The sequence below is a fragment of the Thauera carbonicopians genome, from assembly GCF_025699485.1.
GTDB lineage: Bacteria > Pseudomonadota > Gammaproteobacteria > Burkholderiales > Rhodocyclaceae > Thauera.
Genome location: NZ_JANUXN010000002.1, coordinates 1 through 55192 on the forward strand (window position 1 = coordinate 1; position 55192 = coordinate 55192).

Annotated in this window: 53 protein-coding genes and 1 pseudogene (1 of these 54 cut by a window edge); 23 read left to right on the forward strand and 31 right to left on the reverse strand. The window is 66.1% G+C overall.

All coding sequences use genetic code 11. The annotated features are described in order from the left end of the window. Positions 1-163 precede the first annotated feature (163 nt). From NX068_RS02530 to NX068_RS02540, 3 genes are all read left to right on the forward strand, one after another. Complete coding sequence (locus NX068_RS02530; RefSeq protein WP_263459731.1) at positions 164-544, forward strand: DUF779 domain-containing protein; 381 nt, start codon at positions 164-166, stop codon at positions 542-544. 141 nt (positions 545-685) lie between these two features. Continuing rightward, positions 686-1801, forward strand: coding sequence for a sigma-54-dependent Fis family transcriptional regulator (locus tag NX068_RS02535; protein WP_442806674.1), 1116 nt, complete (start codon positions 686-688; stop codon positions 1799-1801). Between the two features lie 15 nt (positions 1802-1816). After that, positions 1817-2050 (forward strand): hypothetical protein, encoded by a 234-nt coding sequence (locus NX068_RS02540; RefSeq protein ID WP_263459732.1) that lies wholly within the window; start codon positions 1817-1819, stop codon positions 2048-2050. A 19-nt stretch (positions 2051-2069) separates the two neighbouring features. On the opposite strand, the gene moaC is transcribed toward NX068_RS02540, so the two are convergent. Further along, the gene (gene moaC, locus NX068_RS02545) at positions 2070-2585 is read right to left on the reverse strand and encodes a cyclic pyranopterin monophosphate synthase MoaC (protein ID WP_263459733.1); all 516 of its coding nucleotides are present in this window, start codon (positions 2583-2585) and stop codon (positions 2070-2072) included. A gap of 111 nt (positions 2586-2696) precedes the next feature. Between moaC and NX068_RS02550 the strand changes: the two genes are divergently transcribed. After that, positions 2697-4130 (forward strand): M48 family metalloprotease, encoded by a 1434-nt coding sequence (locus tag NX068_RS02550; RefSeq protein WP_263459734.1) that lies wholly within the window; start codon positions 2697-2699, stop codon positions 4128-4130. 129 nt (positions 4131-4259) lie between these two features. Next, positions 4260-4490 carry a sulfurtransferase TusA family protein gene (locus NX068_RS02555; protein WP_068635000.1) on the forward strand — a complete coding sequence of 77 codons (231 nt, stop codon included), beginning with the start codon at positions 4260-4262 and terminating at the stop codon, positions 4488-4490. A gap of 72 nt (positions 4491-4562) precedes the next feature. Here the strand turns inward: NX068_RS02555 and NX068_RS02560 are convergent. Next, a pseudogene (locus NX068_RS02560) lies at positions 4563-4814 on the reverse strand (pirin-like C-terminal cupin domain-containing protein); the annotation flags it as partial. Positions 4815-5150: 336 nt separating this feature from the next. Between NX068_RS02560 and NX068_RS02565 the strand changes: the two are divergent. Further along, complete coding sequence (locus NX068_RS02565) at positions 5151-6542, forward strand: coiled-coil domain-containing protein (RefSeq protein ID WP_263459735.1); 1392 nt, start codon at positions 5151-5153, stop codon at positions 6540-6542. 185 nt (positions 6543-6727) lie between these two features. On the opposite strand, the gene NX068_RS02570 is transcribed toward NX068_RS02565, so the two are convergent. The 4 genes from NX068_RS02570 to NX068_RS02585 all read right to left on the reverse strand — a co-directional run bounded on the left by NX068_RS02570 (position 6728) and on the right by NX068_RS02585 (position 12373). Continuing rightward, positions 6728-9598 carry a valine--tRNA ligase gene (locus NX068_RS02570; protein ID WP_263459736.1) on the reverse strand — a complete coding sequence of 957 codons (2871 nt, stop codon included), beginning with the start codon at positions 9596-9598 and terminating at the stop codon, positions 6728-6730. A gap of 224 nt (positions 9599-9822) precedes the next feature. Then, positions 9823-10425 carry a hypothetical protein gene (locus NX068_RS02575; protein ID WP_263459737.1) on the reverse strand — a complete coding sequence of 201 codons (603 nt, stop codon included), beginning with the start codon at positions 10423-10425 and terminating at the stop codon, positions 9823-9825. Then, on the reverse strand, positions 10422-10862 hold the full coding sequence (locus NX068_RS02580) for a DNA polymerase III subunit chi (RefSeq protein ID WP_263459738.1): 441 nt from the start codon (positions 10860-10862) through the stop codon (positions 10422-10424). The genes NX068_RS02575 and NX068_RS02580 overlap by 4 nt, the downstream gene beginning before the upstream one ends. An 11-nt stretch (positions 10863-10873) precedes the next feature. Continuing rightward, a complete protein-coding gene (locus NX068_RS02585) occupies positions 10874-12373 on the reverse strand; it encodes a leucyl aminopeptidase (protein WP_263459739.1) in 1500 nt (499 codons plus the stop codon). Between the two features lie 154 nt (positions 12374-12527). On the opposite strand from NX068_RS02585, the gene lptF reads away from it, so the two are divergent. Together lptF and lptG are read left to right on the forward strand one after the other, a co-directional pair. After that, positions 12528-13613 (forward strand): LPS export ABC transporter permease LptF, encoded by a 1086-nt coding sequence (lptF, locus tag NX068_RS02590; RefSeq protein ID WP_263459740.1) that lies wholly within the window; start codon positions 12528-12530, stop codon positions 13611-13613. Beyond that, entirely contained in the window at positions 13610-14683 is a 1074-nt protein-coding gene (gene lptG / locus NX068_RS02595) for an LPS export ABC transporter permease LptG (RefSeq protein WP_263459741.1), read from the forward strand. The genes lptF and lptG overlap by 4 nt, the downstream gene beginning before the upstream one ends. 102 nt (positions 14684-14785) lie before the next feature. Here the strand turns inward: lptG and rplS are convergent, their stop codons facing one another. The 4 genes from rplS to rpsP form a co-directional block, all read right to left on the reverse strand. Next, entirely contained in the window at positions 14786-15208 is a 423-nt protein-coding gene (gene rplS / locus NX068_RS02600; protein WP_068634992.1) for a 50S ribosomal protein L19, read from the reverse strand. A 96-nt stretch (positions 15209-15304) separates the two neighbouring features. Beyond that, entirely contained in the window at positions 15305-16114 is an 810-nt protein-coding gene (trmD, locus tag NX068_RS02605; RefSeq protein ID WP_263459742.1) for a tRNA (guanosine(37)-N1)-methyltransferase TrmD, read from the reverse strand. Between the two features lie 47 nt (positions 16115-16161). Beyond that, complete coding sequence (gene rimM, locus NX068_RS02610; RefSeq protein WP_263459743.1) at positions 16162-16677, reverse strand: ribosome maturation factor RimM; 516 nt, start codon at positions 16675-16677, stop codon at positions 16162-16164. Between the two features lie 43 nt (positions 16678-16720). Further along, positions 16721-16972 (reverse strand): 30S ribosomal protein S16, encoded by a 252-nt coding sequence (gene rpsP / locus NX068_RS02615; RefSeq protein ID WP_263459744.1) that lies wholly within the window; start codon positions 16970-16972, stop codon positions 16721-16723. Between the two features lie 224 nt (positions 16973-17196). On the opposite strand from rpsP, the gene NX068_RS02620 reads away from it, so the two are divergent. The 3 genes from NX068_RS02620 (at position 17197) to NX068_RS02630 (ending at position 19776) form a co-directional block, all read left to right on the forward strand. After that, on the forward strand, positions 17197-18687 hold the full coding sequence (locus tag NX068_RS02620; protein ID WP_263459745.1) for a cyclic-di-GMP receptor FimW-related protein: 1491 nt from the start codon (positions 17197-17199) through the stop codon (positions 18685-18687). A gap of 136 nt (positions 18688-18823) precedes the next feature. Next, on the forward strand, positions 18824-19423 hold the full coding sequence (gene wrbA, locus NX068_RS02625; protein ID WP_068634987.1) for an NAD(P)H:quinone oxidoreductase: 600 nt from the start codon (positions 18824-18826) through the stop codon (positions 19421-19423). Next, complete coding sequence (locus NX068_RS02630; protein ID WP_263459746.1) at positions 19420-19776, forward strand: DUF2069 domain-containing protein; 357 nt, start codon at positions 19420-19422, stop codon at positions 19774-19776. Before wrbA ends, NX068_RS02630 begins: the two co-directional genes overlap by 4 nt. 143 nt (positions 19777-19919) lie before the next feature. Here NX068_RS02630 and NX068_RS02635 read toward each other — a convergent pair whose 3' ends face one another. From NX068_RS02635 to NX068_RS02650, 4 genes are all read right to left on the reverse strand, one after another. Beyond that, positions 19920-21455, reverse strand: a complete 1536-nt coding sequence (locus NX068_RS02635; RefSeq protein ID WP_263459747.1) for a 2-isopropylmalate synthase — start codon at positions 21453-21455, stop codon at positions 19920-19922. A gap of 2 nt (positions 21456-21457) precedes the next feature. Further along, entirely contained in the window at positions 21458-22300 is an 843-nt protein-coding gene (gene pssA, locus NX068_RS02640; RefSeq protein WP_263459748.1) for a CDP-diacylglycerol--serine O-phosphatidyltransferase, read from the reverse strand. An 82-nt stretch (positions 22301-22382) separates the two neighbouring features. After that, positions 22383-22829 (reverse strand): HIT family protein, encoded by a 447-nt coding sequence (locus NX068_RS02645; RefSeq protein WP_263459749.1) that lies wholly within the window; start codon positions 22827-22829, stop codon positions 22383-22385. Positions 22830-22958: 129 nt separating this feature from the next. Continuing rightward, complete coding sequence (locus NX068_RS02650) at positions 22959-23561, reverse strand: cysteine hydrolase family protein (protein ID WP_263459750.1); 603 nt, start codon at positions 23559-23561, stop codon at positions 22959-22961. Positions 23562-23806: 245 nt separating this feature from the next. On the opposite strand from NX068_RS02650, the gene NX068_RS02655 reads away from it, so the two are divergent. Beyond that, positions 23807-24676: a LysR family transcriptional regulator gene (locus NX068_RS02655; RefSeq protein WP_263459751.1), complete on the forward strand. Its 870-nt coding sequence runs from the start codon at positions 23807-23809 to the stop codon at positions 24674-24676. Positions 24677-24782: 106 nt separating this feature from the next. Continuing rightward, the gene (gene ada / locus NX068_RS02660; RefSeq protein WP_263459752.1) at positions 24783-25868 is read left to right on the forward strand and encodes a bifunctional DNA-binding transcriptional regulator/O6-methylguanine-DNA methyltransferase Ada; all 1086 of its coding nucleotides are present in this window, start codon (positions 24783-24785) and stop codon (positions 25866-25868) included. A 278-nt stretch (positions 25869-26146) separates the two neighbouring features. On the opposite strand, the gene NX068_RS02665 is transcribed toward ada, so the two are convergent. The 3 genes from NX068_RS02665 to NX068_RS02675 form a co-directional block, all read right to left on the reverse strand. Continuing rightward, on the reverse strand, positions 26147-28621 hold the full coding sequence (locus tag NX068_RS02665) for a TonB-dependent siderophore receptor (RefSeq protein ID WP_263459753.1): 2475 nt from the start codon (positions 28619-28621) through the stop codon (positions 26147-26149). A gap of 124 nt (positions 28622-28745) precedes the next feature. After that, entirely contained in the window at positions 28746-29744 is a 999-nt protein-coding gene (locus tag NX068_RS02670; RefSeq protein WP_263459754.1) for a FecR domain-containing protein, read from the reverse strand. Continuing rightward, a complete protein-coding gene (locus NX068_RS02675) occupies positions 29741-30274 on the reverse strand; it encodes a sigma-70 family RNA polymerase sigma factor (RefSeq protein ID WP_263459755.1) in 534 nt (177 codons plus the stop codon). Before NX068_RS02675 ends, NX068_RS02670 begins: the two co-directional genes overlap by 4 nt. A 190-nt stretch (positions 30275-30464) precedes the next feature. Between NX068_RS02675 and NX068_RS02680 the strand changes: the two genes are divergently transcribed. Further along, positions 30465-30710 (forward strand): hypothetical protein, encoded by a 246-nt coding sequence (locus NX068_RS02680; RefSeq protein WP_263459756.1) that lies wholly within the window; start codon positions 30465-30467, stop codon positions 30708-30710. Beyond that, positions 30707-31150 (forward strand): putative toxin-antitoxin system toxin component, PIN family, encoded by a 444-nt coding sequence (locus tag NX068_RS02685; protein ID WP_263459757.1) that lies wholly within the window; start codon positions 30707-30709, stop codon positions 31148-31150. The genes NX068_RS02680 and NX068_RS02685 overlap by 4 nt, the downstream gene beginning before the upstream one ends. A gap of 112 nt (positions 31151-31262) precedes the next feature. Here NX068_RS02685 and ilvC read toward each other — a convergent pair whose 3' ends face one another. Genes ilvC through NX068_RS02700 form a run of 3 tightly spaced genes read right to left on the reverse strand, consistent with a single transcriptional unit; the run spans position 31263 to position 34551 of the window. Beyond that, positions 31263-32279, reverse strand: a complete 1017-nt coding sequence (gene ilvC, locus NX068_RS02690) for a ketol-acid reductoisomerase (RefSeq protein ID WP_263459758.1) — start codon at positions 32277-32279, stop codon at positions 31263-31265. A 31-nt stretch (positions 32280-32310) separates the two neighbouring features. Then, entirely contained in the window at positions 32311-32802 is a 492-nt protein-coding gene (gene ilvN, locus NX068_RS02695; protein WP_263459759.1) for an acetolactate synthase small subunit, read from the reverse strand. A gap of 18 nt (positions 32803-32820) precedes the next feature. Next, entirely contained in the window at positions 32821-34551 is a 1731-nt protein-coding gene (locus NX068_RS02700) for an acetolactate synthase 3 catalytic subunit (protein WP_263459760.1), read from the reverse strand. 115 nt (positions 34552-34666) lie between these two features. Here NX068_RS02700 and NX068_RS02705 point away from each other — a divergent pair, with 115 nt between their 5' ends. From NX068_RS02705 to NX068_RS02720, 4 genes are all read left to right on the forward strand, one after another. Continuing rightward, on the forward strand, positions 34667-35170 hold the full coding sequence (locus NX068_RS02705) for an RDD family protein (protein WP_263459761.1): 504 nt from the start codon (positions 34667-34669) through the stop codon (positions 35168-35170). Between the two features lie 133 nt (positions 35171-35303). Next, a complete protein-coding gene (locus NX068_RS02710; RefSeq protein ID WP_263459762.1) occupies positions 35304-38066 on the forward strand; it encodes a cation-transporting P-type ATPase in 2763 nt (920 codons plus the stop codon). Beyond that, positions 38063-38992: a 4a-hydroxytetrahydrobiopterin dehydratase gene (locus NX068_RS02715; RefSeq protein ID WP_263459763.1), complete on the forward strand. Its 930-nt coding sequence runs from the start codon at positions 38063-38065 to the stop codon at positions 38990-38992. Before NX068_RS02710 ends, NX068_RS02715 begins: the two co-directional genes overlap by 4 nt. A 10-nt stretch (positions 38993-39002) precedes the next feature. Further along, positions 39003-39494, forward strand: coding sequence for a Fur family transcriptional regulator (locus NX068_RS02720; protein WP_263459764.1), 492 nt, complete (start codon positions 39003-39005; stop codon positions 39492-39494). On the opposite strand, the gene NX068_RS02725 is transcribed toward NX068_RS02720, so the two are convergent. Then, complete coding sequence (locus NX068_RS02725) at positions 39481-40683, reverse strand: acetyltransferase domain-containing protein (protein ID WP_263459765.1); 1203 nt, start codon at positions 40681-40683, stop codon at positions 39481-39483. The genes NX068_RS02720 and NX068_RS02725 overlap by 14 nt on opposite strands. A 150-nt stretch (positions 40684-40833) precedes the next feature. Here NX068_RS02725 and pepN point away from each other — a divergent pair, with 150 nt between their 5' ends. Next, a complete protein-coding gene (pepN, locus tag NX068_RS02730; RefSeq protein ID WP_263459766.1) occupies positions 40834-43524 on the forward strand; it encodes an aminopeptidase N in 2691 nt (896 codons plus the stop codon). Between the two features lie 69 nt (positions 43525-43593). Here pepN and NX068_RS02735 read toward each other — a convergent pair whose 3' ends face one another. From NX068_RS02735 to NX068_RS02780, 10 genes are all read right to left on the reverse strand, one after another. Next, the gene (locus NX068_RS02735; RefSeq protein ID WP_263459767.1) at positions 43594-44040 is read right to left on the reverse strand and encodes a CBS domain-containing protein; all 447 of its coding nucleotides are present in this window, start codon (positions 44038-44040) and stop codon (positions 43594-43596) included. Positions 44041-44154: 114 nt separating this feature from the next. Further along, entirely contained in the window at positions 44155-44982 is an 828-nt protein-coding gene (gene panC, locus NX068_RS02740; protein ID WP_263459768.1) for a pantoate--beta-alanine ligase, read from the reverse strand. Positions 44983-45051: 69 nt separating this feature from the next. Then, entirely contained in the window at positions 45052-45867 is an 816-nt protein-coding gene (gene panB / locus NX068_RS02745; protein WP_263459769.1) for a 3-methyl-2-oxobutanoate hydroxymethyltransferase, read from the reverse strand. A gap of 83 nt (positions 45868-45950) precedes the next feature. Continuing rightward, a complete protein-coding gene (locus NX068_RS02750) occupies positions 45951-46589 on the reverse strand; it encodes a deoxynucleoside kinase (protein WP_263459770.1) in 639 nt (212 codons plus the stop codon). Positions 46590-46624: 35 nt separating this feature from the next. Further along, complete coding sequence (locus NX068_RS02755; RefSeq protein ID WP_263459771.1) at positions 46625-47008, reverse strand: DMT family protein; 384 nt, start codon at positions 47006-47008, stop codon at positions 46625-46627. 62 nt (positions 47009-47070) lie between these two features. Next, positions 47071-47556, reverse strand: a complete 486-nt coding sequence (gene folK, locus NX068_RS02760) for a 2-amino-4-hydroxy-6-hydroxymethyldihydropteridine diphosphokinase (RefSeq protein WP_263459772.1) — start codon at positions 47554-47556, stop codon at positions 47071-47073. A 13-nt stretch (positions 47557-47569) separates the two neighbouring features. Further along, positions 47570-48928 carry a polynucleotide adenylyltransferase PcnB gene (pcnB, locus tag NX068_RS02765; RefSeq protein WP_263459773.1) on the reverse strand — a complete coding sequence of 453 codons (1359 nt, stop codon included), beginning with the start codon at positions 48926-48928 and terminating at the stop codon, positions 47570-47572. A 70-nt stretch (positions 48929-48998) separates the two neighbouring features. Then, entirely contained in the window at positions 48999-49661 is a 663-nt protein-coding gene (locus NX068_RS02770) for a histidinol-phosphatase (RefSeq protein WP_263459774.1), read from the reverse strand. A 40-nt stretch (positions 49662-49701) separates the two neighbouring features. Beyond that, positions 49702-50394: a DnaA regulatory inactivator Hda gene (gene hda, locus NX068_RS02775; protein WP_263459775.1), complete on the reverse strand. Its 693-nt coding sequence runs from the start codon at positions 50392-50394 to the stop codon at positions 49702-49704. A gap of 10 nt (positions 50395-50404) precedes the next feature. Then, on the reverse strand, positions 50405-51517 hold the full coding sequence (locus tag NX068_RS02780) for an AI-2E family transporter (protein WP_263459776.1): 1113 nt from the start codon (positions 51515-51517) through the stop codon (positions 50405-50407). 151 nt (positions 51518-51668) lie between these two features. Between NX068_RS02780 and purM the strand changes: the two genes are divergently transcribed. From purM to NX068_RS02795, 3 genes are all read left to right on the forward strand, one after another. Next, positions 51669-52727: a phosphoribosylformylglycinamidine cyclo-ligase gene (purM, locus tag NX068_RS02785; RefSeq protein WP_263459777.1), complete on the forward strand. Its 1059-nt coding sequence runs from the start codon at positions 51669-51671 to the stop codon at positions 52725-52727. 123 nt (positions 52728-52850) lie between these two features. Further along, entirely contained in the window at positions 52851-53336 is a 486-nt protein-coding gene (locus NX068_RS02790) for a hypothetical protein (protein ID WP_263459778.1), read from the forward strand. Between the two features lie 243 nt (positions 53337-53579). After that, positions 53580-55192, forward strand: the 5' portion of a protein-coding gene (locus NX068_RS02795; protein ID WP_263459779.1) for a serine protease. It continues 139 nt past the right edge of the window; 1613 of the gene's 1752 nt are visible here — the first part of the coding sequence; its start codon is at positions 53580-53582; its stop codon lies beyond the right edge, outside the window.

Here is a 55192-nt window from a genome sequence, read left to right on the forward strand (position 1 = left end):
AGATGATGCTCGACCACTACCAGCAGACCAAGAACCTGCTCGTCAGCTACAGCGAGAACAAGCTCGGGTTCTTCTGAGACGGCTCTCCTCCCGCGCCTGCTTGCGGGCGCTTGGTCGGGGGCGGGCGACTGCCCCCGACACTTGTATTGCGGAGCGGAAAAACATGGTCCAGCGCGTCATCGCCACAGCTGCGGCGCTCGAACTGATCGATCAGCTCAAGGCCGAGCACGGCTCCGAGCTGATCTTCCACCAATCCGGCGGCTGCTGCGACAACAGCGCCGCCAACTGCTACCTGCCCACCGACCTGACGATCGGCCCATACGACGTCCATCTCGGCGAGATCGGCGGCGTTCCGTTCTACATCAGTGCGTCGCAATACGAATACTGGAAGCACACGCAATTGATCATCGACGTGGTGGCGGGGACGGGCGGCACCTTCTCGCTGGAAGGCGGCACCGGAAAGGCCTTCCTGACCCGCTCGCGGCTGTTCGACGACGACGAGATGGCCGAGGTGGAAGCCGAGGATCGCGCCCGCGGCCGCTAGCTGCAGCAGCCCTTCCTGCCGAGAGGCGCAATATCCTTCTTCGCCCAGCGTTTTTTCTGCTTCGCCGCTGGGTGGATCGGTCCGCTTTTGCTTTAATAGTCCCGGTGAGCCGGCATGGTCCGGCGCTGGAGACGAACGACGATGGGGAGGACCTTTACGCGCGTGCCGCTGGCGAACCTGCCCGTGCCGGCGTCGAACCTGCCTCTCGACTCCGGGCAGCCCCTTGGCGGGAGGCCGCATCATCCTGCGCTGGAATCTGCCGCCGGCCGGCGTGTGACGCTCGTCCGCCTGGCCACTGGCGACGCCGGCCTGCTGCGGGTGCTCGATCGTGCCGGCAGGGTGGTGGGGCGCAACATCCCGCTGCTGATCCAGGGCGAATCCGGTGTCGGCAAGGAACTGCTGGCGCAGGCCTGCCACAACAGCGGGCCGCGTGCCGATGGCCCTTTCGTCGCCCTCAACTGCGCAGCGATCCCCGAAAGCCTGATCGAAGCCGAGCTGTTCGGCTATGTCGGTGGCGCCTTCACCGGTGCACGGCGCGAAGGCGCAGTGGGGCGCATCCAGCAGGCCGACGGCGGCACGCTGTTCCTGGACGAGATCGGCGACATGTCGCTGTCCATGCAGGCGAGGCTGCTGCGCGTGCTGCAGGAGCGCTGCGTGGTGCCTGTCGGTGCCCGGGAGGCGGTGCCGGTCGACATCGCCCTGGTGTCGGCGACGCACCGGATGCTGAACGAGTCGGTGAAGAACGGCCTGTTCCGCGAGGATCTCTACTACCGCATCAACGGCCTGACCGTCCATCTACCCCCTTTGCGCGTGCGCACCGACATTCGCGTCATCGTCGGCCAGCTGGTCGCGGCGGAGTGCGCCGGCCAACCGTGCGATGGCGTGAGTGTGTCGGACGAAGTGATGCGCTTCTTCGAAGCCTATGCCTGGCCGGGCAACATCCGCCAATTGCAGAACGTGCTGCGGGTGGCGCTGGCGCTGCTCGATGACGATGAACGGGTGATCCTGCCGCAGCATCTGCCGGAGGAAATCTTCGATGCCGAGGCTGTGCCGGTTTTCGTCACGCCTCGGGCAGGGGGGGAACCCAGGAGGATGCTGTCCGCGCCAAGCCGACCGCGTGGCCGTCCCCCGCTGGGTCTGGACGAGAGCCTGATCCAGCAGGCGCTGGCCGAACATGGCGGCAACGTGTCAGCCGCTGCACGGGCCCTGGGCATCGCCCGCAACACCTTGTACCGCAAGCTGGGCCGCAACTTTTGAATGGAGAATGGATGCATGTCCGCCGATCACCACCGGATGCCGATGTCGGCGCTCGTGCTTTTCGTCCTGGCGGCGCTGTGTCTGGTGCCGGCGGTGATGTGTTTCGCCGGCGCCGGTGACTGGCTTCATCCGGCACTGGCGGAGCCGATGGCGGGACTGGCGTTTCTGGTGTCGGCCATCGCGCTGGCCGGGTCGGGCGCCTTCCCGCTGGTGATCTCACGCCTGGCGGCAAAGGACGGCGCCAAGTAGGCCGTCCGGCAGGCTGCCGTCAGGCCTGCCAGTGCCCCGACTTGCCGCCGAGCTTTTCCAGCAGGCGAATGCCTTCCATGTGCATGCCCCGGTCCACCGCCTTGCACATGTCGTAGATCGTCAGCAGGCCGACGTTGACCGCGGTCAGTGCTTCCATCTCGACGCCGGTGCGGCCGACCGTTTCGGCCGTGACGGTGCAGCGCACTGCGTGTTCGCTCCCTTCCTGCTCGCCTTCTTCCAGCGCGAACTCGACCGCTACCCGCGTCAGCGGCAGTGGGTGGCACAGCGGAATCAGTTCGCTGGTGCGCTTCGCGGCCTGGATGGCGGCGATGCGGGCGATGCCGAGCACGTCGCCCTTGCTGGCGGTGCCGGCGCGGATCATGCCGAAAGTGTCCGGCAGCATCAGGATGCGGCCGGTGGCGACGGCGACGCGGCGGGTTTCGGCCTTGGCGCCGACGTCGACCATGTGGGCCTGGCCTGCGGCGTCGAAATGGGTCAAGGCGGAGGTGTCGGGGTTCGGTGCGTCGGTGCTCATCGTGCTTCGGCGGCTATGAAGAGAAGGAAGATGCGCCGCGGCCGGAGGGCGGCTACAGCCCGATACAGGCATGCGGGAACGCTTCGATGCGGCCGGGTATCATAGCATCCGATGATGCGACGACCTCTTGCCCTGCTGCTCAGCCTCGCGCTGGCTTTTCCAGTCCACGCCTACGATCTGCCCGACCTGGGAGACGTTGCCGCGACCGAGCTTTCGCCGGCCGCCGAGCGGCGCATCGGCGAGCAGATCATCAGCCAGATCCGCTGGCGCGATGCCAGCTACCTGGACGATCCGGAAGTCGAGGAGTACGTCAACCGCATCGGCCACAAGCTGGCGGCGGTGAGCAACAACCCCGGGCTGGAGTTCGATTTCTTCGTCGTCAGCGACTCCACGCTCAATGCCTTCGCGCTGCCCGGCGGCTACATCGGCGTGCATACCGGCCTGCTGCTGGCAGCGCAGACCGAATCCGAGTTCGCCTCGGTGCTCGGCCACGAAATCGCCCACGTCACGCAGCGCCACATCGCGCAGATCGTCGGCAAGCAGAGCCAGTCGGCGATGCTGATGATGGCCTCGCTGCTGGTGGCGGTGCTGGCGGCGCGCAGCAATTCGGACGTCAGCCAGGCGGCGATCGCCGCCGGCCAGGCCGGCGCGATCCAGTCGCAGCTCGGTTATACCCGCAGTTTCGAGCGCGAGGCGGATCGCGTCGGGCTCGAGACGCTGGAGAACGCCGGCTTCGACGTGCGCGGCATGCCCGGCTTCTTCGAGCGCCTGCAGCGTGCCACCCGCATGTACGAGAATAACGCGCCGGCCTATCTGCGCACCCACCCGCTGACGACCGAGCGGATCGCCGACATGGAGAACCGTGTCAACTCGATGCGCTACCGCCAGGTGGTCGATTCGCCGGACTTCAACTTCTCCCGCGCCAAGCTGCGTGCCAACGCCGGTCTGGCCACCGATGCGGTCAGGGACATGGAAAGCCAGCTGGCGCAGACGCCGGCCGACCCCGTCGCCGGCTATGGCCTGGCGCGTGCCCTGTTCCGCGCCGGCCGGCTGGACGAGGCGGCACAGCGGCTCGAGGCCGTGCGCGCCAAGGCGCCGCCGTCGCCGTGGATCGAAACGCTGCGCGCCGAGATCGCACTGGCACGCAAGGACGGCGCGACCGCGATCAAGGTGCTGGAGGCGGCGATGCGCAGCTTCCCGTCCAACCACGCCCTGGTCTATGCGCTGGCCAATGCGCGCATCCTCGGCGGCCAGCCGCAGGCGGCGGTCGAAGGCATTCGCCGCGCACTGGACAGCCGCCAGTCCGATCCGCGCTTGTGGCAACTGCTGTCGCGGGCCTATGCGGACCTGGGCAAAGTCACCGCCCAGCACCGCGCCCAGGCCGAAGTCTATCGGCTGCGCGGCAGCCTGCCGGCAGCGATCGAGCAACTGGAGATCGCAAGCAGGGCGGGTGACGGCGATTTCTACGAGCTCTCCGCGGTGGATGCGCGTCTGCGCGAACTGAAACAGCGCCTGATCGAGGAAAGGCGCGACCGCAGGGATTGAACTCCCGCCGTGACGGATTCGATGGGCTGGCATCGCCTGTCCTGCCGCGCGTTCTTTCGGGCCGGGCGGGCATCCACTAGAATGGCGAGCCATTCAAAAAACTGATATCGACGCAAGCGAGGACACAGGATGGATTTCGACAAGGAAGTGGATGCGCGCGGCCTGAACTGTCCGCTGCCGATCCTGCGGGCAAAGAAGGCGCTGGCCGAGATGCAATCGGGCCAGGTGCTGCGCGTGGTGGCGACGGACCCGGGTTCGGCCAAGGATTTTCAGGCTTTCGCCAAGCAGACCGGCAACCCCTTGCTGCAGCAGGGTGAAACGGCGGACAAGGCTTTCGAGTTCTTCCTGAAGCGCAAGTAAAGCTTCTACTTCAGGCTACTGAATGTGGAACGGGCCGGCCGGTGATGCGGTCGGCTCGTTTCGTTTCCATGCTCAGAACGGCACGCCCTCCATCCGCCCCAGGCGGCCGGAAACGAAATCGTGCTGGGCTTGCTGCAACTGCCCGGACGCATCCATGACGAAAGGGCCGTCGAAGAGCGCTTCACCCCGCACGGGCCGTCCGCCGATCAAGGCAGGTTCGACAGGCTCATCGCCCTGTGCGGCCATGCGAATCCGTGTGCCGTTGCTCAGCAAGCCCAGATCGCCTACATGCGGATGCTGGCCACTTACCTCGACCTGGCCTTGTGCTAGTAAAGCGGGAGTTCGGCCTGCGCATCGACTTCAGTTGCAGGCCCTGGCGTCCGCTCAAGGACTGTTTGGTATGCAGAATGCCGCACCCGGCGTGGATGAACTGCGCGTCGCCCGGCCCCAGGCGGTCGCGAAAACCCATGCCACCTCCAGCACGTCGATGTTGACGATGCGCTGCTTTCAACATGGATTTCCATCTTTTATCGGCTCTGAAAGCTGGTTGCGGTCGACGTAACACTATGATACATAAACCACGAACCGCAGTTTCCGAGTGCCTTGCCCGACCTGCTGTCTCGTCTTCCACTGCTGTATCTGTGCCAGCGGAGAGTCCCCATGAAAAACAATCTACGTGCTTGCCCTGCGATTCAGATACGGCAGGCTGGACGAAGCCGATTCAGTGATACGACGATCATCCGTCGCTGGCTCCGGGGACTTGTTTTCGGAATAGGCGTGCTGGGTCTTGCGGCCTGCGGCAAAAGCGGCCCTGACCTGAAATCGCAGTTCGCCGCGGACATCCCCAATGCCTGGCAGGTGGAGAGTTTCAAGATCGAAGCCGAAGACGATGTCGGCACCAAGGTCGAGCCGCAGCGCCGCTACCGCTTCCGCGCGGAGGTTTCTCCAAAGGCTGATCTGTACGAGAACCTGGGCACGCTCGACGACCATGCGATCCTCAAGCGCATCGCCAGGAAAGGTGATGATGCGCTTGTTATCGGTGTAGCCAGTTCGGTTCTCCGTGGGGAGGAATGGATGAGCATGTTCTCGCACGAACAGGCTCCCAATTTCTTTGCCGGAAAATCTGCTGATGCTCATGGAACGAAACATGTCATTGTCGGCAGTTCGGACTACGAGCGTCTGGTGGCCGCTGCCGAGGCATCGCTCGAAAAACGTGCAGAACAGATCGGCGCCGATGAGGCCCGGTGGCAGACGATGATCGGGGAGTGGAACGCGCTGAACCAGAAGATCCAGGAAGAGAACCGGCAAGTGACGGCAGCGCTGAATGACGAGCAGCAGCGCATTCTTCAGGAGCAGGCAGCGCTGCGCAACAAGGCTAACCAGGAAAACCAGGCCGCCGGACAGGAACTGCAGGCTGCCCTCAGGGAAAAAGGCGCTGAGCCCAAGAAGGAGCTGGATGCGCGTATTGCGGAACTGGACAAGGATTACCGGCTGAAGGCTGCTGAACTGCAGGCGCAGGGAAAGGAGCTGCAGCAGGCTGCAGCGGCGCAGCGCAAGCAGTTGCGCGACGCATACAACACGGACGTTTCCGCGGCACGCAAACGCCAGAGTGCGGCGGATTTCACCCGTTACAAAGCCGGTGCCGATGAAACGCTACGTAGCCAGCTGGCTGGGCTGGAAGCTTCATTCCGCGAACGCCAGGCGCAGTTGAGGGAACAGGAAGCGGCGTTGTCCACCCAGCGCAGGGAGCTGATGGCGCAGGCCAATACGGTTTACCAGGAGAAAATCGGCGCCATTCGCCAGGAACTGGATGCCACACATAGGAGCAGCCGTGATGGCATAAGCGGGCAGTTGAACGAGGCGATTGAAGCACTGAACGCCGAACTGCAGAAAAAGCGCCAGGAGCAACAGAGTGTGTTCAGAGCCAACAACGAGCAGTTGGCTGCCAAGCGTCGCGAGATCGACAATCTCGGGGCGCAGATACAGCAAAGCCGGCGCGAAGGTGCGCAGCAGCATCGGTTTCTCACCGAGCTGAAAGCCATGGAAAACTGAGCACAGGGTTCAGATGGAACGAAGACGCACTACAGGCGTCCGGATGCCGGCGTCAATGCCCGCATTCGCTTGATCGGGCGAAAAAATCATGCCTCTGCGGCGCCGTTGCCTCCTCGGGGCCGAGCAGAAACGGCAGCGAAATCAATCTCGCTGCCGTTTCCTTCAAGCCCTGAAGCCGATGCGGCTCAGCCGCCCAGCTTCGCCAGTTGCGGCTTCAGCTTGTCTACCGTGGCCTTGAAGCCGGCCAGGCGGTCGCGTTCCTGCTGCACGACGGCGGCGGGGGCGCGATCGACGAAGCTGGCGTTGCCGAGCTTGCCTTCGGCCTTGGCGATCTCGCCTTCGAGGCGGGCGATTTCCTTGCCCAGGCGTTCGCGTTCGGCGGCGACGTCGATTTCGACCTTCAGCATCAGGCGGGTTTCGCCGGCGACCGCGACCGGAGCGAGTTCGTCGGCACCGATCTCATCGACGATCTCCACCTCGGCGAGTTTGGCCAGGCCGGCGAGGTAGGGCGCGTACTGCGCCAGCACGGCCTTGTCGCCGGCGGCGACCAGCGGCAGGCGTTGGGCGGGCGAGATGTTCATCTCGCCGCGCAGGTTGCGGCAGGCGTGGATCAGTGCCTTCAGCTCGGTCACCCTGGCTTCGGCCGCTTCGTCGATGCGGGCGCTGTCGGCCTGCGGGAAGCGGGCCAGCATCAGGCTGTCGGCGTCCTTGCGTGCGGCCAGCGGCGCCACGGTCTGCCACAGTTCCTCGGTGATGAAGGGGATCAGCGGGTGGGCCAGGCGCAGCACGGTTTCGAGCACGCGCAGCAGGGTGCGGCGGGTGGCGCGCTGCTGGGCCGGGGTGCCGGTCTGGATCTGCACCTTGGCCAGTTCCAGGTACCAGTCGCAGTATTCGTCCCAGACGAATTCATACACCGCACGGGCGGCGAGGTCGAAGCGGTAGGCTTCGAACTGGGTGGCGACTTCGGCTTCGGTGCGCTGCAGGCGGGAGACGATCCAGCGGTCGGCGAAGGAGAAGTCGAGCACCTCGGGCGTGCAGGCGAGACCTTCGCCCAGGCCGCAGTCCTGGCCTTCGGTGTTCATCAGCACGAAGCGGGTGGCGTTCCACAGCTTGTTGCAGAAGTTGCGGTAGCCCTCGCAGCGCGACAGGTCGAACTTGATGTCGCGGCCCGGGCTGGCGAGGCTGGCGAAGGTGAAGCGCAGCGCGTCGGTGCCGAAGGCGGGAATGCCGGTGGGGAATTCCTTGCGCGTCTTCTTCTCGATGCTCTGCGCCTGCTTCGGGTTCATCAGGCCGAAGGTGCGCTTGGCGACCAGTTCGTCGATGCCGATGCCGTCGATGAGGTCGATCGGATCGAGCACGTTGCCCTTGGACTTGCTCATCTTCTGGCCTTCCGCGTCGCGGATCAGGCCGTGCACATAGACGTGCTTGAACGGGATCTTGCCGGTGATGTGCTTGGTCATCATGACCATGCGGGCGACCCAGAAGAAGATGATGTCGAAGCCGGTGACGAGCACCGTGGACGGCAGGTAGAGGTCGAGCGCGTCGTTGCTCTTCGCCGGCCATTCGGGCGTCCAGTCCAGCGTCGAGAACGGCCATAGCGCGGACGAGTACCAGGTGTCGAGCACGTCCTCGTCGCGGCGCAGCGCGCCGGTGTAACCGTCCTTGTCGGCCAGCGCGCGCGCTTCGGCTTCGTCGTGGGCGACCCAGCACCGGCCATCGTCACCGTACCAGGCGGGAATCTGGTGGCCCCACCACAGCTGGCGCGAGATGCACCAGTCCTGGATGTTGTTCAGCCACTGGTTGTAGGTGTTGACCCAGTTCTCGGGGTAGAACCTGATCTCGCCCGAGGACACGCATTCCAGCGCCTTCTCGGTGATGCTCTTGCCGTCCGCGCCAGGCTTGCTCATGGCGACGAACCACTGGTCGGTCAGCATCGGCTCGATGACGACGCCAGTGCGGTCGCCGCGCGGCACCATCAGCTTGTGCGCCTTGGCTTCGACGAGCAGGCCGGCGGCCTCGAGTTCGGCGACGACCTTCTCGCGCGCCGGCACGCGGTCCAGCCCGGCGACCGAGGCCGGCATCGCGACCTGGCCCTTGGCCTGGCCGGCGGTGTCGAACACTTCGGCTTCCGCCGGCACGGCGCCGGCCAGCGTCAGCACGACGATCATGTCCAGGCCGTGGCGCTGACCGACGGCGTAGTCGTTGAAGTCGTGGGCGGGCGTGACCTTGACGCAGCCGGTGCCGAATTCACGGTCGACGTAGTCGTCGGCGATGATCGGGATGCGGCGGCCGGTCAGCGGCAGTTCGACGGTCTTGCCGACCAGCGCGGCGTAGCGCTCGTCTTCCGGATGCACCATCACCGCGACGTCGCCGAGCAGGGTTTCGGGGCGGGTGGTGGCGACGGTGAGGCCGCGCAGGCCATCGACCGGGCCGTCGGTGAAGGGGTAGAGGATGTGGTAGAGCTTGCCGTCCTCTTCTTCCTGCACCACTTCGAGGTCGGACACGGCGGTGCCGAGCTTGGGGTCCCAGTTGACCAGGCGCTTGCCGCGGTAGATCAGGCCTTCGTTGTAGAGGCGGACGAAGGTCTCGGTGACGATCTTGGACAGGCCGGCATCCATCGTGAAGCGCTCGCGCTTCCAGTCCGGGCTGGTGCCGAGGCGGCGCATCTGGCGGGTGATGGTGCCGCCGGAATATTCCTTCCACTCCCAGACCTTCTCGAGGAACTTCTCGCGGCCGAGGTCGTGGCGGCTGATGCCCTGGGCGTCGAGCTGGCGTTCGACGACGATCTGGGTGGCGATGCCGGCGTGGTCGGTGCCGGGCTGCCACAGCGTGTTGTCGCCGCGCATGCGGTGGTAGCGCGTCAGCGCGTCCATGATCGTCTGGTTGAAGCCGTGCCCCATGTGCAGCGTGCCGGTGACGTTGGGCGGCGGCAGCAGGATGCAGAAGGCGTTGGGGTTCGACTTGTCGAGGCCGGCGTCGAAGTAGCCGCGGGATTCCCATTCGGGGTACCAGCGACGTTCGATGTCGGCGGGCTCGAAGCTTTTGGCCAGTTCCATGTTGTTTTACGCGCGTGAAGGCAAAGCGCGGATTATAGCGGATGCGCCCGCCGCGCCCGGCGGGCGTGTGGCGGCCAGGGGGGAGCGGCTTCAGCCGGGGGCGCCGAGCCGCGAAAGCAGGCTGCAGACCTGCCTCGCTCCGGTGGTCTTGGGATCGCTGGCCCTCGATCGCGGCTGAAGACGCTCCTACGGGGACGGTTTCATTTGCTGGGGAAGGGGACGGTTCAGCCCCGCAGCGGCGGCGGGAGCTCCGAACTGCGTTCCATCTGGCGGCTGATGTGGGCCGACAGTTCGGGCAGCAGCGTGGCGCGCAGGTGGGCCTGGAGTTCGACCTGCAGGCGCTCGCTGAGGTGGTCAAGCTCGCGCTCGAGCAGTTGCGGGAATTCCTGGTCCATCCAGTCGTTGATGCTGCGCGTGATCAGGGTGTCGAGCTCGATCAGGCGTTCGGCGATCTGGTAGGCGACGCGATCTTCGGCCGTGACTGCCGGTTCGGCCGCCGAGAAGGCGGGGGCAGGCGAGGGCGCCGCCTGCGCGGGGGACGGGGGGGCTTCGACTGGCGCTGCCTTTTCTGCGGGCGGCGGGTCGAAGATCAGGGGCTCTGGATCCCGTTCGCTCCAGCCCAGCGGCAGCTCGGATGGATCGACGACCTCGGTGAGGATGGGCAGGTCGGCCGAATCGGTGTCCGCGGGGCTGGGCGGGGCTGGGACGCCGGCTTCATTCGCCGGCCTGGCCGCGCGGTGGCGGCCCAGCAAGGCGTCGGCCTGGTCCAGCAGGTCGTCGGCGCGTTCGAGTTCCTCGTCGGGCGGCAGCGGCAGCCAGTCCTTCACAGCGCCACCCTGCGCTCGGCGTCGAAGGCCTTCGGCTCCAGCCCCTGCGCGCGGTACTGTGCCCAGCGGGCGCGGGCGGGCAGGCGTTCGGCTTCGGTCTTGCCGACGATTTCGATCACGATCCTGAATTCCTGGTAATCCGGCGGCAGGTCCGGTGCGAGGTTGAACAGCGTGTCGGCATGCGGCCAGGGGGCGGCGGGAACGGCTTCGCCGATGACGACCGGTGTTTCCGCCGCCAGTTCGGAGTCGCGCAGCACGTGCGGGACGAAGGCGAGGGTGTCTCGCAGCCACAGCACGCGGTCGAGTTCCCGTGCGCTGTTGCCGTCGGGCATGCGCACCGCCACCTTGCGTCCGCTGCCGTATGCACGCCCGATCAGCTCGCAGGCAAGCACGAGCCGGTCGGGCGTGTTGTGGTAGAAGCGGACGCTCGGCGCCATTCCGCAGCCGCTCAGCCGCCGCGTGCGCGGCCGACGAGGAACTCGGACAGCAGCGGCACTGGCCGCCCGGTCGCGCCCTTGGCATCGCCCGACAGCCAGGCGGTGCCGGCGATGTCGAGGTGGGCCCACTTGTAGGCCTTGGTGAAGCGCGCCAGGAAGCAGGCGGCGGTGATGGTGCCGGCATAGCGCCCGCCGATGTTGCCCATGTCGGCGAAGTTGCTTTTCAGCAGATCCTGGTATTCGTCCCACAGCGGCAGCTGCCAGGCGCGGTCGCCGGAGTCGGTGCCGCGCTTGAGCAGTTCGGCGGCGAGTTCGTCGTCGTTGGCGAGCAGGCCGCTGGGGATCTTGCCCAGGGCGACGACGCAGGCGCCGGTCAGCGTGGCGATGTCGATCACGCATTCGGGTTTGAAGCGCTCGGCGTAGGTCAGCGCGTCGCACAGCACCAGGCGGCCTTCGGCGTCGGTGTTGAGCACTTCGATGGTCTGGCCCGACAGCGAGGTGACGACGTCGCCCGGCTTGGTGGCGCCGCCGCCCGGCATGTTCTCGGTGGCGGCGATCAGGCCGATGACGTTGATCGGCAGGCCCATCTGGGCGATGGCCTTGAAGGTGCCGAGCACGCTGGCGGCGCCGCACATGTCGTACTTCATCTCGTCCATCTCGGCGGCCGGCTTCAGCGAGATGCCGCCGGTGTCGAAGGTGATGCCCTTGCCGACCAGCACGATCGGCTTGGCCTTGGACTTGCCGCCCTTGTAGTTCATGACGATGAACTTGGGCGGCTGGTGCGAGCCGCGCGCCACCGACAGGAAGGAGCCCATGCCGAGCTTTTCCATGTCGGCGCGCTCGAGGACTTCGACGTCGAACTTGTACTGCTTGCCGAGCGCCTGGGCGGTGTCGGCGAGGTGGGTCGGCGTGCAGACGTTGCCCGGCAGATTGCCGAGGTCCTTCGCCAGCGCCATGCCGGTGGCGACGGCGTGGCCGTAGCGCACCGCGGTGTCGAGCTCGGCGCTCGGTTCGGTTGCGGTCAGCAGCGTCAGCTTGCGTGCGCCGCGTTCCTTCTTGTCTTTCTTGTCCTTGCCGGACTTGAGCGCATCGAAGCGGTAGGCGCCGTCGGCCAGGAGGCGGGCGGCCTGCTGCATCTTCCAGCTCAGCGGGCGTTCACCGACGGCGAGGTCGGCCAGCGTGACGACGGCGTCCTTGGCCGGCGTCGCGGCCAGCGCCTTGGCGGCGGCGGTCAGCGCGTCGCGGTAGGCCTTGTCGCCGAACTCGTCCTGCTTGCCCAGGCTGACCAGCAGCACGCGCTCGGCGTGAGTGCCGGGCAGTTCGGCCAGCAGCAGCGTGGCGCCGGCCTTGTCGTCCAGATCGCCGCGCTTCAGGTAGTGGGCGATGCGGCCTTCGGCGGCGGCATCGACGGCTGCGGTGGCGGTGGGCAGAACCCCGTCGGCAAAGGCGCCGAGCACCAGCAGGCCGGCCTTGGACTTCGCCGGCGAGCCGGTCTTTATGGTAAATTCCATCAGCTTTTTTCCTTGGGAAGACGCGTCTTGCGAACTGCCGCCGATTATGGCGCCTTCGCCCGGAACCCGTCAAAAAGCCTTCCGGCCGGGCCCTTCCTGCCGGCGGCTGCAACCTTCATCACAACCCTCTCTTGCCCATCGGTCCTATCGCGCGATGATCTTCCGCCGCGCCCTTCAGCGGGAATTCACCCACGCCGCCGCCGCGGTTTTCGTTGCACTGTTCGCGATCCTGATCTCGACCGTGCTGATCCGCCTGCTCGGCCAGGCCGCCGGCGGCCGCGTGCCGGCCGAAGCGGTGCTGGCGCTGATCGGCTACGGTGCGCTGGCGCAGTTGCCGACGGTGCTGACGCTGACCTTGTTCATCGCCATCCTGGTGTCGCTGTCGCGCAGCTACCGCGACTCGGAAATGGTGGTGTGGTTCGCGGCCGGCGTGCCGCTGACGTCCTGGATACGGCCGGTACTGATGTTCGCGCTGCCGCTGGTGGTCGTGATCGGCGCGGGTTCACTGTACCTGACGCCGTGGGCGCAGCAGCAGAGCAGCGAATATCGCGACCGCCTCGACAACCGCGACGATACCCAGCGCGTCGCGCCCGGCGTGTTCCGCGAGTCCTCCGGCGCCCAGCGCGTGTTCTTCGTCGAGATCGGCGCCGGCGAGGATGGCCGGGTGCGCAACGTCTTCGTCAGCGAGGAGACGCGCGATGGCGGCCTGGTCGTGATCGCGTCGGCCGAGGGCTACATGCGCAGCGACGAGGAAGGGCGCCGTTTCGTGGTGCTGGAGAAAGGGCGGCGCTACGACGGCCGGCCGGGTACGCCGGAATACCGCGTGATGGAGTTCGAGCGCTACGAAGTTCAGGTCGAGCAGAAGCCGGCCGTCAGCCAGCCGTCGCGCACCCGTGCGCTGCCCACCGCGCTGTTGCTGGCGCAGGGCGACAAGCGCAGCATGGGCGAGCTGCTGGGCCGCATCGGCGCGCCGCTGTCCGCGCTGCTGCTGGCCTTGCTCGCCATTCCGCTGTCCTTCGTCAATCCGCGCGCGGGCCGGGCCAACGGCCTGCTGATCGCGCTGCTGACCTATCTCGTCTATAGCAACGCCATCTCGGTGTTCCAGGGCTGGGTGGCGCAGGGGCGCATGAGCTTCGGCGTCGGGCTGTTCCTGCCGCACCTGATCGTGCTGGCCATGCTGGCGCTGCTGTTCTACAAGCGGCTGTCGGTGTCGCCGTTCTGGCGGACGAGGTCGTCATGAGCATCCTGTTCCGCTATCTCGCGCGGGAGATCTACTCGGCCACGGCGCTGGTGCTGGTGGCTTTCCTGGGCTTGTTCGCCTTCTTCGACTTCATCAACGAGCTTGAAGACGTCGGCAAGGGCAACTACCAGATCGCCGACGCGGCCGTGTATGTGGCGATGATCCTGCCCGGCCGCGTCTACGAACTGTTTCCGGTCGCGGTGCTGATCGGCACCTTGTATGCCCTGGCGACGCTGGCGCGCCATTCCGAAATCACCGTGATGCGCGCCTCCGGGATGTCGAACGGCGCGCTGGCGCGCATGCTGGCGCTGATCGGTAGCGTGCTGGTGGTGCTGACTTTCCTTATCGGCGAATACGTGGGACCGCCGGCCGAAGCGGCCGCCCAGGAATGGAAGCTGACAGCGACCCAATCCACCGTGTCGCAGCAGTTGCGCTCCGGCCTGTGGGTCAAGGACGGCCGGCTGGTGATCAACGTCCGCACGATGCTGCCCGACCGCACGATGCAGAACGCGCGGGTGTACGAATTCGATGCCGACTACGGCCTGCTGTCGATCAGCGAAGCCAAGCGCGGCGTGCACGACGGCAAGGAGCATTGGCGCCTGCTGGAAGTGTCCCGCACCCGCTTCCTCGACGACCGCACCGAAGTGGAGCAGGTGCCGGAAATCACCTGGCGCTCGGATCTCTCGCCCGAAGTGCTGGGCGTGCTGATGGTGGGGCCGGAGCACATGCCGCTGGCCAAGCTGTGGACCTACATCCAGCATCTGCGCGACAACCAGCAGAGCACCGACCGCTTCGAGATCGCGCTGTGGAAGAAGCTGATCTACCCCTTCGCCGTGCTGGTGATGATGGCGCTGGCGCTGCCTTTCGGCTTCATCCACGACCGCATGGGCGGAGCCAGTGCGCGCATCTTCATGGGGGTGATGCTGGGCGTGGGCTTCCACCTGCTGAACGGCCTGTTCTCCAACCTCGGCATGATCAACGCCTGGCCGCCGATCATGGCCGCGCTGACGCCCAGCCTGATCTTCCTGGCTGCTGCGGCCGGCATCCTCCACTACGTCGAGCGGCGCTGACGTTCCTGCCTTCTTTTGAGGGGGCTGCAGCGTGGAGTCCGCCGAGCCGGAAATGAAAAACGGACCCGAAGGTCCGTTTTTCGTGCGTCACCGCGAGGGCGATCAGCCTTGCTGCTTTTGCTCTTGCTGTTGTTGCAGAGCAGCCTTCTTGGCAGCGGCGGCCTTGTAGTCCAGCTTTTCCTTGATGCGTGCGGACTTGCCCGAACGCTGGCGCAGGTAGTACAGCTTGGCGCGGCGGACGTCACCGCGGCGCTTCACTTCGATACCGGCCACCAGCGGCGAGTAGGTCTGGAACGTACGTTCCACGCCTTCGCCCGAGGAAATCTTGCGGACGATGAAAGCGGAGTTCAGGCCGCGATTGCGCTTCGCGATCACCACGCCTTCGTACGCCTGCAGACGTTCGCGGTTGCCTTCCTTGACCTTGACCTGGACGATCACGGTGTCGCCGGGGGCGAATTCCGGGATGGCCTTGCCCTGGGTCAGGCGGGCGATTTCTTCCTGTTCGAGTTGCTGAATCAGGTTCATTGCGGATACTCCATCAATGTTGTCGGCCGCTGTCTTTGCATCGGCCTGGCCGCAGAGCAGGTCGCCACCTGATGCGTGCCGTTTATGTACGGGCTTTCAGACGATGCTGCCGTCTTCCGCCCCGGCTTGCTCCTGCCTGAATTCCTCAAGCAGTTTCAATTCGGTCTTGCTCAGTTGCCGCTTGGCCAGGAGATCCGGCCGCCGCAGTGCGGTGCGGCCCAGGGACTGCTTCAGCCGCCAGCGGCGGATTGCTGCATGGTTGCCCGACAGCAGCACCTCGGGCACCCGGTCTTCGTTCTCTGTTGCTTCGCCCAGCACTTCCGGCCGCGTGTAATGCGGGCAGTCGAGCAGGCCGTCGACGAAGGAATCCTCCTGCGCCGAATCGGCGGTGTTCAACGCGCCGGGCAGTTGCCGCACGATCGCGTCGAGCAGCACCATCGCCGGCAGTTCGCCGCCCGACAGCACGAAGTCGCCGAGCGACACTTCCATGTCGACCGCGCGTTCGATGACGCGCTGGTCGATGCCTTCGTAGCGGCCGCACAGCAGGATCAAACCCGGCTGTGCCGCCAGTTCCATCACCGCCGCCTGGTCGAGCCGGCGGCCTTGCGGCGACAGGTAGAGCACCGGGCCGGAAGCGCCGATCTCCGCCTGCTGCGCTGCGCGTGCCGCTGCGATCGACTGCAGCAGCGGTTCGGCCAGCATCACCATGCCCGGCCCGCCGCCGTAGGGGCGGTCATCCACCGTGCGGTGCGGGTCGTGGGTGAAGTCGCGCGGGTTGTGGAAACCCAGTGCGTACAGCCCGCGATCCTTCGCCCGGCGGGTGATGCCGCTGCCCGTCAGGGCGACGAACATCTCGGGAAAGAGGGTGATGAGGTCGTAGCGGCGCAGGCCGCCTGCAATCCCCACTTCTGCCTCTTCCTGACTGCTCCCGGTTGCGGCGTGATCGCTCACGCCTACCAGTCCTCGCCCCAGGCGACGCGGATGCGCCGCGTGGCGAGATCGACATCCAGCACGTAGGCGGCGACGAAGGGAATCAACCGCTCGCCGCCGTCCTGGCCATCGTCCTTCACCTGCAATACGTCATGGGCGCCGGTGGACAGCAGGCCATCGACCACGCCCAGCCGCGTACCGGCTTCGTTGAAGACTTCTAGGCCGACGAGGTCGCCCCAGTAGTATTCGTCTTCGGCCGGCTTGGGCAAGGCTTCGCGCGGTGCACCGATGTACCAGCCATCGATGAACTCTGCCGCGTTGCGGTCCGGCACTTCGCCGAAGGCCGCAACCAAGCCCTTGCCGTGCGCCCTGCACGCCTTCAGCGTGTAGGGTTTCCAGCGTTCGGCGGGGGCTCCGTCCTCGGCGCAGAGCCACCATTGCGGCATCTTGCGCCATTCGACCGGGTCATCGCCGAAGGGATGGATCTTGACCCAGCCCTGAACGCCAAAAGGGGCGACAATGCGCCCCAGTACGATCATCTGCCTGTCCGCCTTTTCAGGCCGTGGCCGGGATCGTCGCTGCTCAGGCAGCGGCCTTGGCGGCCTGCTTGGCCAGGCGGGCAACGGTCGGCGACAGCTGGGCGCCGTTCTGCTGCCAGTAGGCCAGACGCTCGGCGTTGATCACCAGGCTCTGCGCGGCGCCGGAGGCAACCGGGTTGTAGTAGCCGACGCGCTCGATGAAGCGGCCGTCACGGCGATTGCGGGAATCGGCGGCGACGATGTTGAAGAACGGGCGCTTTTTGGCGCCACCACGGGCAAGGCGAATGACGACCATCTGATTTTCCTGATCGGTGGATGCGAAAAACGGCGGATTTTAGTGCAAAACGCTGCCGGGATCAAGCTGTGCGTGTTCTGCCGAACGGGAGAAGACATGGCGGGCAAACATTTGCTGAACGATGCCTGTGCAGACGCGTTTTGAACTGCTCGAGAGAAGAAAAGTCGTGCATTCTCGAATACGACTAAAATGCGATAAATGAACATTTGCAATGCTGTCTGTCCATGATTCAGGCTCCACTTTCCGCTGTTAACGACGATGAAGCGGCCGATTTCCTGCACTGGCTGGAATCCGAACCCGCCGACGAGGTCGTCGACGACCTGACGGGCTTGCGTACCCGCTTCGAGAAACTGCTGCGCAACAGCGGGCTGGCGGATGAGCTGCTGCGCTGCTGCCTGGAGGGCGGCGCCGCGCGGGGGCTGGACATCAGCAGCCGCATTCGCGCGCAGTTGCAGGAAGCCAGCCTGCCTTTGCCGCCCGTCCTGCAGCGTGCGTCGATCGACATTTCCTCCACCCTGGCGGAAATGGCACGGAAGCTGGAAAGCCTGCGGTCCACGGCTGCGCCGGATCTGCATGCCCGGGAAAACGATCGGCGCCTGGCGCTGGGGCTGTGCAGCGAAGCTTTCGTCGTGGCGGCGATGTCCGCAGCCAATGCACCGCCTGGTTTGTGGAAGCTCGCCAACCGCATGGCGGTCGAACTCGAAGGCGATGCGTCCTATTTCACCATGGCGGCGATGGCCGCTGCATCGCCCGAGAGCCTGACTGCCCGCCAACTGGCCTGGATTGCCGATTTCCTCGGCAACAGCCTGCCCGAGCTGCAGTTGCAGGCCGAAGGCGAGTCGCTCGTCGGTGCCTGGTGGATCGAACTGGGGGCGGATGCGGCGCCGGTATCGGTGGCGCGCGGGCTGGCTCCTGCGGGGGGCGACGTGCGCCATTTCAGCCTCGTACCGCTTGCGCGCGTGCTCGGCGAGCATGTCGAGCACCTGGAAACGGTGATCGCTGCCGCGGAGAACGCCGGTGATACGCTCGAAGTGGAGTTGCTGGATGCGGGGGATGAGGAGCTGCCGCCGGGCCTGACGCCGGTCGAGCTGCTCGCGCTGCTGCGCATTCTGCGCGAACGCTGGGTGAGTTCTCCGCTGCGGGTGTTGCCCCGGCGGCCTCAGCACTACGCGATCCAGGTCTGCCTGGGTCTGCGCGGGCTGTGGGAGCTCGGGCGAGGGCGCAGCGAGAGCGGGCGGGTACTGGAATGGCAGGTGCTCAACGAAAGCCCGGGCGGCTACGCGATCATGAGCATCACGGAAACCGAAGCGGATGCCGGCCGGCCGGCGGAAATCGTCGCCGGCATCGTGCTCGGAGTCAGACGCCAGGCAGACGAAGCCTGGGCAGTATGCGTGGTGCGCTGGGTGCGCAGCGAAGCGTCCGGCCGGATCGAGCTGGGGCTGCAGGTGCTGGCGCTGTCCTACTACGCGGTGCAGGTGGCTTTCCGCGGGACCACGCTGCGGGGGGTGGTACCTGCGCTGGCGCTGCCGGCCATGGAGCCGATGCGCCGTCATCCGGCTTTCCTCGCACCAGCCGGAACCTATGCTTCGCGCCGTTTCGTCTTCGTCCGCGAAGGCGCGCGCGTGTATGTGGCGCAGGGGCGAGCCCTGGGGCTGGACATGCAGACTGCCAGCGTCGAACTGTTCCGCTACGAGATCGACCCCTATCCGATCTGATGGTGGCCGCGCTGCGCAGGCCGGGGTGCGCAAGCCCGCATCACGCCGGGCTGTGCCGGCGCAGTCCGGCCTACGCGGCCCGGCCCGGGCCGTCCCGGTGATATGATCCGCGCCTCTCGGTTCTCGCGCGCAGCCCATGCAGGAAATACTCGTCCTTTACTACAGCCATCGCGGCTCGGTCCGCGCGCTGGCCGAGCAGATCGCCATCGGCATCCATCAGGTGCCCGGCGCCGTGGCACGGGTACGGACCGTGCCGCGGGTGTCGACCGTGTGCGAGGCGGTGGAAGACGAGATACCCGCCGACGGCCCGGCCTACGTCGAGCCGCGCGACCTGGTCGAATGCGCCGGCCTGGCGCTGGGCAGCCCGACCCGTTTCGGCAACATGGCGGCACCGATGAAGTATTTCCTCGACGGACTGGCGGGCGAGTGGGCCAATGGCGCGCTGATCGGCAAGCCTGCCTGCGTGTTCTCGTCGTCCGCCAGCCAGCATGGCGGGCAGGAGAGCACGCTGCTGACGATGATGGTGCCCTTGCTGCACCACGGCATGATGCTGCTCGGCATTCCCTATTCCGAAACGCGGCTCAACACCACGCGCAGCGGCGGCTCGCCTTATGGCGCGACCCACGTCGCCGGCATGGACGGCCTGCCGGTACTGACGGCCGACGAGATCGAACTGGCGCGCGCCCAGGGGCGCCGCCTGGCCGAAGTGACGCTGCGGCTGGCGGGTGAGCGATGAATCCGCGCCTGCTGAACCTCGCCGCAAGCATCAGCCTGCTGGCGCTGATTGCGCTGTGCGTGCTGTGGGAGGGCTGGCTTGCGCCGCTGCGCCCCGGCGGCTCGTGGATGATGCTGAAGGCGCTGCCGCTGCTGCCGGCGGTGTTCGGCATCCTGCGCGGCAAGCGCTACACCCATCAATGGGTGTCGATGCTGTCGCTGCTTTACTTCACCGAAGGGGTGCTGCGCGCCAGTGATCCGGGCCTGAGCGGAACCCTGGCAGGGGTGGAGATCGCGCTGTCGGTGCTGCTGTTCCTCAGCACGATGTACTACGCGCGCAATACCGCGCCGTCGCGGCAGAAGTCCGACGAATAGCGAGGCCCGGCAGCCGGAATGATGGTTTCGCCCAGGCTCCAGCCACACAGCCCGGCCCATCCTACGTGCCGGGCTGTGTAGCCCCCTAAGGGGGCGGGTCGAAAGCGAAGCCCTCCGTTTCGAGGAAGCTCGTCAACCGCGGCTCAAACCTGCGGATTCAGCCGCGGGGCAGTGGTCTGCAGCTTGTTCAGCGCATTCAGATAGGCCTTGGCCGAGGCGACGATGATGTCGGTGTCGGCGCCCTGGCCATCCATCACGCGGCCTTCCTTGGCCAGGCGCACGGTGACTTCGCCCTGGGCATCGGTGCCGGTGGTGATGGCATTGACCGAATACAGCAGTAGCTGGCTGCCGCTGTTGGCAACACCCTCGATGGCCTTGAAGGCGGCATCGACCGGTCCCGAGCCTTCGGACTGGGTGCGGTGCTCGGTGTTGCCGATGACCAGCGTCAGCTCGGCCAGCGGCGTTTCGCCGGTTTCGGAGTGGAAGCGGCTCGACACCAGGCGGTAATGCTCGGTCTCGGGCGTGATCGCCTCGTCGCGCATCAGGGCGTGCAGGTCTTCGTCGAAGATCTCGTGCTTCTTGTCGGCCAGCTCCTTGAAGCGCGAGAACGCATGGTTCAGGTGCTCCTCGCCGGCGATCTCGATGCCCAGCTCCTGCAGCCGTGCGCGGAAGGCGTTGCGGCCGGAATGCTTGCCCAGCACCAGCTTGTTGGCGCCCCAGCCGACGTCCTCGGCGCGCATGATCTCGTAGGTTTCGCGGTGCTTCAGCACGCCGTCCTGGTGGATGCCGGACTCGTGGGCGAAGGCGTTGGCGCCGACGATGGCCTTGTTGGGCTGCACCGGGTAGCCGGTGACCTGCGACACCAGCTTGGATGCCGGCACGATCTGGGTGGTGTCGATGCGCGTCTCGACCGGGAAGACGTCGCCGCGGGTGCGTACCGCCATGACGATTTCTTCCAGCGAGGCGTTGCCGGCACGTTCGCCCAGGCCGTTGATGGTGCATTCGACCTGGCGCGCGCCGGCATGCACGGCGGCGAGCGAGTTCGCCACCGCCATGCCGAGGTCGTTGTGACAGTGCACCGACCAGATTACCTTGTCGGAGTTGGGTACACGCTCGATCAGCGTGCGGATGGTACCGGCATACTGCTCAGGCACGTTGTAGCCGACGGTGTCGGGCACGTTGATGGTCTTCGCGCCGGCCTGGATCACGGCGTCGAAGATGCGCACCAGGAAATCGATGTCCGAGCGGCCGGCGTCCTCGGCCGAGAACTCGACGTCGTCGGTGTATTGGCGTGCCCAGCCGATGGCCTTCACAGCCTGCTCGACGACCTGGTCGGGCGTCATGCGCAGCTTCTTCTCCATGTGGATCGGGCTGGTGGCGATGAAGGTATGGATGCGGCCGTGGGCGGCGGGGGCGATGGCTTCGGCGGAGCGGCGGATGTCGTTCTCGTTCGCTCGCGCCAGCGAACAGACGGTGGATTCCTTGACCGCTTCGGCGATCGAGCGCACCGACTCGAAATCGCCGTTGGAGGCGGCGGCGAAGCCGGCCTCGATGACGTCGACCCGCATGCGTTCGAGCAGGCGGGCGATGCGCAGCTTTTCCTCGCGCGTCATCGACGCGCCCGGGCTTTGCTCGCCGTCGCGCAGGGTGGTGTCGAAAATGATCAGTTGGTCTTTCATGTTCAGCTCCTCGGGGAGGCGTCGTCATCGGTCGCGGCGGGAGATTCCGTGCCGTCGGCCTGGGGTTCTGCTGCGGCCGGGGTGATCGCGCCGGCGCGCTTGTCCTTGCGCCGCTTCCAGCGCAGCAGCCACATCACGTAGCCGGACGCTGCATAGGCCAGGAACAGGCCGAACAGGATGCCCGGCGGATAGCTGGAAATCAGCGCGAAGACCAGCACGAAGGCGATCAGCACGATGAAGGGCACGCTCTTGCGCAGGTTGATGCTCTTGCCGCTCCAGAACAGCACGTTGCTGACCATCGACACGCCGGCGAAGATCGTCAGTACGCAGGCGTAGCCGCTCAGTTCGTCGCCGGTGAAGCCGTTGTCGATGCCGACCCACACCAGGCCGGCGGTCAGCGCCGCGGCGGCAGGGCTGGGCAGGCCCTGGAAGTAGCGCTTGTCGACGACGCTGATATTGGTGTTGAAGCGCGCCAGCCGCAGGGCTGCGCCGGCGCAGTAGATGAAGGCCGCGACCCAGCCGAGCTTGCCGAGGTCGCGCAGCGCCCACTCGTACATCACCAGGGCCGGCGCCGCGCCGAAGGACACCATGTCGGCCAGCGAATCGTATTCGGCGCCGAATTCGCTCTGGGTGTGGGTCAGGCGGGCGATGCGCCCATCGAGGCCGTCGAGCACCATGGCGACGAAGATCGCGACAGCCGCAATTTCGAAGCGCTGGTCCATCGCCTGCACGATCGCGTAGAAGCCGGCGAACAGGGCGGCGGTGGTGAACAGGTTCGGCAGGATGTAGATGCCGCGGCGGCGCTTGTCGGGCGTGATCAGGGGCATGCGGTCGGGGTGGTCCATGGCGGACGGAATGGTTCGGCAGGAACTTGATTCTAGCAGTCCGCCGCCCGCACTGCGCCGAATCGCCGCCGGGCGCTGCCGATCAGCTTCTGGCGAGGGCGTCGCGCAGCTGCGCGGCGTAGCCTTGCAGCACGTCGGCCGGCGGATCCTTGCGTGGCCATGACAGCGCGATGCCGTCGTTGCCGTGGCGCGGCACCACGTGCATGTGGAAATGGAACACCGTCTGGTCGCCTTCGCGGCCGTTGGCCTGCAGCAGGGTCAGGCCGGGCGGGTCGAAGGTGTCGCGCACCGCATGGGCGACACGCTTCACCGTGCGTGCCACCGCGGCGGCTTCGTCCGCCGTGATGTCGAACAGCGTGGCGGCGTGGCGCCTGGTGGCCACCAGGACGTGGCCGGGGTTGACCTGGCCGATGTCCATGAAGGCGATGGTGAGTTCGTCCTCGAAGACGCGGGCCGCAGGGATCTCGCCTGCGACCAGGCGGCAGAAGATGCACTGGCCGGGCGGCGAGGTGTCGACGAACATGGGCATGAAGAAAACCTCCTTGGGTGTGAAAACCGGCCGCGTGTGGAAAGCCGCAGCCGGCTGCAGGAAGGCAGTTTAGCCCTGCCGCCGGTGGCGCGGGGAAACCGGCGCCGGCCGAGGGGGCTTCAGTCGGCCTCAGTCGCCAATGGCCGCTTCGTTCGGCACCACCACCGCGAACAGGTCGCCCAATGCCGCCAGCGCGGCCGCCTGCAGGCTTTCGGCGCTGACCACCGAGCCGTCCGGCCCGGCCAGCGGGCGGGTTGCGGTGGCGGCAGCCGGCACCGTCACGGCGTAGCCGAGGTTGAAGGCGCCGCGGGCGGTGGAGTTGATGCACATGTGGGTCATGAAGCCCGTCACCACCAGGTTCCTGACGCCGGCGGCCTTCAGGCGCTCGTCCAGGTCGGTGCCGATGAAGGAGTTCGGGTAGTTCTTGACCACCACCGCTTCGCCATTGGCAGGCGCGACCTTGTCGGCGATGGCGCCGATTTCGGCACGCACGTCGTAGGGGGTGCCGGGGCCGGCGTCGTGCTGGATGTGCAGCACCGGAATCTTCAGCGCCCGTGCGCGGGCCAGCAGCGTGGCGCACTGGTCCAGCGCCGGCTCGACGCCGGTCAGCTGCATGATGCCTTCGCGGTAGGTGTTCTGGGCGTCGACGATGATCAGCGCCGATTCGGACAGGGGGGCGGGGGTGTCGGGCTGGCCGGTCAACTGGCGCAGGGTGGTGGATGCGGTGCTCATGTCTTGTCTCCTGGTGATGTCGCTTGTCGGACAGCGGGGCGGCGCGTCGCCTGCGCTGCAGATGCGACGGTGATGGGAGGCTATACTTTGCCGTTGCCTGCGTGAATAGGCATTTATGCCGGAATTTCATGCAAATTTGCAGGGCATGAAGGCATCGCTGCAGGGAAATGCCGAGGTATGTGAGACGAGCCGGATCGGCTGAGCAAGCGTGGATCGGGAGAGCTGGAAAAGGGATGGAGGCGGTGATGAACTGGGATGACCTGCGCTTTGCCGTGATGCTCGGCCGGGAGGGCACGCTGGCGGCCGCGGCGCGCCGGCTCGGCGTCGACCAGACCACCGTCGCCCGCCGCCTGAAGGCGCTGGAAACCGCGCTGGGCGCAAGCCTGTTCGAGCGTGGCGACGGCCACTGGCAGCCCACGGCGGTCGGCCTGCGCGTGCTGGAACGGGCGAGCCGCATCGAGGAGGACATGGCCGGCGTGGTGCGCGTCGCCGAGGCCGGCGCCGGCAAGGTGGGCGGCGTGGTGCGCATCACCGCGGTGGCTGCCATCGTCGGCGAATGGCTGGTGCCGCGACTGCGGGATCTGTGCACCCGCCATGCCGAGCTGTGCGTCGATGTCATCGCCAGCAACGATAACCTCAACGTCGCCCGGCGCGAGGCCGACATCGCGATCCGGCTGGCGCGCCCGGCCAGCGGCGACTTCCTGATCCGCAAGCTGGTCGACGTCGGCTTCGCCGTCTATGGCGCGGCGCGGGGCGACCTGCCGGTGCGGACCGGAGACTGGGTGGCCTACAACGAGGATCTCGCCCACACGCCGGAAATGCGCTACCTGCAGTCGATGCTCGGCAGCGGCCGCATCCGCCTGCGCTCGAACAGCCTGCGGGGGCTGGCGCGCGCGGTGGCCGACGGCGTGGGCCACGGCGTGCTGCCGTGCTTCCTCGCCGATGCCGTGCCCGGCCTGGTTCGTCTGACCGGCGCCCGGCCGGTGCTGAGCCGGGAGCTGTGGATGCTGATCCACCCGGATGCGCGCTCGCAGGCGCGGGTCGCGGCGACCGCGGACTGGCTGGTGGAGCGTTTCCAGGCCGAGGCGGCGGGTTTTGCGGGCATCCTTGCATGAATGGCGCAGCCGGTGGCGGATGGAAATTCGACCGCAAGATTCGGAGTGCCCTCAGCCGGGGCACGGCCTAAGCTGGCACCATGATCAAGCTTCGGAGGACAAAGCCATGGGTGCGAATCTCCACACATCATCGCCTTATGCAAGCGAAGCCTCGCGCTGGCAGGCGGTGCAGGCACGTGACCCGGAGGCCGACGGCCATTTCGTCTACGCCGTGCGTACCACGGGCGTGTATTGCCGGCCGAGCTCCGCGGCCCGGCTGCCGCGGCGCGAGAACGTCGAGTTCTTCGATTCGGCCGACGCCGCCGAGGCTGCCGGCTACCGCCCCAGCCGCCGCACGCATGGCGACCGGACGGCCGCTGCGGCCGAGCGTGCTGCGCTGGTGGCGCAGGCCTGCCGCCGGATCGAGGAAAGCGAGCCATCGCCCGGACTCGATGCGCTGGCCGCCGAGGCCGGTATGAGCCTCTGGCATTTCCACCGCATTTTCAAGGCCGAGACGGGGCTGACGCCCAAAGCCTATGCCTCCGCCCGGCGGGCCGCCCGGCTGCGCGAGGAACTGGGCGAGCCGGCCGCCTCGGTGACGGATGCGATCTACGGCGCCGGCTTCAATACCAGCAGCCGCTTCTACGAGACTTCGAACCAGCGCCTCGGCATGCGTGCGCGGGACTACCAGGCCGGCGGCAGCGGCACCGAGATCCGCTTCGCCGTCGGCCAATGCACGCTGGGCGCCATCCTGGTCGCGCAAAGCCGGCGCGGCATCTGCGCCATCCTGCTGGGCGACGACCCCGATGTCCTGGTGCGCGACCTGCAGGACCGCTTTCCCAGGGCCGAGCTGCTTGGTGGCGATGCCGATTTCGAACGCCTGGTGGCGCAGGTCGTCGGCTTCGTCGAGACGCCCGCCATCGGCCTGAACCTGCCGCTGGACGTGCGCGGCACGGCTTTCCAGGAACGGGTGTGGCAGGCCTTGCGCACGATCCCGGCCGGCAGCACGGCCACCTATGCCGAGATCGCCGAGCGCATCGGCGCGCCGCGTGCGGCCCGGGCGGTCGGCGCGGCCTGCGGCGCCAACCACATCGCCGTCGCCATTCCTTGCCATCGGGTGGTGCGGAGAAATGGCGATCTGTCGGGGTATCGCTGGGGGGTGGAACGCAAGCGGGAACTGCTGAGGAGGGAGGCGGCGGTGGAGACGGAATGAGCGGGGAGCACATCCGCCGTTTCGGCCCGTTCGAGGCGGCAACCAGCGAGCGCCTGTAAACAGCCGCGTCGGCCGAACTGGAGCGGTGGGCCGACAACATCCTCGATGAGCGCACGTTGGAGGAAGTGTTCGGCTCGCAGTGGGGCTGAGATACAGCGGGACACAGAAACGGCACCTGGTTGTGGGTGCCGTTTCTGTTTGCTGACGACCTCCTGTTTTCAGCTATTCCACGCTCCGGGGCAGAAAACCGTTGCCTGTCCCATTTTGCCTTTGGAACATCAGAATTGCCCCCGCAATGTCAGCAGGAAGTTCCTCGGCGGACCATAGTTGTTTCGGTTCTCGACATAGCCGGCTGCCTCGTAGTAGGTCTTGTCGAACACATTGTTGATGTTTAGCGCCAGGGTCCAGTGCGGTTTCAAGTCATACCCGATGCGGGCATTCCACACGCTATAGGAGGGCCTGCGCACCCCTGAGACATTATTGGTCAATTCGCTTTGCCAATTCACGCCAGCGCCAAGACGCAGATCGGCGAGTTGGCCAGGCAGACGGTAATCGCTCCAGATCCGCAGCAGATGCCGGGGGGTCTCATCGTTGAATGTCTTGCCTTGCATCTCCGGATCGCGCCGGTATTTATTGCTGTTGAACGTGTAGCCAGCGGCCAGTTGCAATCCCGGTATTGCTTCACCGCTGGCTTCCAGCTCGAAACCCTGGCTGCGCACTTCGCCGGCTGCGCGCGAGCAGTAGCTCCCGCCGCATACCCTGCCGGAGGCGTAGTCGTTGACCGCGCGATTCTCCTGATCGATGCGGTAGACGGCAAATGATGTATTGAGCCTCCCGCCCATGAGCTCCCCTTTGATGCCGGCTTCATAGTTGGTGCCGACGATGGGTTTCAACACACTTCCGTTCACGCTGGTCGCGGTCTGTGGTTCAAAGATGTCGGCATAGCTGCCGTAGATCGACCATTGCGGCGTCAGGTTGTAGACCAGGCCCAGAAATGGAGAGAACTCTGCATCGGCATCGCTTTGGCTTGCGCTGCTCCAGGTGGTTGCACGAGTGGTGAAACGGCTTTCAAACCAACTGAAGCGCCCCCCCGTGATCAGTATCAGATCGTCGGTCAGGCTGCTGCGCAACTGGGCGTAAATACCCTTCTGCTCATGCGGGGCGTAGCGGGACAGGCGCTGCGAATCCGGGAAGCTGCCCGGTTTCGTAACATACGAATCCGGGTTGAATACGTCCACCGTTTGGTAGTCGAATGCATACGCGATGCTGTCGGTGGTTTTCAGGCGCGACATGTTGACGCCCACCACCAGATTCTGCTCCATGCCCAGGGCGGTAAAACGGCCTTGTAGATTGGCATCGAAACCAAAGTGTTTGGACGATTTGTCGTAATCCCACGCGGTGCGGGTGGTGCCCGTCAACGTGTCCGGGTGGACTGCGCCAGCGGCATCCGAAATTAACGTAATGCTGTCCTCCTCTACATATGCCGCGGCAATCTTGAGACGCCAGTCGCTGTTGAACTGGTGCGTCAGATCGGCAAAGAGCTGCGTTTCGTCGCGATCCCAACGGTTCCAGTTGGCGCCCAGGAAGGTTGAGCGAGACAGATCGATTGAACTGCCATCGCTGTAACGCGGCAGTCCGCCGAAGAAGGGCGTGGCCCGTAGCCGAGATATCAGTATCCCTACGCCCAGCGTGGTGCGGGGCGACAGATCGTAATCCAGTGCAAGGTATGCGTTGGTGTTGCGCTCCTCAACAACATCGATGAAGGATTCCTTCGTTCCATGATCCAATACAGCGCGTGCACGCAGGCTGCCGTCGGCGTTGAGTGCGCCGCCCACGTCCAGCATCGCGCCAAAATGGCTCCAGGAGCCTGCGCGCGTCTCCACTGAGACCTGCGTATCGGCAGTTGCACGCTTGCGCACGAGGTTGACCGAACCGCCGGGCTGACCCGACCCCTCGAACAGACCTGCTGCACCACGGAGAACTTCGACTCTGTCGAGGTGCGAGGTGCTTTCGGTATAGCTGTTGCCAACCCCATAAAAACTACGCGACAACGGCAAACCGTCATATTGGATGTTGCGAATCCTGAAACCTCTGGATAAATAGTTCCTGCCGCCATCGGCAACCTCACTGATGGTTACCCCTGTGGTATTTTCAAGCACTTCGCTGAGGGAAGACAGGTTTTGGTCATCCAAGCGCTTGCGTGTCACGACGGTGAGCGATTGCGGAATTTCCTTCAGCGACTGCACGTTTCTCATGAGACTCGCGCCACGCGCTGCGTAGCTGCCGGTGCCTTCGCTGGTGGCGTTGTTGAGGCTGCTGGCGGTTACCGTCACCGCCGTCAGCGTGGCCTCTCCCGCTGCCCTCGGCAGCGTTGCCAGGGTATAGCTGCCGTCACCGTTCGGCAGCGCTTGCAGTTCGTGTTGGGAAAGCAGCCGGGCGAAGCCTTCGGCGACGCCGTAGCGGCCTTTCAGCCCATCGCTTTGCAGCCCCTGGGTGAGCGCGCCGTCGGCGGATAGATGGACGCCGGCCTGGGCGGCGTAGGTGCCGAGCACGGCGCTGAGGCGGCCGGGCGCGATGTCGATGCTATGCCTCTGCGCTTCCTGGCCGGCCTGAACCGGCTGGGCGAAGGCCGCGCCAACTGGCAGCGTAGGCACGATGGCGGCGCAGGCGAGGTGCAGGGCGAGGCGGGTGAGCCGGGGAGCGGGTTGCCTTGCGGACGTGTGGATGGGGCGGGAAAGGGGCGGATTGGACATGCCGGTTCCTTTTGCTGCGGTGGGTGGGAAAGTGAATGCTTCCCATCTGCCGTACGAGATCGAAAAACCGGAACCGTGTCGTGAAAAAATTTTTGGCGGCCGTGGCAGGCCGTCGGAGACGGATTCAGCGTGCTTCCAGCGTGACCCACCAGGGCAGGGTTCTGCGGATGCGCAGCGGCAGCGCGGTGGCGAGCAGTTCCAGCGCGCGGTCGGTATCGTGCAACGGGTAGGCGCCGACGACCTTGAGGTGGGCGACTTCGGGGGCGCAGCCGAGGTGGCCGCGGCGGTAGCGGCCGAGTTCGGCGAGGAAGTCGGCGAGCGGCATTTCGTCGGCGATGAGCAGGCCGTCCTGCCATTGCGGCCGGGGTTGGGCGAGGGGCTGGAGCGGGCCGGAGGCGTCGTGGGTGAAACTGGCCTGCTGCCCGGTGGCGACGCGCTGGGTGGCAGCGCCCGGGTTGGCGGGCTGGATTTCCACCGTGCCTTCGAAGACCGACAGGTGGATGTGCCCGTCGTTGTGCCGCACGGAGAACCAGGTGCCCAGGGCGAGCAGGCGGCCGTGGCGGGTGTCCACCACCAGCGGGCGGCGGGCAGTGTCCGGTGCGGTGCGCACGAGCAGGGCGCCGCCGTGCAGGATGATGCGGCGCAGCTGCCCGTCGTAGTGCACGTCCGCGGCACTGTCGGTGTCCAGCCACAGGTGGCTGCCATCGGCGAGTTCCGTGCTGAATTGTTCGCCGATGCCGGTGCGATAGTCGGCGCGCCATGCGGCCAGCGTGTGGCGTACCGGGGGCAGGCCATGGATCAGCTTGCCGCCGATCAGCAGGGCGAAGAGTGCTCCCAGCGTGCCAAGGGAGCGCCGCCGCATCCTGACCGTCTTGGTGGCGGTCTGGAGCGTGCTGGCGGCGGTGTGCTGGTCCATTGCCGTGCCCAGAGTGTCGAGGCGCTGGTTGATGCCTTCCACCCTGGCCCAGGCGTTGCGGTGCTCGACCCGGGCGTCGAGCCAGCTTTGCCAGTACTGGCGCTGCTGCTCGGTGGCCGTGCCGGAGGAGAGCACGGCGAACCATTCCGCGGCCTGTTGCAGGCTGGCGTAGTCGGGCCTGGCCGTGGCCGGATCGGGCGGGTTCATGCGCCCCGCGCGCCGGCAGGTTCTTCCAGGGCGATGCAGTGGAGCATGGCCTGGCTCATGTACTTGGTGACCATGCGTTCGCTGACCTTGAGGCGCCGGGCAATTTCGGCGTAGCTCAGCCCTTCGATGCGGGCGAGGATGAAAGTGGTGCGCGGCTTGTCCGGCAGGGCGTCGATCATGGCGCAGATGTCGTACAGGGTTTCGAGCACGATGGCGCAGTGCTCGGCGGATGGGACGACGTCCGGCGGCGCGCCGGCCAGGGCCTTGGCCCAGGCGCGCTCGATGTCGATGCGCCGCCAGTGGTCGATGACGACGCAGTTGGCGATGCGGTTGAGGAAGGCGCGCGGTTCGCGGATGGCCTGCAGCGAGTGCAGGGACTGGGCCATCAAGCGCACGAAGACGTCCTGCGCAAGGTCGGCGGCGCAGTCGGCGCTGCCGACCTTGCCGCCCAGCCTTGCCTGCAGCCAGCCGTGGTGGCCGGCGTATAGCTCGTGGATGATGCGATGGCGGGGGGCGTCGGGGTTGGGCATGGCGCTGCATTCGTGGCAAATAGGAATGATTTTCGATTGTATTTGTGTTTTGGTGGTAAGGACAAAAAATGTGCCGGCTGGCTGGCGTGTGTGGCTCCGGATGAAGATGCCGTCCTCTGGCGCTTGGCGGCACGTGATGAGGGTTTTTTGGTGTATTGTCACTAAATCACCAACTATGAGAGATCGGATCATGAGCCGTCTGACCATCACCTTGCCGGATGACCGCTATCTTGCGCTAAAGGAAGCCTCGGCACGTCGCGGTAAAACCATTGGCCAGATCATCGATGAAAGCCTGGAGTTGTATGGCATCAAATCACGAGAAAGCGCGCAGGAACTGGTGCGGCGCGCTCGCGCTCGCAGTGCTTTGACCGAGGATGAGGCAATGGCCGTAGCGCGGGAAGAAGTGCGTGCCGTACGCAGCGACAGGGCCGCATGACACGGCGCGTCCGTTTGGCGCCGGCGATCATCGATACGAATGTTCTTGTCGCGGGTCTGTTGAGCGGTAACGATCAGTCGCCTGTGGTGCGTATCCTCGATGCCATGCTGGCGGGTTGGCTTCCTTTCGTGCTCTCCGAGGAATTGCTGACCGAATACCGAAATGTGTTGTTGCGCCCCAAGTTACGCAAACTGCATGGTCTGGAAGTTGCCGAAATCGACGACATCCTGACCGACCTCGCACAGCTCGCCATTGTACTGGCGCCACCACGGGGGGAGCAGCACGCTCCCGATGCCGGTGACCAGTTGCTCTGGAATCTGCTTGAAGCCCGCTCTGAATTCGTGCTGGTTACCGGCGACAAGCTGTTGCTGGATGATGAGGCGATGGCGGGGAGGGTGCTGACGCCGAGTGAATTCATGGCGGAATTCTTCGAGGCATGATCCAGAGGCGGATCTTGGCGGCGTCGCTGCCGCGTCCGGCAGCGGACAAATAAAAAGGCCGGAGCCGCATGATGCGGTTCCGGCCTCTGTGCGCCGCAAGGGCGCGCGAAGATCAGTTCTTCGACTTGTCGACCAGGGCCTTGGCCTTGATCCAGGGCATCATGTCGCGCAACTGGCCGCCGACCTTCTCGATCGGGTGCTCGGCGTTCAGGCGGCGGCGAGCGGTCATGCTCGGATAGTTGGTACGGCCTTCCTGGATGAACATCTTGGCGTATTCACCGGTCTGGATGCGCTTCAGGGCGTTGCGCATGGCGGCGCGCGACTGCTCGTTGATGACTTCCGGGCCGGTCACGTACTCGCCGTACTCGGCGTTGTTCGAGATCGAGTAGTTCATCGTGGCGATGCCGCCTTCGTACATCAGGTCGACGATCAGCTTCAGCTCGTGCAGGCACTCGAAGTAGGCCATTTCCGGCGCGTAGCCGGCTTCGGTCAGGGTTTCGAAGCCCATCTTCACCAGCTCGACGGCGCCGCCGCACAGCACGGCCTGTTCGCCGAACAGGTCGGTCTCGGTCTCTTCCTTGAAGTCGGTCTCGATCACGCCGCCCTTGGTGCCGCCGTTGGCCGCTGCGTAGGACAGGGCGATGTCGCGGGCCTTGCCGGACTTGTCCTGGTACACCGCGATCAGCGAGGGCACGCCGCCGCCGCGCAGGTATTCGGAGCGCACGGTGTGGCCGGGGCCCTTCGGCGCGACCATGATCACGTCGAGGTCTGCACGCGGCACGACCTGGTTGTAGTGCACGTTGAAGCCGTGGGCGAAGGCCAGCGCGGCGCCTTGCTTGATGTTGGGCTCGACGTCGTTCTTGTAGACCTCGGGGATGTTCTCGTCCGGCAGCAGGATCATGACGACGTCGGCTTCGGCGACCGCTTGCGCCACTTCCTTGACCTGCAGGCCGGCACCTTCGGCCTTGGACCACGAGGCGCCGCCCTTGCGCAGGCCGACGGTGACCTTGACGCCCGAGTCGGACAGGTTCTGGGCGTGGGCGTGGCCCTGCGAGCCGTAGCCGACGATGGTGACCTTCTTGCCCTTGATGAGGGAGAGGTCGGCGTCCTTGCCGTAATAAACCTTCATGTTCGTCCTTTCGTTTGCGGTGTGGGGTGGGTCAGAGCTTGAGCACGCGGTCGCCGCGGCCGATGCCGCACACGCCCGAGCGCACGGTTTCGAGGATCAGGGCGGGCTCGATGGCGCCGAGGAAGGCGTCGAGCTTGCCCTGGTTGCCGGTCAGCTCGACGACGTAGGAGGCGTCGGTGACGTCGATGATGCGGGCGCGGAAGATGTCGACGGTGCGCTTGATCTCCTCGCGGTCCTTGCCGGTGGCGCGGACCTTGACCAGCATCAGCTCGCGTTCGATGTGCGCCGCCTCGGAGATGTCGACGACCTTGACCACCTCGACCAGCTTGTTCAACTGTTTGGTGATCTGCTCGATGATGTCGTCCGAGCCGGTGGTGACGATGGTCATGCGCGACATCGAGGCGTCTTCGGTCGGTGCCACGGTCAGCGACTCGATGTTGTAGCCGCGCGCCGAGAACAGGCCCGAGACGCGCGACAGCGCGCCGGATTCGTTTTCGATCAGAAGGGAAATGACGTGACGCATGGTGTGTTCGGTCCTGGATTAGAGGTCTTCGGCGGACAGGATCATCTCGGTGAGGCCCTTGCCGCCCTGCACCATCGGGTAGACGTTCTCGGTCGGGTCAACCTGGAAGTCGAGGAACACGAGCTCGTTCTTGTGCGTGGTGAAGGCCTCGCGCAGCGCGCCTTCGACGTCAGAGGGCTTGTCGATGCGGATGCCGACGTGGCCGTAGGACTCGGCCAGCTTGGCGAAGTCGGGCAGCGAATCCATGTAGGACTCGGAGTAGCGGCCGCCGTGGAACAGCTGCTGCCACTGGCGCACCATGCCCAGGTAGCGGTTGTTCAGGTTGCAGATCTTGATCGGCAGGCGGAACTGCTTGCAGGTCGACAGTTCCTGGATGTTCATCTGGATCGAGGCTTCACCGGTGATGCAGGCGACCTGCATGTCCGGGTGGGCGAGCTGCGCACCCATCGCATAAGGCATGCCGACGCCCATCGTGCCCAGGCCGCCGGAGTTGAGCCAGCGGCGCGGCTTGGTGAAGGGGTAGTACTGCGCAGCCCACATCTGGTGCTGGCCGACGTCGGAGGTGACGATGGCTTCGCCGCCGGTCACTTCCCACAGCTTCTGCACGACGAACTGCGGCTTGATGATCTCGTCCGAGTTCTTGTAGACCATGCAGTTGCGGCCGCGCCATTCGTCGACCTGCTTCCACCAGGCGGCGAGCGCCTCGGGGTTGGGGCGGGCTTCGCCGCTTTCGAGCTGGCGGATCATCTCCTCCAGCACTTCCTTGACGTCGCCGACGATGGGCACGTCGACCTTGACCCGCTTCGAGATCGACGACGGGTCGATGTCGATGTGGATGATCTTGCGCGGTTCTTCGGCGAAGTGCGAAGGCAGGCCGATGACGCGGTCGTCGAAGCGGGCGCCGACGGCCAGCAGCACGTCGGAGTAGTGCATCGCCATGTTGGCTTCGTAGGTGCCGTGCATGCCCGGCATGCCGAGGTACTGGCGGTCGCCGGCCGGGTAGCCGCCCAGGCCCATCAGGGTGTTGGTGATCGGGTAGCCGAGCAGGCGGGTGAGCTTGGTCAGCTGTTCGGCCGCGTTCGACAGCACCACGCCGCCGCCGGTGTAGATCATCGGCCGCCTGGCTTCGAGCAGCAGTTGCACGGCCTTCTTGATCTGGCCCGAATGGCCCTTGACCACCGGGTTGTACGAGCGCATCGAGATATCCTTCGGATACTCGTACTCGCACTTGTGCATCGACACGTCCTTGGGAATGTCGACCAGCACCGGGCCGGGGCGGCCGGTCTTCGCCAGGTAGAAGGCTTTCTTGATCGTCGACGCGATCTCGCGCACGTCCTTGACCAGGAAGTTGTGCTTGACGCAGGGCCGGGTGATGCCGACGGTGTCGACTTCCTGGAAGGCGTCCTGGCCGATGGCGGCAGTGGGCACCTGGCCGGAGATGATCACCAGCGGAATCGAATCACAGAAGGCGGTGGCGATGCCGGTGACGGCATTGGTCGCGCCCGGACCGGAAGTCACCAGCGCGACGCCGACCTGCTCGGTGCTGCGCGCATAGCCGTCGGCAGCGTGTACCGCGGCCTGCTCGTGGCGCACCAGCACGTGGCGCACGGATTCCTGCTGGAACAGCGCGTCGTAGATATACAGTACTGCACCGCCGGGATAGCCGAAGACGTACTCGACCTTTTCTTCCTGAAGGCACCTGATTACAATTTCGGCTCCGGTAAGCACCATCGCAAACTCACTCGACAAGTCGTTTGAAGAAACGCGCAACGTTACCGGCCACGGCGGGTTTGGTCAAGGCGGACAAGGGGTGTTCCGGCGCCCGTACCGCTTCGCACATCGATCGACCCCTCCGGACTCTTCCATGAAGCGCAATCCCGAACGCCATTCCGCCGCCGCCAAGGCCTCGACTGCATCTGCCGGCACCGGCGAGCGCCCGCGCGTCGAACTTGCCAGTTTCCGCAGGCGGCTGGCCAGCATGCTGTACGAATCGATGCTGCTGCTCGGCGTGCTGGCACTGACCTTTCTCGTTCCTTACCTGATGCTCGGCGTCGGCTTCGAGATCGCGCCGCCGGGCTGGTTCGCCTGGCTGCACATCTTCGTCGTGCTGGGCGCCTATTTCGTCTGGTACTGGCGCCGCCACGGCCAGACGCTGGCGATGCAGACCTGGCGCCTGAAGCTGGTCGATGCCGACGGCCGCGGCCTGAGCCTTGGCCGCTGCTGGCTGCGTTACGCATTGTGCTGGCCTTCGGTGCTGCTGTTCGGCGTCGGCCTGCTGTGGGCGCTGATCGACCGCGATCGGCAGTTCCTGCACGATCGCCTGGTGGGCTCCTGCATCGTGCTGATGCCGCCCGCCGTCAAGAAGTGAGCGGGCCGCAGGCCGCATTCCGCATCGCACTCGAGGAACTTTTGCTGTGCCGGCGGAGTAGCATCGGGTATGCGATCCACTTCGTGGCGTGGGATGCCCGCTTGACAGGCGGGTAGCTCCGTCCTGGCAAATCATGTCGTCCGCACCTTCTTCCTCAGCGCCCGTTTCATCTTTCGAACTCGTATCCGATCCTCACGCCCGAGCGGCGGATGACTGTCTGGCCGCGCTCGGCGTCGACCGTGACGCTGGGCTGGACGCCGCCGAGGCCGCGGCGCGGCTGGTGCGGCACGGTCCCAACACGCTGCCCGAACCGCCGCGCAACGGCCCGTTGAAGCGCTTCCTGCTGCAGTTCCACAACGTCCTCATCTACGTATTGCTGGCGGCCGGCGTGATCACGCTGCTGCTCGGCCATCACGTCGATTCGGGCGTGATCTTCGGTGTCGTGCTGATCAACGCCGTCATCGGCTTCCTGCAGGAGGGCAAGGCCGAGCGCGCGCTCGACGCCATCCGCGACATGCTGTCGCCCCATGCCCAGGTCCTGCGTGACGGCCGGCGGCAGGAAGTGGATGCCGCCGAGCTGGTGCCGGGTGATCTGGTCTTCCTCGCCTCGGGCGACAAGGTGCCAGCCGACCTGCGCCTGATCGAGGCCCGCAGCCTGCGCATCGAAGAAGCGGTGCTGACCGGCGAGGCGCTGGCGGTGGAGAAGTCGCCCGAGCCGGTCGCCGCCGACGCCAGCCTCGGCGACCGCCGCTCGATGGCTTATTCGGGCACGCTCGTCACCTACGGCCAGGGCTGCGGCGTGGTCGTCGCCACCGGTGCCGGCAGCGAGATCGGCCGCATCAGCGCCATGCTCCAGTCGGTCGAATCGATGACCACGCCCTTGCTGCGGCAGATGGCGGGTTTCAGCACGATGCTGACCTGGGTGGTGCTGGCCATCGCGCTCGCTGCCTTTGCTTTCGGTACCCTGCTGCGCGGCTATGCGCCGGGCGAGATGTTCCTGGCCGCGGTCAGCCTGGCCGTGGCGGCGATCCCGGAAGGGCTGCCGGCGGTCATGACGATCACGCTCGCCATCGGCGTGCAGCGCATGGCGCGGCGGCGCGCCATCATCCGCCGCCTGCCGGCGGTCGAGGCGCTCGGCTCGGTCACCGTCATCTGCTCCGACAAGACCGGCACGCTGACGCGCAACGAAATGACGGTGCAGCGCGTCATCACCGCCGAAGGCAATCTGGACGTCAGCGGCGTCGGTTATGCGCCGCATGGCGGTTTCGAGCACGACGGACGTGAATTGCTGCCCAAAGAGGCACCCTTGCTTGCCCGGATCGGCCGTGCCGCGCTGTTGTGCAACGATGCCGAACTGAACCTCGACGGCGATTCCTGGCAGATGGTCGGCGACCCCACCGAAGGCGCGCTGGTCACGCTGGCGCTGAAGGCCGGCATCGATCCCCATCGGCAGCACGAAGAACTGCCGCGCGACGACCTCATTCCTTTCGAATCCGAGCACCGCTTCATGGCCACGCTGCACCACGACCAGTGCGGCGAAACCTGGATCATGCTGAAAGGCGCGCCGGAGCGGGTGCTGTCGATGTGTGCCACTTGCGCCGGCCTCGATGGCCAACCGCTGCCGCTGGACGCCGATGTCTGGCAGCAGCGTATGGACGTGGCCGCTACCCGCGGCATGCGCCTGCTGGCGGTGGCCGAACGGCAGGTGCCGGGCCGGTTGAACAGCTTGTGCTTCGACGACGTGGAGCAGAGCGGCTTCGCGCTGCTGGCGGTGCTCGGCATCACCGACCCGCCGCGAGACGAAGCCGTGCGCGCGGTGCAGGCCTGTCTCGGTGCGGGCATCCGGGTCAAGATGATCACCGGCGACCATGCCGCCACCGCACGCGCCATCGGCCAGCAGCTCGGCCTCGCGCAGGAAGTCCGCGCCCTCACCGGCACCGAGATCGAAGGCATGGACGATAGGGCGCTGGCCCGTGCCGTGCAGCAAACGGAAATCTTCGCCCGCGCCAGCCCTGAGCACAAACTGCGCCTGGTGCAGGCCATGCAGGCCAACGGCGAAGTGGTGGCGATGACCGGCGACGGCGTCAATGATGCGCCTGCGCTGAAGCGCGCCGACGTCGGCGTCGCAATGGGCCAGAAAGGCACCGAAGCCGCCAAGGAGGCGGCGGAAATGGTGCTCGCCGACGACAACTTCGCCTCGGTCGCGGCCGCGGTCGAGGAAGGAAGAACGGTCTACGACAACCTGAAGAAAGCCGTCGCCTACATCCTGCCCACCAACATCGGCCAGGCCGGCATCGTCTTCTTCGCCGTGCTGTTCGGTCTGACGATGCCGATCACGCCGGCGCAGATCCTGTGGGTCAACATGATCACCGCGGTCACGCTGGCGCTGGCGCTCGCTTTCGAGGACGCCGAGCCCGACATCATGCAGCGCCGCCCGCGTGACCCGCGCGAGCCCTTGTTGACGCGCTTCCTGATGTGGCGCATCGTCTTCGTCGGCCTGCTGCTGGTGGCCGGCGGTATGGGGCTGTTCCTGTGGGAACTGCAACAAGGCGCCAGCCTCGCCGCCGCCCGCACTGCGGCAGTCAACGCCGTGCTGATAGGCGAAGTGTTCTACCTCTTCAACATGCGCAGCCTGACCGGTTCGGTGCTGAGCCGCGCCGGTTTCTTCGGCAACCGCTACGTGCTGTGGGCCATCGGCCTGCTGCTGGTCTGCCAGGTGCCGTTCACCTACCTGCCGGCGATGCAGGCGCTGTTCGGCACCGAAGGGTTGGGGCTGGATGCGTGGTTGCGGATTCTCGGTTTCGGGGTGGCGGTGCTGCTGCTGGTGGAAGTGGAGAAGGCGGTGGTGCGGGGGTGGGAAGCCCGACATGCATCGCAAGGAGCGAGCGGTTCATGAGTAAGCCGACCAAGGCCATCGCCAGCGGAGAAAACTCAGTGCAGCCATTTACCTTCTTTATCAGCTACCGGCGCCAGGACACCGCTCCAATCGCCCTTTTGTTGAAGAGCGAAATAGAGAAGCGCCTGCAGTTCGTCCGTGTATCGGTCGACGTCGAAGAGATGGCGCCGGGTGACCGATTCCCGGACCGCCTGCGGAGTTTGATCGACGGTGCCCATGCGACGATCGCCCTTATCGGAAAGCACTGGATGCCCGGGAGTGAGATGTCTCGAGGGAGTCCGGCTGTGCCGGACTGGGTCGTTGAAGAGTTGATCCATTCGCGAACGGCTCCGATCGGCTTGCCTGAAGCGGATCGTTTCGGCCTTGAAGAGCGTGCAATCATTCCGCTTTTTGCCGATTGCGAAAGAGGTTTTCACAGGTTTGAGCTTCGACCCGAGCTTGCCTTCCTGGCCGATCTCCATTCCGAATACATCGATTATGCAGGGTGGCCGTCTGCAATCGGCCCGCTTCTGGACAGGCTTGCGGTCAAGCTTTCACTGAAGAAGCGGCCTGATGCGGACAGCTATCCAAAGCCTGATCTCGCAAAGGCACGTACTCAACCGCTTTCGGATGTAGAGCTTGCTCAGACTCTCCGCTATGACGATTTCGAGGGATGGTATATCGACAATTTCGGAAATGCGGAAGTCAGGTATTTGGTCAAGACGTTCAAGTTTCCCCACTTCGACCAGGCCGCCGAGTTCATGGCGCTGGTTTCCGAGCACTGCAAGGTCCTGGATCATCATCCCGAGTGGCGCAACGTCTTCAACCATGTCATGGTGTCGCTCACCACATGGGATGCACATCGACGCGTGACCATTTACGACTTGAATTTGGCGCTTTATATGAACATGGCCGCAAAGACCATGGCAAAGAAGCCTCCCCGGTGATCTGCACATCTTGAGTTTCTCGAACCCCTGTGACCGCAAAATCCAGGGCGCCAATTATCTGTTCCTTGCTATGCGCTGGCAGCCCGTCGTCCTCGCTGCGACAATGACACCCATGGAACGCTCAACCCGCCAACGCCATTCGATCCGCAGTGCCCTGGCCGATGCCGGACGGCCGCTGCTTCCCGCCGAAATCCTGCAGGCAGCCCAAGCCGAAGTACCGGCGTTGGGATTGGCCACCGTCTACCGCAACCTCAAGCAATTGGCCGAGGCAGGGGAGATCCAGGCGGTTGAACTCCCCGGCGAGCCGTCCCGCTACGAACTGGCGGGGCACAAGCATCACCATCATTTCCGCTGCAACAATTGCAATCGCGTGTTCGACGTCCACGCCTGTCCCGGCGACATGCAGAAGCTGGCGCCCCAGGGCTTCGTCGTGGACGGCCACGAGTTGACCCTGTACGGCGTCTGCCGCGACTGCGGCACGTCGTCGGTCAAAGATACTTGAGCCAGGCGAGGTCGCGGCGACGGGCCTTGAAGGCTGCGAAGGCCTTGACCACGGGGTAGAGGACCACCGCCAGCACCACGGTGCACAGCCAGACTCCGCCCATGCCGTCGAAGCCGAAGTATTCGCCCTGGTTGTTGCCCCAGATCGCCTGTGCGCCCAGGTACAGGAACTTCAGCACGTACAGGTGCAGCACGTAGAAGAACATCGGTGCGGCGCCGAACACCGCCAGCGGCTTCAGCCAGGCCGCGCCGGGTTGGCGGTCGAAGGCGCGCAGCGCCAGCAGGCCGATGCCGAGCGTGAGCGCGACGAACAGCAGCGAGGGCGGGTACTTGGTGATGTTGACGAAGCTCATCAGCGTCTGCAGCGCGGTATCGCCGGCAATCCAGGGCTTGTCGCCATAGACGTTGATCGTGCGCAGCACGACGAAGCCAACCAGCAGGCCGATTCCCCAGTTCAGCAGGCGGCGCTGGCGCAGTGCTGCGTCCGAGCCTGCCGCGAACCACGGTCCGGCGGCATAACCCAGCGCGATCACGCCGATCCAGGGCAGCAGCGGGTAGGAGGTGCGCAGGCGCAGCGCTTCGGATACTTCGATCCAGCCGCGGTCGTGCAGCACGGCCCAGGGGATGTGCATCGGGTGGCCGACGGCGAAGTGCAGGCCGTCCAGCAGGTTGTGGCCGGCCACCAGCACGATGCCGATGGCGATCAATAGCCGGCGCGGCAGCCACAGCAGCGCTGCCAGCGCAATCATCGACAGGCCGATGACCCAGATCACCTGCAGGAACACCTTGGCCGGCGGGAACTGGAAGGTCCACGCGAAGTTGATCACGGTGATCTCCAGCAGCATCAGGAACAGCCCGCGCTTGAACAGGAAGGCCGCTGCCGCGGCGCGGCCGTCGCCGCCGTGGCGGCTGCCGTACAGGAAGGCCGACAGCCCGGTCAGGAAGACGAACACCGGTGCGCAGATGTGCGCCAGCAATCGGCTGAAGAACAGCTCGGGCGGCGTGTCGGCGACCACCATCGGGTCCGGCACCTGGTGGTGCAGGTAGAAGGTTTCGCGGACGTGATCGAGCAGCATGAAGGCGATCACCAGGCCGCGCAGCGCGTCGATGGCGCCGAGCCGGGTGGTTGTGGTGGAGGGGATGGCTGGGGCGGCCGCAGCTGCCGCTGTTGTGCTTGCAAGCGTCGTCATGGGGGTTAAATGATATTGATAATTTGTTATCAATAATAGCACGGCCCTGCCTGTGGGCAATCAAGGTGCTGCGACTCTTCCATGTTCTTCGCCAGCCCCTGCAGTAAACTCCCGCTTTTCCGCGCCCCTCGCGCGGAAGCTGGAGAAGCCATGAGAACAGAACACGCCCCAACGATTCAGCGCGCCGACTATCGGCCGCTGTCCTGGACGGTCGAGACCGTCGATCTGCATTTTTCCCTCGATCCCGACGCCACCGTCGTCACCAACCGCATGGTGTGCGTGCGCAACCGCGATGCGGAGGTCGGGCCGATTCGGCTGTGGGGCGAGGATCTCGAGCGGCTGTCGCTGACCGTCGATGGCCAGGCGCCGCGCGGTTTGCGCGAGCAGGGCACGCTGATCGAGATCGACGCCGACGGCGAGCGCGTGGTGGTCGAGGTCAAGACCCGCATCGACCCCAGGGCCAACACCACGCTGTCGGGGCTCTACCTGTCCAATGGCGGCTTCTTCACCCAGTGCGAGGCCGAGGGTTTCCGCCGCATCACCTGTTTCCCCGACCGTCCGGACGTGATGGCGCGCTTCACGGTGACGCTGGAAGCCGACCGCAGCGCATGCCCGGTGCTGCTGTCCAACGGCAACCTGATCGAGCAGGGCGAGTTGCCGGACGGCCGCCACTATGCGCGCTGGGAAGACCCCTTCCCGAAGCCGTCTTACCTGTTCGCGCTGGTCGCCGCCGATCTGGTGGTGCTGGAGCGCAAGGAGCGGACGATGTCCGGCCGCGAGGTGCTGCTGCAGGTGTGGGTGGAGGAGGGCAACCTCGACCGCTGCCAGCACGCGATGGATTCGCTGGTGCATTCGATGCGCTGGGACGAGGAGACCTTCGGCCTGGAGCTCGACCTCGACCGCTTCATGATCGTCGCCGTGGCCGACTTCAACATGGGGGCGATGGAGAACAAGGGGCTGAACATCTTCAACACCAAGTTCGTGCTCGCCAAGCCGGACACCGCCACCGACGTCGACTACGAGAACGTCGAGAGCGTGGTGGCGCACGAATATTTCCACAACTGGACCGGCAACCGCGTCACCTGCCGCGACTGGTTCCAGCTCACGCTGAAGGAAGGGCTGACGGTGTTCCGCGACCAGCAGTTCTCGGCCGACATGCTGGGAAACATGGCAAATGAGGCAGCCGGCCCGGCAGCCGCGGCCTCGGCGCGGGCGGTCAAGCGCATCGACGATGTGCGGGTGCTGCGCGCGGCGCAGTTCCCCGAGGATGCCGGGCCGATGGCGCATCCGATCCGCCCGGACAGCTACCAGGAGATCAACAACTTCTACACCGCGACGGTGTATGAGAAGGGCGCCGAAGTCATCCGCATGCTGCACACCCTGCTGGGGCAGGAGGGCTTCCGCAACGGCATGGACCTGTATTTCAGCTATCACGACGGCCAGGCGGTGACCTGCGACGACTTCGTCGAAGTGATGTCGGAGGCGAACAACGGCTTCGACCTCGACCAGTTCATGCGCTGGTACGGCCAGGCCGGCACGCCGCGGCTCGAGGCCGGCGGCGAATGGAATGCGGCCGAGGGCAGCTACACGCTGACGCTGGCCCAATCCACCCCGGTGACGCCGGGCCAGCACGCCAAGCTGCCGCTGGTGATCCCGGTCGCGGTCGGCCTGATCGGCCCGGACGGGCGCGACCGCCCGCTGCGGCTCGAAGGCGAGGCGCAGGCCGGTGCGAGCACGCGCGTGCTGCAACTGACCGATGCCGAGCAGTCTTTCCGCTTCGTCGGCCTCGATGCCGAGCCGGTGCCCTCGCTGCTGCGTGGCTTCTCCGCGCCGGTGATCCTCGAACTGGACGAGGACGATGCGCGCCTGGCTTTCCGCATGGCGCACGATGCCGACCCCTTCAACCGCTGGGACGCGGCGCAGCGCTATGCCGAGCGCATCGTGCTGGCGATGGCGGCCGATGCGGCGATGGCCGTGCCCGAAGCCTTTGTCGCCGCCTTCCGCACGCTGCTCGAAGACGGTGCGCTCGACCCCGCTTTCCGTGCCCAGGCGTTGGCACTGCCGGGCGAAGCCTATCTGCTCGAACGCATGGCGCCCGCCGATCCGCAGGCGCTCCGGGCAGCGCTGGTCAGGCTGATGCGCACGCTGGGCGAGCGCCTGGCGGGCAACTGGCTGGCCTTGTTCGACGCGATGCAGGTGCCGGGCGAGTATCGCTACCATCCCGGCGATGCCGGCCGCCGCGCGCTGGCGAATCTGGCGCTGCGCTACCTGACTGCTGCCGGCAATGCCGAAGGGCTGGTCAAGGCGCAGGCACGCTTCGACGCCGCGACCAACATGACCGAACGCTTCGGCGCCCTGGCTGCGCTGGTGCAGAGCTCGCATCCGGCGCGCGAGGCCGCGCTGGACGCCTTCCAGGCCCGCTACCGCGACGATGCGCTGGTGCTCGACAAGTGGTTCGCGCTGCAGGCCGGCGCCTGGCGCTGGGACGACGCGGCAGCGCCGGCATTGGATCGCGTGCGCGTCTTGATGGCCGATCCGGCCTTCAGCCTGTCGAACCCGAACAAGGTCTATGCGCTGCTGGGCACCTACTTCCGTGCCAATCCGGGCGAGTTCCACGCCGCCGACGGCAGCGGCCACGCGTTCTGGGCCGAGCAGGTGATCGCGCTGGACGCGAAGAACCCGCAGGTCGCGTCACGCATGGCGCGCGCGCTGGAAAGCTGGCGCCGCTTCACGCCGGCGCTGCAGGCGAGCATTCGTGCCCAGCTCGAAAGAGTGCTGGCGAGCGAAGGCCTGTCGCCGGACGTGGCCGAGGTGGTCGGCAAGGCGCTGGGCGGCGACTGAGGCCGCTTTCCTTGCGCGGAAACGAAAAACGCCGGGCGGGTCCCGGCGTTTTTCATCGCTGTTGCAGCCTCATTCGGCGGCGAGGTCGCCCGCGATGTAGCTTTCGAGCTGGCGGATCGTGGCCTGCTGCTGCTGGACGACCGACTTGACCATGTCGCCGATGGTGACGACACCCATGATCTTGCCCTGATAGACCACCGGCAGGTGGCGGAAGCGGTTCTCGGTCATCGTGTGCATGACTTCGTCGACCGTATTGGTGGGCGTGACGGTGCAGGGATTCGGCGTCATCAGATCGCCGACGCGGATGTCGCGCGACACCAGACCCTTCAGCACGACTTTGCGGGCGTAGTCGCGTTCGGTGAAGATGCCCACCAGGCGCTCGCCTTCGGTGACCAGGACACAGCCGATGTCGAACTGCGCCATCAGCGACAGGGCGTCGAACACCGAGTCGGCCGGACTCACCGCATGGAAAGCGCTGCCTTTCTGCTCAAGAATCTGATTTACGGTCGTCGCCATTGTTTCTCTCCCTCCTTAAGTTGTCGCGCCACGAGGCCGCTGGCTGCGGCCGATGTTTATGAGTATAGGGTGGTTCGGGCCGTAGTGAAGCACCAACCCCGATGCGCGCCGGTTTCAGATCTCCAGATTGTCGATCAGCCGGGTGCGGCCCAGCTTGGCCGCTGCCAGCACGACGAGCGGATCGTCCATGTGGATCGGCGGCTGCAGGTCGGCGCGGCGGCGCACGGCCACGTAGTCGGGCTGCCAGCCGGCGGCGGCCAGTTCGTCCATGGCGTCGGTCTCGAGCTTCAGCAGGTCGTGGTCGCCGGCGCGCACGGCGTCGCGGATGCGGCTCAGCAGGCGGTACAGCAGCGTCGCGCGGGCGCGCTCGTCCTCGCTCAGGTAGCCGTTGCGCGAGGACAGCGCCAGGCCGTCGTCGGCACGCACGGTGTCGCCCGGCAGCACTTCGACCGGCAGAGCCAGTTCGCGCACCATGTTGCTCAGCACCATCAACTGCTGGTAGTCCTTCTTGCCGAACAGGGCGATGTCGGGCTGCACGATGTTGAGCAGCTTGAGCACCACGGTGGCGACGCCGCGGAAGTGCCCGGGGCGGAATTCGCCTTCAAGGATCGAGACCTGGGCCGGCGCCGGATCGACGTGGTAGCGCTGCGGCTGCGGATACATCTCGGCCTCGTCCGGCGCGAAGACGTGCTTGACGCCGACCGCGGCGAGCTTCTCGCAGTCGGCGGCGAGGGTGCGGGGATAGTGGTCGAAGTCTTCCCCGGCACCGAACTGCAGGCGATTGACGAAGACGCTGGCGATCACGCAGTCGGCCTTTTCGGCGGCCTGGCGCATCAGCGTGATGTGGCCTTCGTGCAGGTTGCCCATGGTGGGAACGAGGGCGACCTTGCCGGCGGTGGCGCGGGCGGCACGCAGCCCGGCGATGGTGTGATGGATCTGCATGTCGAAACCTGGAGTGGTTGGCAACTACGGGTTGGCGAGGGCGCGTCGGCGACGGTGTGCCGGGTGCTCTCAGTAGCAGTGTTCGGCAGCGGGGAAGCTGCCGTCGCGCACTGCGGCCACATAGCGCGCGACCGCATCCTCGATGCTGCTCGCGCCTTCCATGAAGTTGCGCACGAAGCGGGCGGTCTTGCCGGGGAAGATGCCGAGCATGTCGTGCAGCACCAGCACCTGGCCGTCGCAGGACGGCCCGGCGCCGATGCCGATGGTGGCCATCGTGCGCAGGCTGGTCGTGATGTCGGCGGCGAGCGTGGCCGGCACCATTTCGATGACGACCAGCGAGGCGCCGGCCTGTTCCAGCGCCAGTGCGTCGGCCTTCATGCGGGCCGCGCCTTCGTCGCCGCGGCCCTGCACGCGGTAGCCGCCGAGCTGATGCACCGATTGCGGCGTCAGGCCGATGTGGGCGCATACCGGCACGCCGCGCTCGACCAGGAAGCGCACGGTTTCGGCCATGTACTCGCCGCCTTCGATCTTGACCATCTGCGCGCCTGCGGCCATCAGGCGGGCGGCGTTGCGCATCGCCTGCTCCGGGCTCTCGTGACAGGAGCCGAAGGGCATGTCGGTGACCACCAGTGGGCGGGCATTGGCACGCGCCACGCACTCGGTGTGGTAGGCCATCTGCTCGAGGGTGACCGGCAGCGTCGATTTCTGGCCCTGCAGCACGTTGCCGAGCGAGTCGCCGATCAGCACGACATCGACGCCGGCGCGGCCGAGCAGCGCGGCGAAGCTGGCGTCGTAGCCGGTCAGCATGACGATCTTGCGGCCTTCGGCGCGCATCTTGCCGAGTTCGAACAGGGTGACGGGCTTCTGGTCCTGGAGATAGCTCATTCATCGCTCCTGATGGGAGGGCGGAGTTTTCCACCAAACTGGTGCATTGCACAAGTTCATTACGCCAAATTAAGGATCGGGGTTTACCCGGCGTAACCGAAGAATTCGCGGTAACCGCGCATGTCGCGCAGGCGGGTGAGCAGCAGCTCGAAGTCGTCGTCGTGGTCGACCGGATTCAGTTTACCGGCATCGACGATGAACAGCGGTGCCGCATCGTACTGGTAGAAATAGCGCGTGTAGCGGTCGGCGACCTGCTGCAGATAGGCTTCGGTGATGCGCCGCTCGGCGTCGAGCCCGCGCTTGTGCACGCGCTCCATCAGCGTGTCGGCGCTGGCCTGCAGGTAGATCACTAGATCGGGCTGGGGCGTCACCGCGGGTTTCACGCTGTCGTGGATGCGCTGGTGCAGCGCCAACTCCTCGGGGCTGAGGTTCTGCTCGGCGAACAGCCTGTCCTTGTCGAGGATGAAGTCCGATACCACGCGCCGCTCTTCCGAGATCGGGCCGAGTGCGGCCAACTGGTCGATGCGCTGGAACAGGAAGGACAGCTGTGTTGCCATCGCCCAGCGCTCGGGCTGCTGGTAGAAGCGCGCCAGAAAGGGGTTGAGCTCGGCCTGCTCGAACAGGGTGTCGGCCTGCAGCCGCTCGGCGAGGCGCTTTGCCAGCGAAGTCTTGCCGGCGCCGATCGGGCCTTCGACGACGATGTAGTGTGCTTTGTCGAGCATGAGCGTGCCGGCCTGGCCCTGTATCAGTGGTGGAATCAGCTGCGGAAGATGAAATAAACCGCGCCAAGCATACACAACGCAGCCCAGAGATAGTCAAGCTTGAGCGGCTGCTTCATGTACAGCACGACGAAGGGGACGAACACCAGCAGGGTGATCACTTCCTGCATGATCTTGAGCTGGGCGAGATTCAGCGCGGTGGCGCCGATGCGGTTGGCCGGCACCTGCAGCAGGTATTCGAACAGCGCGATGCTCCAGCTCACCAGCGCCGCCAGATACCAGGCCTTGCCCTGCATGTTCTTCAGGTGGCCATACCAGGCGAAGGTCATGAACACGTTGGAGGCGGTCAGCAGCAGGGCGGTCTGCAGCCAGACGGGGTTGGCGGTGAAAGCCGTGGCGGCGAGTTGGAGCCAGGTGGGCATGATGGGCTCGGATTCGAGGAGCGGAGGCGCGAAAGGAAAGGCTTCGGTGGTGGGGGCAGGGCTCAGGCGCGTGCGATGGCCTGATCGGCAACGCCCGGCAGCAGATCGGCAGCCCGGCCGTGGCCCGGAATACAGGCCTCGGGTGCGATCTCGGCCAGCGGCACCAGCGTGAAGGCGCGCAGGTGCATGCGCGGATGCGGTACCTGCAGGCCGGGTTCGTCGATGACCGCGTCGCCGTGCAGCAGCAGGTCCAGATCCATGGTGCGCGGCGCCATGTGGCCATCGCGCCGGCGGCCGCCTTCGTGCTCGATCGCCAGCAGGGCGTCGAGCAGCGGGCGTGCGGCGAGCGTGGTCGACAGCTCGATCACGGCGTTGATGTAGTCGGGCTGGCCTTCGACGCCGACGGGGGCGCTGCGGTACAGCGACGACCGTGCCGCGATCCGGGTGCCGGGCAGCCCCGCCAGGCGCTGCAGCGCCAGCGCGAAGGCTGCGGCGGGGTCGCCGAGATTGGCGCCGAAGGCGACGAAGGCGCGCACGGGGGGCTGCATCGGAGGCAGGGTTTCAGGTGGCTTCGGAGGCAGAGGCGGTCGATGCGCCGGCCGGCTTGCGGCGCTTGCGGCGACGCTTCCTGGCCGCCGGGACGTCGTCGGCCGGTGCCTGCCGGATCAGCTCTTCGCGGGCGTCGTGGCCGGCATGGGCGAAGCGGTCCCACCAGTCGACGATCTCCATCGGGATTTCGTCGGCCTGCGCGCGCAGGCGCAGGAAGTCCCAGCCGGCGCGGTAGCGCGGCTGCTCGATGAGGCGGTAGGGCGTCTTGCCGGCGCGCTTGTCGAAGCGCGGCTGCAGCGCCCAGATGTCCTTGATGTCGCCGACGATGCGGCGGGTGATGGCGAGCTTGCGGGCCTGGGCGTCGAGCACCTCGTCCATCGCTTCGAACAGCGCCGGCTGCGAGTGTTCGCCGGCGGCCTTCTTCTTTTCCCACGCGGCCAGCACTTCGTGCCACAGCAAGGTGGCGAACAGGAAGCCGGGCGACACCGACTTGCCCTGGCGCACGCGCTCGTCGGTGTTTTCCAGCGACAGCCAGACGAAGCGCTCGCCCATCGGCTGTTCGAGGATTACGTCGAGCAGCGGCAGCAGGCCGTGGTGCAGGCCTTCCTCGCGCAACTGCTGCAGGCACCCGACTGCGTAGCCCGAGAACAGCAGCTTCAGCATCTCGTCGAACAGGCGCGCGGCGGGGACGTTCTCCAGCAGCACCGCCATGTCGCGGATCGGGTGGCGCGCGGCGGGGTCGATCGTCAGCCCGAGCTTGGCGCCGAGGCGCACCGCGCGCAGCATCCGCACCGGGTCTTCGCGGTAGCGGGTGCGCGGATCGCCGATCATGCGCAGCGTCTTCTGCTGGATGTCGGCGACACCGTGGTGGTAGTCGACGATGGTCTCGCTGGCAGGGTCGTAGTACAGCGCGTTGACGGTGAAGTCGCGCCGGGTGGCGTCCTCTTCCTGGTTGCCGTAGACGTTGTCGCGCAGCACGCGGCCGTGCTCGTCGGTCTCGGCCGATTCGGCGTCCTGGCTGGCGCGGAAGGTGGAGACCTCGATGGTTTCCGGCCCGCTCATCACATGCACGATCTTGAAACGGCGGCCGATGATGCGCGAACGGCGGAAGGCGGCACGCACTTCCTCGGGCGTGGCGCTGGTGGCGACGTCGTAGTCCTTGGGCGGCTGGCCGATCAGCAGGTCGCGCACCGCGCCGCCGACGACAAAGGCCTTGTAGCCCTTTTCCTGCAATACGGCGCAGACCTTGCGCGCGGCGGGGGAGAGTTGTTCGCGCCGAATGCCGTGGCGTTCGACCGGAATCAGCGCGGGTTCGTGGCGGGCGGATTGCGCCGGGCGCTTGAAAACCTTGCGCAGCAGCTTGCGGATCATCGGGAAAGGCGTCGTTCTTGCATGAACCGGCAATGATAACCGATCGCCCGCGGCGAGCGCGCTTCGTCCATCAGCGCAGCGACAGCACCGGCCAGCCCTGCTGTCCGGCGTGGGCGCGCAAGGTGTCGTCGGGATCGACCGCGACCGGGTCGGAGACGTGCTTCAGCAGCGGCAGGTCGTTGTGCGAGTCGCTGTAGAACCAGCTGCGCCCGAAGCCGCCGACGTAGAGGCCGAGCGATTCCAGCCAGGCGTCTACGCGGGCGATCTTGCCGGCCTGGAAAGCCGGCGTGCCGCGCGCCTTGCCGGTGAAGGCGCCGTTTTCCTGTGCCGGGACGGTGGCGACGAGATGGGCGATGCCGAACTCGCGCACGATCGGGCCGGTGACGAAGGCATTGGTGGCGGTGACGACGGCGACCAGCGCACCTTCGTCCAGGTGCTGCCGTACCAGCGCGCGTGCCTTGGCGGTGATCATCGGCTTCACCGATGTTTCCATGAACTCGCGGTGCCAGGTATCGAGTTCGGTCCGCGAATGGCGCGCCAGCGGGGCGAGCTGGAAGTCGAGGAAGGCGTCGATGTCGAGCGTGCCGGCCTTGTAGTGCTCGTAGAACTCGATGTTCTTCGCTTCCTGCACTTCGCGGTCGAGCACGCCCTTTTCGATCAGGAACTGTGCCCAGGCGAAGTCGGAATCCCCGGCGAGCAGGGTGTTGTCGAGGTCGAAGAGGGCGAGATTCACGTTTGAGGTTCCAGTGGGAGGGGGGAAATGAGGGTTGAAATCAGATTTCCAGCCCTTGCTGCATCATCTCGCGCAGCAGGGGCAGGGTGATCGGGCGCTTGCGTTCGAGCGAGGCGGCGTCGAGGGCGTCGAGCACGGCCAGCAGGCTGGGCAGTTCGCGGCGGCCGTGGCGCAGCAGGAAGTCGACCACCTCGTCGGCCAGCCGCAGGCCGCGGCGTTCGGCCAGGGTGGCGAGGATGGTGGCGCGCGAGGCGTCGTCGAGCGGCTGTACTTCGTAGATCAGGCTCTGGCCGATGCGGGTGCGCAGATCCTCGCGCAGGCCCAGCCCGAGCGGTGCGGCGGGGCCGGCCAGCAGCAGCGACTGGCCGTTGCCGCGGCTGCGGTTGAAGGCGTTGAACAGCGCGATCTGCGCGTCGGATGCCAGGCGGTCGATGTCGTCCACCGCGACCAGCGCATCGGCAGTCTCGGGCAAGGCGTCATCGACGTCTTCGGCGGCGAGGATGTGGGTCGGGCGGCCGGCCTCCCGCGCCAGCGCCACGCTGGCGCGCAGCAGATGGCTGCGGCCGCTGCCTGGTGCGCCCCAGACATAGACGTGGCGTGCCGGCAGTTGCCGCGCGGTCGATGCCGAGGCCAGCAGCGACACCGCCGCCACCAGCTCGGCGTTGGCGCCGACGACGAAGTTTTCCAGCGTCGGCGGCACATCGGGGCGGATGTCGAGGACGAGTTGCTTCATGGCCTGGCGATCAATGCCGATCGTGGTTCACATCCTGCGTGATCACCGGCTGTACCCGCGTGCCGAGATAGACCGGGCTGGCGAACCAGGCGTTGCGCACTTCGCGCAGGCCGACCAGCAGCGCCGCGCTGACCGGCAGCGCCACCAGCACGCCGACGAAGCCGAACAGCTGGCCGAAAGCCATCAGCGCGAAGATCACCGCCAGCGGATGCAGGCCGATGCGCTCGCCGACCAGGTAGGGCGTCAGCACGAAGCTTTCGATCACCTGGCCCAGCCCATACACGATGCCGACGCCGATCAGCAGCGGCCAGCCTTCGGCCTGCAGCAGTGCGGCGAGGATGGCGAGGATCAGGCCGCCGCCGTAGCCGACGTAGGGAATGAATACCAGCAGGCCGGTCAGCACGCCCACCGGCAGCCAGAAGTTCAGCCCGGCGAGCCACAGCCCGATGCTGTAGAACACCGCCAGCAGCAGCATCACCGACAGCTGGCCGCGCAGGAACTCCGACATCACCGAATCGATGTCGTTGATGATCGCCATCGTCCGCTCCAGCCACGGCCGCGGCACGATGCGCTGCAGTTCGGTCAGCAGGCGCGGCCATTCCTGCAGCAGGTAGAACATCACCAGCGGGATCAGGAACAGGTTGGCGATGAAGGCGATCACCGCCATGCCGCCGGTCTTGAGGTGGCCGAGCACGATCGGCACCAGGTCTTGCGCGTTGCTCCAGTTGTCGGCGATCAACTGGCGCAACTGGGCGGCGTCGAGCTGCAGGTCGATGCCCAGCCGTGCCTGCAGCAGCGGCGATACCTGGGCGTTGAACATATCGACCAGGTCGGGCAGGCGGTTCACCAGTTGGACCCCCTCGCGATAGACCATCGGCACCAGAATCAGCGCCAGCGCCACGATCATCAGGCCCAGTGCGACGATCACCAGCAGTACCGCCAGCGCGCGCGGCACGCGGCGCGCCACCATCCAGTTGACCGCCGGGTCGCAGATGTAGGCGAACACCGCGCCGATCACGAAGGGGGCGAGGATGGGGCCCAGCAGCCAGAACAGACCGACCAGAGCGATGGCGGTGGCGGTCCAGGCAAGGGCTTGCAGGCGATAGGCGCGGGGCTGGGTCATTTCGAGTAAAATCGCGGGCTTGGCGCGGGGGCATGCCACCCGCGAAACACATAAATGTAGCCACTTGGCGTTGCAGCCTCAAGCACGGGCCGCGGCCAGGGGCGCCAGCCGGGCACCGCCCCGGCATTTCCGCCAGTCCAGAGGAACGATCTTGAGCGCACCCACCTCCTCCAACCAAGCCTCCCTCTCCTACCGCGATGCCGGCGTGGACATCGAAGCGGGCGACGCCCTGGTCGACCGCATCAAGCCGCTGGCCAAGCGCACCATGCGCCCCGAGGTGATGGGCGGCATCGGCGGCTTCGGCGCGCTGTTCGAGCTGTCGAAGAAGTACAAGGAGCCGGTGCTGGTGTCCGGCACCGACGGCGTCGGCACCAAGCTCAAGCTCGCCTTCCAGTTGAACAAACACGATACCGTCGGCCAGGATCTGGTGGCGATGAGCGTCAACGACATCCTGGTGCAGGGCGCCGAGCCGCTGTTCTTCCTCGACTACTTCGCCTGCGGCAAGCTCGACGTCGACACCGCCGCCGACGTGGTCAAGGGCATCGCCCAGGGCTGCGAACTGGCCGGCTGCGCGCTGATCGGCGGTGAAACCGCCGAAATGCCCGGCATGTACCCGGCGGGCGAATACGACCTCGCCGGCTTCGCCGTCGGTGCGGTCGAGAAGGCCGACATCATCGACGGCAGCCGCATCGTGCCGGGCGATGTCGTACTCGGCCTGGCTTCCAGCGGCGCCCACTCCAACGGCTACTCGCTGATCCGCAAGATCATCGAAGTCGCCAAGCCCGACCTCGACGCCGACTTCCACGGCCGCAAGCTGCGCGACGTGGTCATGGAACCCACCCGCATCTACGTCAAGCCGCTGCTGGCGCTGATGCAGGGCAAGCCCGGCGTGGTCAAGGGCATGGCCCACATCACCGGCGGCGGCATCACCGAGAACGTGCCGCGCATCCTGGGCGACGAACTCACCGCCCGCATCGACGCCGCCGGCTGGACGCTGCCGCCGCTGTTCCAGTGGCTGCAGAAGGAAGGCAACGTCGACATGCAGGAGATGTACCGCGTGTTCAACTGCGGCATCGGCATGGCGGTGGTGGTGTCGGCCGCCGACGCCGACGCGGCCGAAGCTGCGCTGAAGGCAGCGGGCGAAACCGTCCATCGCATCGGTCGCATCGACGCGCGCAAGGACGGAGAAGCGCAGACCATCGTCGGCTGAATCCGGCGGGGTTCCACGGTCGCGGTGACCTGGCAGCCAGTACTGAAACCCGGCTACCGCCGGGTTTCTTCTTTTTGGCACCCGTGGGCGGGCGGGAGCAGGGTGTTTCCTGGAGCAATGTGAATGCGTGCGGTCTGGATCAGCGGCGTGCTTGCCGCGGCATCGTGGCTCGTGATGGCCTGGCATCTCGCCGAACTCGAGCCGGGCGTGGTCGCGCTTCAACTCGCGTGGAAGCCAAGGATGTTTGGCGAGATCATCCACCTCTGGCCGCCCGAGGCGCTTGAACTTTACCGCCGCTGGCTTCTGTTCGACGGCCTGGTCCTACTGGCCTATGGTGCGTTCGGATGGCTGCTTGCCGTACGTACCCGGGTTTTTTCCCCTTTGCCGCGAATTGTGCGTGCCGCTGCGCCTTTCGTGCTGCCGCTGGCGGCCCTCCTGGATGCGGCGGAAAACTGCCTGCATTGGTGGCTCACCGAAATGCCCCGCTTCGGCATGCCTTCGGTTTACCTGGCAAGCGCGAGCTGCGCCGCGCTGAAGTGGGCGCTGCTGATCCTGTTTGGCGTGCTGGTGCTGTGGGCGCTGGCCATCGGTGACGAGCGGGCTCGATAGGCCGTCATCACGGTTGCTAGTCGCGGCTGCCCGCGCATGGACGCACGCTGTGGTTTGCCCGGAATGAATGAAAGCATGCTGGATTCAGCACCGAGTTGATATGATCTCTGGATGTCTCACGGGTGCCAATTGCTTGTGAGCCGGATCAGCGATTGTTTTCCCCGGGAGAGCACCTCCGTGTTGCGCCTTGTCTTGACCACGGCTCTCGTTTTGGGGCCGAGCGTTCCCGTAGTGGCGGGTCCGATGACGCCTTCCACGCTCTTCACCTCCGTGCGCGACACGGTGCTGATGGTGCAGGCCTCCAGTAGCGATGGTGTGCTGAATGTTTCAGCGACTGCGATTGGGCTTGGAGACGGGCGTTTCGTCACGCTGTGCAGTCCGTTCGACGGTAGCGATGTGATCCGTCTCGTCGATGGCAAGGGACGGATGACCACTGCCGTCATTAGCGCTCGCGACAGCCAGCGGAACCTGTGCATGTTGAGCGCTGAGGGGGGCAATGCAGAGACGGTCGGCCTGGTGCATGCGGATGCCGTTCCGGCAGTGGGCGCGCGGGTCTATGCAGTGGCCAACGCACTTGACTTCGGCATTGGACTGACCGAAGGCGTGATCTCGGGTGTCGGGCGAGGGGAACGGGGCGAACTGCTGCAGTTCTCGGCGCCGGTATCGCCCGGCTCCGAAGGCGGAGCGCTGGTGGACGAGGAAGGCCGTTTGCTCGGCATCATCGATTACCGCCAGCGGGATGGGCAGAATCTTAATTTCGCCCTGCCGGCAGCCTGGATCGGGGAGATCGAAGCGCGCAATGATACGGATGTCGCACGCCAGGTCTTGCGCGACCAGGCTCCCAGGCTGGCCCGTGAAGGCAATGCCGCCCGGCTCGGTCGCCTTGCCGGCGACTGGACGCGGGCACATCCAGAGGACGCGGACGGTTGGATGTGGCTTGCCGTGGCATCCGGCCTGCGCGGGAATCATGCGGCGGAAGAAGCCGCATGGCGGCTGGCGGAGCGGATCGAGCCCGGCATGCCGCTGATCGCGGCCGGCATTGCGGGGGCCTTGTTGAAGCAGCAGCGCTTCGGCGATGCGCGGGATGCCGCAAGGGCATTGCTCGTAAAGGAAGCGGAGAACGCCGCGGTCTGGGCTTTGCTCGGCCAGTCGTACCAGGGCCTGGGGGAGGCTGGTGAGGCGGAAGAAGCCTATCGCAAGGCGATTTCGATCGATCCCTGGCAGATGTCGGCGCACCAGGGGCTGATCGCGCTGGCCGGGCAACGCGGCGACCATACGGCAGTGATTGCAGGCTGGGGCAGCCTGGTGCAACTCCACCCGTCGCAGGCATGGTTGCGCTGGCGTCTGGTCGAGGCGCTGCTGATGGCGCAGGAAGGCGCACGTGCCCATGCCTTGCTTGCCCGTCTGCCGGACGAGCTTGCCAGCAGCGGTGATGGCTTGTTCTGGCAGGGGGCGACTGCGGCGCTCCTGGGGCGGCCGCAGGAGGCGAGCGAACGCTTTCGTGCCAGCCTCGAGCAGGAGCCGTCCGAGCCGTGGCGCGTCTGGGGCGAGCTTGGCAAGGCCTATTTCGCCATGGACCTTTTCCCCGAAGCGATCGCAGCCCTTCGTGAAGCCGTCCGTATTGCGCCCGGGAGTGCGGATTACCGCTATTGGCTGGCAGTGGCCTTGAAGGACGGCGGCCATGTGCATGAAGCGATGGAAATTGATCGCCAGCTCGTCGCAGCGTACCCCGACAGTGTCAACGCCTGGCGCCAGCTCGGCTATGCATCGGTGCTGGCGGGCAGGATGCAGGACGGCATCGTCGCGCTGGAGCGTTCGCTGGCGCTCGACCCCAGGCAGCCGCGGGCATGGAATGC

Excerpts from the sequence above, each read along its gene's own strand:
- rplS (WP_068634992.1), bottom strand. The coding sequence starts at position 15,208 with ATGAACCTGATTCAGCAACTCGAACAGGAAGAAATCGCCCGCCTGACC.
- NX068_RS02755 (WP_263459771.1), bottom strand. The coding sequence starts at position 47,008 with ATGCCCACCTGGCTCCAACTCGCCGCCACGGCTTTCACCGCCAACCCC.
- pepN (WP_263459766.1), top strand. The coding sequence starts at position 40,834 with ATGAGAACAGAACACGCCCCAACGATTCAGCGCGCCGACTATCGGCCG.
- rpsP (WP_263459744.1), bottom strand. The coding sequence starts at position 16,972 with ATGGTCGTCATTCGCCTTGCCCGTGGTGGCGCCAAAAAGCGCCCGTTC.
- NX068_RS02535 (WP_442806674.1), top strand. The coding sequence starts at position 686 with ATGGGGAGGACCTTTACGCGCGTGCCGCTGGCGAACCTGCCCGTGCCG.
- NX068_RS02580 (WP_263459738.1), bottom strand. The coding sequence starts at position 10,862 with ATGGCGCCGAGCGTCCGCTTCTACCACAACACGCCCGACCGGCTCGTG.
- panC (WP_263459768.1), bottom strand. The coding sequence starts at position 44,982 with ATGCAGATCCATCACACCATCGCCGGGCTGCGTGCCGCCCGCGCCACC.
- NX068_RS02685 (WP_263459757.1), top strand. The coding sequence starts at position 30,707 with ATGACACGGCGCGTCCGTTTGGCGCCGGCGATCATCGATACGAATGTT.
- NX068_RS02620 (WP_263459745.1), top strand. The coding sequence starts at position 17,197 with ATGATTCAGGCTCCACTTTCCGCTGTTAACGACGATGAAGCGGCCGAT.
- NX068_RS02550 (WP_263459734.1), top strand. The coding sequence starts at position 2,697 with ATGATGCGACGACCTCTTGCCCTGCTGCTCAGCCTCGCGCTGGCTTTT.
- NX068_RS02670 (WP_263459754.1), bottom strand. The coding sequence starts at position 29,744 with ATGAACCCGCCCGATCCGGCCACGGCCAGGCCCGACTACGCCAGCCTG.
- NX068_RS02675 (WP_263459755.1), bottom strand. The coding sequence starts at position 30,274 with ATGCCCAACCCCGACGCCCCCCGCCATCGCATCATCCACGAGCTATAC.
- NX068_RS02735 (WP_263459767.1), bottom strand. The coding sequence starts at position 44,040 with ATGGCGACGACCGTAAATCAGATTCTTGAGCAGAAAGGCAGCGCTTTC.
- ilvN (WP_263459759.1), bottom strand. The coding sequence starts at position 32,802 with ATGCGTCACGTCATTTCCCTTCTGATCGAAAACGAATCCGGCGCGCTG.
- NX068_RS02585 (WP_263459739.1), bottom strand. The coding sequence starts at position 12,373 with ATGGAATTTACCATAAAGACCGGCTCGCCGGCGAAGTCCAAGGCCGGC.
- hda (WP_263459775.1), bottom strand. The coding sequence starts at position 50,394 with ATGAAGCAACTCGTCCTCGACATCCGCCCCGATGTGCCGCCGACGCTG.
- moaC (WP_263459733.1), bottom strand. The coding sequence starts at position 2,585 with ATGAGCACCGACGCACCGAACCCCGACACCTCCGCCTTGACCCATTTC.
- NX068_RS02665 (WP_263459753.1), bottom strand. The coding sequence starts at position 28,621 with ATGTCCAATCCGCCCCTTTCCCGCCCCATCCACACGTCCGCAAGGCAA.
- ada (WP_263459752.1), top strand. The coding sequence starts at position 24,783 with ATGGGTGCGAATCTCCACACATCATCGCCTTATGCAAGCGAAGCCTCG.
- NX068_RS02650 (WP_263459750.1), bottom strand. The coding sequence starts at position 23,561 with ATGAGCACCGCATCCACCACCCTGCGCCAGTTGACCGGCCAGCCCGAC.
- NX068_RS02635 (WP_263459747.1), bottom strand. The coding sequence starts at position 21,455 with ATGAAAGACCAACTGATCATTTTCGACACCACCCTGCGCGACGGCGAG.
- NX068_RS02725 (WP_263459765.1), bottom strand. The coding sequence starts at position 40,683 with ATGACGACGCTTGCAAGCACAACAGCGGCAGCTGCGGCCGCCCCAGCC.
- NX068_RS02710 (WP_263459762.1), top strand. The coding sequence starts at position 35,304 with ATGTCGTCCGCACCTTCTTCCTCAGCGCCCGTTTCATCTTTCGAACTC.
- lptG (WP_263459741.1), top strand. The coding sequence starts at position 13,610 with ATGAGCATCCTGTTCCGCTATCTCGCGCGGGAGATCTACTCGGCCACG.
- NX068_RS02645 (WP_263459749.1), bottom strand. The coding sequence starts at position 22,829 with ATGCCCATGTTCGTCGACACCTCGCCGCCCGGCCAGTGCATCTTCTGC.
- NX068_RS02530 (WP_263459731.1), top strand. The coding sequence starts at position 164 with ATGGTCCAGCGCGTCATCGCCACAGCTGCGGCGCTCGAACTGATCGAT.
- lptF (WP_263459740.1), top strand. The coding sequence starts at position 12,528 with ATGATCTTCCGCCGCGCCCTTCAGCGGGAATTCACCCACGCCGCCGCC.
- NX068_RS02680 (WP_263459756.1), top strand. The coding sequence starts at position 30,465 with ATGAGCCGTCTGACCATCACCTTGCCGGATGACCGCTATCTTGCGCTA.
- NX068_RS02790 (WP_263459778.1), top strand. The coding sequence starts at position 52,851 with ATGCGTGCGGTCTGGATCAGCGGCGTGCTTGCCGCGGCATCGTGGCTC.
- NX068_RS02540 (WP_263459732.1), top strand. The coding sequence starts at position 1,817 with ATGTCCGCCGATCACCACCGGATGCCGATGTCGGCGCTCGTGCTTTTC.
- folK (WP_263459772.1), bottom strand. The coding sequence starts at position 47,556 with ATGCAGCCCCCCGTGCGCGCCTTCGTCGCCTTCGGCGCCAATCTCGGC.
- NX068_RS02750 (WP_263459770.1), bottom strand. The coding sequence starts at position 46,589 with ATGCTCGACAAAGCACACTACATCGTCGTCGAAGGCCCGATCGGCGCC.
- NX068_RS02705 (WP_263459761.1), top strand. The coding sequence starts at position 34,667 with ATGAAGCGCAATCCCGAACGCCATTCCGCCGCCGCCAAGGCCTCGACT.
- panB (WP_263459769.1), bottom strand. The coding sequence starts at position 45,867 with ATGAGCTATCTCCAGGACCAGAAGCCCGTCACCCTGTTCGAACTCGGC.
- NX068_RS02565 (WP_263459735.1), top strand. The coding sequence starts at position 5,151 with ATGAAAAACAATCTACGTGCTTGCCCTGCGATTCAGATACGGCAGGCT.
- ilvC (WP_263459758.1), bottom strand. The coding sequence starts at position 32,279 with ATGAAGGTTTATTACGGCAAGGACGCCGACCTCTCCCTCATCAAGGGC.
- NX068_RS02630 (WP_263459746.1), top strand. The coding sequence starts at position 19,420 with ATGAATCCGCGCCTGCTGAACCTCGCCGCAAGCATCAGCCTGCTGGCG.
- pssA (WP_263459748.1), bottom strand. The coding sequence starts at position 22,300 with ATGGACCACCCCGACCGCATGCCCCTGATCACGCCCGACAAGCGCCGC.
- NX068_RS02715 (WP_263459763.1), top strand. The coding sequence starts at position 38,063 with ATGAGTAAGCCGACCAAGGCCATCGCCAGCGGAGAAAACTCAGTGCAG.
- NX068_RS02555 (WP_068635000.1), top strand. The coding sequence starts at position 4,260 with ATGGATTTCGACAAGGAAGTGGATGCGCGCGGCCTGAACTGTCCGCTG.
- NX068_RS02780 (WP_263459776.1), bottom strand. The coding sequence starts at position 51,517 with ATGACCCAGCCCCGCGCCTATCGCCTGCAAGCCCTTGCCTGGACCGCC.
- rimM (WP_263459743.1), bottom strand. The coding sequence starts at position 16,677 with ATGATCGTACTGGGGCGCATTGTCGCCCCTTTTGGCGTTCAGGGCTGG.
- wrbA (WP_068634987.1), top strand. The coding sequence starts at position 18,824 with ATGCAGGAAATACTCGTCCTTTACTACAGCCATCGCGGCTCGGTCCGC.
- NX068_RS02570 (WP_263459736.1), bottom strand. The coding sequence starts at position 9,598 with ATGGAACTGGCCAAAAGCTTCGAGCCCGCCGACATCGAACGTCGCTGG.
- pcnB (WP_263459773.1), bottom strand. The coding sequence starts at position 48,928 with ATGATCCGCAAGCTGCTGCGCAAGGTTTTCAAGCGCCCGGCGCAATCC.
- NX068_RS02655 (WP_263459751.1), top strand. The coding sequence starts at position 23,807 with ATGAACTGGGATGACCTGCGCTTTGCCGTGATGCTCGGCCGGGAGGGC.